The 57,671-nt window shown below is 52.4% G+C and carries 51 protein-coding genes and 1 tRNA gene (1 of these 52 running past the window's edge); 16 read left to right on the forward strand and 36 right to left on the reverse strand.

Annotated elements, in window-relative coordinates:
* A partial coding sequence (locus ABD892_RS05205; protein ID WP_345194336.1) for an IS1595 family transposase occupies nt 1-498 on the reverse strand: 498 nt, incomplete at its 3' end.
* Nucleotides 499-805: 307 nt separating this feature from the next.
* Nucleotides 806-1,180, reverse strand: coding sequence for a hypothetical protein (locus tag ABD892_RS05210; RefSeq protein ID WP_345194337.1), 375 nt, complete (start codon nt 1,178-1,180; stop codon nt 806-808).
* A 235-nt stretch (nt 1,181-1,415) separates the two neighbouring features.
* Between ABD892_RS05210 and ABD892_RS05215 the strand changes: the two genes are divergently transcribed.
* The gene (locus ABD892_RS05215) at nt 1,416-2,180 is read left to right on the forward strand and encodes an SDR family oxidoreductase (RefSeq protein ID WP_345194339.1); all 765 of its coding nucleotides are present in this window, start codon (nt 1,416-1,418) and stop codon (nt 2,178-2,180) included.
* Nucleotides 2,181-2,186: 6 nt separating this feature from the next.
* Here ABD892_RS05215 and ABD892_RS05220 read toward each other — a convergent pair whose 3' ends face one another.
* Complete coding sequence (locus ABD892_RS05220; protein WP_345194340.1) at nt 2,187-3,224, reverse strand: DUF481 domain-containing protein; 1,038 nt, start codon at nt 3,222-3,224, stop codon at nt 2,187-2,189.
* Nucleotides 3,225-3,418: 194 nt separating this feature from the next.
* Here ABD892_RS05220 and ABD892_RS05225 point away from each other — a divergent pair, with 194 nt between their 5' ends.
* A complete protein-coding gene (locus ABD892_RS05225; protein ID WP_345194341.1) occupies nt 3,419-3,733 on the forward strand; it encodes an MGMT family protein in 315 nt (104 codons plus the stop codon).
* A 27-nt stretch (nt 3,734-3,760) separates the two neighbouring features.
* Here the strand turns inward: ABD892_RS05225 and ABD892_RS05230 are convergent, their stop codons facing one another.
* The 4 genes from ABD892_RS05230 to ABD892_RS05245 all read right to left on the reverse strand — a co-directional run bounded on the left by ABD892_RS05230 (nt 3,761) and on the right by ABD892_RS05245 (nt 7,324).
* Nucleotides 3,761-5,329, reverse strand: coding sequence for an AmpG family muropeptide MFS transporter (locus ABD892_RS05230; RefSeq protein WP_345194343.1), 1,569 nt, complete (start codon nt 5,327-5,329; stop codon nt 3,761-3,763).
* A gap of 126 nt (nt 5,330-5,455) precedes the next feature.
* Nucleotides 5,456-5,938, reverse strand: coding sequence for a YajQ family cyclic di-GMP-binding protein (locus ABD892_RS05235; RefSeq protein WP_345194344.1), 483 nt, complete (start codon nt 5,936-5,938; stop codon nt 5,456-5,458).
* A gap of 101 nt (nt 5,939-6,039) precedes the next feature.
* Nucleotides 6,040-6,246 (reverse strand): dodecin, encoded by a 207-nt coding sequence (locus tag ABD892_RS05240; RefSeq protein ID WP_345194345.1) that lies wholly within the window; start codon nt 6,244-6,246, stop codon nt 6,040-6,042.
* Nucleotides 6,247-6,406: 160 nt separating this feature from the next.
* Nucleotides 6,407-7,324 (reverse strand): SdiA-regulated domain-containing protein, encoded by a 918-nt coding sequence (locus tag ABD892_RS05245; RefSeq protein ID WP_345194346.1) that lies wholly within the window; start codon nt 7,322-7,324, stop codon nt 6,407-6,409.
* Nucleotides 7,325-7,470: 146 nt separating this feature from the next.
* Here ABD892_RS05245 and ABD892_RS05250 point away from each other — a divergent pair, with 146 nt between their 5' ends.
* From ABD892_RS05250 to ABD892_RS05270, 5 genes are all read left to right on the forward strand, one after another.
* Nucleotides 7,471-8,424 (forward strand): ketopantoate reductase family protein, encoded by a 954-nt coding sequence (locus tag ABD892_RS05250; protein WP_345194347.1) that lies wholly within the window; start codon nt 7,471-7,473, stop codon nt 8,422-8,424.
* 94 nt (nt 8,425-8,518) lie between these two features.
* Nucleotides 8,519-10,561, forward strand: coding sequence for an ATP-binding protein (locus ABD892_RS05255; protein WP_345194349.1), 2,043 nt, complete (start codon nt 8,519-8,521; stop codon nt 10,559-10,561).
* A gap of 92 nt (nt 10,562-10,653) precedes the next feature.
* On the forward strand, nt 10,654-11,514 hold the full coding sequence (nadC, locus tag ABD892_RS05260; protein ID WP_345194350.1) for a carboxylating nicotinate-nucleotide diphosphorylase: 861 nt from the start codon (nt 10,654-10,656) through the stop codon (nt 11,512-11,514).
* Nucleotides 11,515-11,534: 20 nt separating this feature from the next.
* Nucleotides 11,535-12,551: a UDP-glucose 4-epimerase GalE gene (gene galE / locus ABD892_RS05265; RefSeq protein WP_345194351.1), complete on the forward strand. Its 1,017-nt coding sequence runs from the start codon at nt 11,535-11,537 to the stop codon at nt 12,549-12,551.
* Between the two features lie 59 nt (nt 12,552-12,610).
* Entirely contained in the window at nt 12,611-14,353 is a 1,743-nt protein-coding gene (locus ABD892_RS05270; protein WP_345194352.1) for a helix-hairpin-helix domain-containing protein, read from the forward strand.
* Here the strand turns inward: ABD892_RS05270 and ABD892_RS05275 are convergent.
* Nucleotides 14,338-15,615, reverse strand: coding sequence for an O-antigen ligase family protein (locus ABD892_RS05275; RefSeq protein WP_345194353.1), 1,278 nt, complete (start codon nt 15,613-15,615; stop codon nt 14,338-14,340). The two genes, ABD892_RS05270 and ABD892_RS05275, sit on opposite strands and share 16 nt — an antisense overlap.
* Nucleotides 15,616-16,342: 727 nt before the next feature.
* Nucleotides 16,343-16,825: a pilin gene (locus ABD892_RS05280; protein WP_345194354.1), complete on the reverse strand. Its 483-nt coding sequence runs from the start codon at nt 16,823-16,825 to the stop codon at nt 16,343-16,345.
* A gap of 257 nt (nt 16,826-17,082) precedes the next feature.
* Here ABD892_RS05280 and ABD892_RS05285 point away from each other — a divergent pair, with 257 nt between their 5' ends.
* On the forward strand, nt 17,083-17,514 hold the full coding sequence (locus ABD892_RS05285) for a hypothetical protein (protein ID WP_345194355.1): 432 nt from the start codon (nt 17,083-17,085) through the stop codon (nt 17,512-17,514).
* 42 nt (nt 17,515-17,556) lie between these two features.
* On the opposite strand, the gene ABD892_RS05290 is transcribed toward ABD892_RS05285, so the two are convergent.
* Nucleotides 17,557-18,258: an epoxyqueuosine reductase QueH gene (locus ABD892_RS05290; protein WP_345194356.1), complete on the reverse strand. Its 702-nt coding sequence runs from the start codon at nt 18,256-18,258 to the stop codon at nt 17,557-17,559.
* Nucleotides 18,259-18,543: 285 nt separating this feature from the next.
* On the opposite strand from ABD892_RS05290, the gene pilB reads away from it, so the two are divergent.
* Together pilB and ABD892_RS05300 are read left to right on the forward strand one after the other, a co-directional pair.
* Entirely contained in the window at nt 18,544-20,244 is a 1,701-nt protein-coding gene (gene pilB / locus ABD892_RS05295; RefSeq protein WP_345194357.1) for a type IV-A pilus assembly ATPase PilB, read from the forward strand.
* A 98-nt stretch (nt 20,245-20,342) separates the two neighbouring features.
* Complete coding sequence (locus tag ABD892_RS05300; RefSeq protein WP_345194358.1) at nt 20,343-21,485, forward strand: tRNA nucleotidyltransferase/poly(A) polymerase-related protein; 1,143 nt, start codon at nt 20,343-20,345, stop codon at nt 21,483-21,485.
* On the opposite strand, the gene folK is transcribed toward ABD892_RS05300, so the two are convergent.
* The 3 genes from folK to tsaD are packed head-to-tail and all read right to left on the reverse strand — an operon-like array spanning nt 21,456 to nt 23,437.
* Nucleotides 21,456-22,007 (reverse strand): 2-amino-4-hydroxy-6-hydroxymethyldihydropteridine diphosphokinase, encoded by a 552-nt coding sequence (folK, locus tag ABD892_RS05305; protein WP_345194359.1) that lies wholly within the window; start codon nt 22,005-22,007, stop codon nt 21,456-21,458. The genes ABD892_RS05300 and folK overlap by 30 nt on opposite strands.
* Nucleotides 22,004-22,393, reverse strand: coding sequence for a dihydroneopterin aldolase (gene folB, locus ABD892_RS05310; RefSeq protein ID WP_345194360.1), 390 nt, complete (start codon nt 22,391-22,393; stop codon nt 22,004-22,006). Before folB ends, folK begins: the two co-directional genes overlap by 4 nt.
* Before the next feature lie 3 nt (nt 22,394-22,396).
* The gene (gene tsaD, locus ABD892_RS05315; protein ID WP_345194361.1) at nt 22,397-23,437 is read right to left on the reverse strand and encodes a tRNA (adenosine(37)-N6)-threonylcarbamoyltransferase complex transferase subunit TsaD; all 1,041 of its coding nucleotides are present in this window, start codon (nt 23,435-23,437) and stop codon (nt 22,397-22,399) included.
* Nucleotides 23,438-23,778: 341 nt separating this feature from the next.
* On the opposite strand from tsaD, the gene rpsU reads away from it, so the two are divergent.
* The 4 genes from rpsU to rpoD all read left to right on the forward strand — a co-directional run bounded on the left by rpsU (nt 23,779) and on the right by rpoD (nt 28,700).
* Nucleotides 23,779-23,994 (forward strand): 30S ribosomal protein S21, encoded by a 216-nt coding sequence (gene rpsU / locus ABD892_RS05320; RefSeq protein ID WP_211827878.1) that lies wholly within the window; start codon nt 23,779-23,781, stop codon nt 23,992-23,994.
* A 124-nt stretch (nt 23,995-24,118) separates the two neighbouring features.
* Nucleotides 24,119-24,574 carry a GatB/YqeY domain-containing protein gene (locus ABD892_RS05325; RefSeq protein WP_345194362.1) on the forward strand — a complete coding sequence of 152 codons (456 nt, stop codon included), beginning with the start codon at nt 24,119-24,121 and terminating at the stop codon, nt 24,572-24,574.
* 173 nt (nt 24,575-24,747) lie between these two features.
* Nucleotides 24,748-26,589, forward strand: a complete 1,842-nt coding sequence (gene dnaG / locus ABD892_RS05330; RefSeq protein WP_345194363.1) for a DNA primase — start codon at nt 24,748-24,750, stop codon at nt 26,587-26,589.
* A 269-nt stretch (nt 26,590-26,858) separates the two neighbouring features.
* Nucleotides 26,859-28,700 (forward strand): RNA polymerase sigma factor RpoD, encoded by a 1,842-nt coding sequence (rpoD, locus tag ABD892_RS05335; RefSeq protein WP_345194364.1) that lies wholly within the window; start codon nt 26,859-26,861, stop codon nt 28,698-28,700.
* A 94-nt stretch (nt 28,701-28,794) separates the two neighbouring features.
* Here the strand turns inward: rpoD and pnp are convergent, their stop codons facing one another.
* The 14 genes from pnp to rlmE all read right to left on the reverse strand — a co-directional run bounded on the left by pnp (nt 28,795) and on the right by rlmE (nt 44,916).
* Nucleotides 28,795-30,900, reverse strand: a complete 2,106-nt coding sequence (gene pnp, locus ABD892_RS05340) for a polyribonucleotide nucleotidyltransferase (protein ID WP_345194365.1) — start codon at nt 30,898-30,900, stop codon at nt 28,795-28,797.
* A gap of 437 nt (nt 30,901-31,337) precedes the next feature.
* Entirely contained in the window at nt 31,338-31,607 is a 270-nt protein-coding gene (rpsO, locus tag ABD892_RS05345) for a 30S ribosomal protein S15 (protein ID WP_345194366.1), read from the reverse strand.
* Nucleotides 31,608-31,888: 281 nt separating this feature from the next.
* Nucleotides 31,889-32,824 (reverse strand): tRNA pseudouridine(55) synthase TruB, encoded by a 936-nt coding sequence (gene truB / locus ABD892_RS05350; protein WP_345194367.1) that lies wholly within the window; start codon nt 32,822-32,824, stop codon nt 31,889-31,891.
* Nucleotides 32,811-33,221 carry a 30S ribosome-binding factor RbfA gene (rbfA, locus tag ABD892_RS05355; RefSeq protein ID WP_345194368.1) on the reverse strand — a complete coding sequence of 137 codons (411 nt, stop codon included), beginning with the start codon at nt 33,219-33,221 and terminating at the stop codon, nt 32,811-32,813. The genes truB and rbfA overlap by 14 nt, the downstream gene beginning before the upstream one ends.
* 202 nt (nt 33,222-33,423) lie before the next feature.
* Nucleotides 33,424-35,925: a translation initiation factor IF-2 gene (gene infB / locus ABD892_RS05360; protein ID WP_345194369.1), complete on the reverse strand. Its 2,502-nt coding sequence runs from the start codon at nt 35,923-35,925 to the stop codon at nt 33,424-33,426.
* 26 nt (nt 35,926-35,951) lie between these two features.
* Complete coding sequence (gene nusA / locus ABD892_RS05365) at nt 35,952-37,445, reverse strand: transcription termination factor NusA (protein WP_345194370.1); 1,494 nt, start codon at nt 37,443-37,445, stop codon at nt 35,952-35,954.
* Nucleotides 37,446-37,518: 73 nt separating this feature from the next.
* Nucleotides 37,519-37,974: a ribosome maturation factor RimP gene (rimP, locus tag ABD892_RS05370; RefSeq protein WP_345194371.1), complete on the reverse strand. Its 456-nt coding sequence runs from the start codon at nt 37,972-37,974 to the stop codon at nt 37,519-37,521.
* Nucleotides 37,975-38,372: 398 nt separating this feature from the next.
* Nucleotides 38,373-38,458, reverse strand: a tRNA-Leu gene (locus tag ABD892_RS05375).
* A 35-nt stretch (nt 38,459-38,493) separates the two neighbouring features.
* Nucleotides 38,494-38,901: a preprotein translocase subunit SecG gene (gene secG / locus ABD892_RS05380; protein WP_345194372.1), complete on the reverse strand. Its 408-nt coding sequence runs from the start codon at nt 38,899-38,901 to the stop codon at nt 38,494-38,496.
* A gap of 6 nt (nt 38,902-38,907) precedes the next feature.
* Entirely contained in the window at nt 38,908-39,669 is a 762-nt protein-coding gene (gene tpiA, locus ABD892_RS05385; RefSeq protein WP_345194373.1) for a triose-phosphate isomerase, read from the reverse strand.
* A 103-nt stretch (nt 39,670-39,772) separates the two neighbouring features.
* Entirely contained in the window at nt 39,773-41,110 is a 1,338-nt protein-coding gene (glmM, locus tag ABD892_RS05390) for a phosphoglucosamine mutase (RefSeq protein WP_345194374.1), read from the reverse strand.
* A 31-nt stretch (nt 41,111-41,141) separates the two neighbouring features.
* On the reverse strand, nt 41,142-41,996 hold the full coding sequence (gene folP, locus ABD892_RS05395) for a dihydropteroate synthase (RefSeq protein ID WP_345194375.1): 855 nt from the start codon (nt 41,994-41,996) through the stop codon (nt 41,142-41,144).
* Between the two features lie 142 nt (nt 41,997-42,138).
* Entirely contained in the window at nt 42,139-44,094 is a 1,956-nt protein-coding gene (gene ftsH / locus ABD892_RS05400; protein WP_345194376.1) for an ATP-dependent zinc metalloprotease FtsH, read from the reverse strand.
* A gap of 201 nt (nt 44,095-44,295) precedes the next feature.
* Nucleotides 44,296-44,916 carry a 23S rRNA (uridine(2552)-2'-O)-methyltransferase RlmE gene (gene rlmE, locus ABD892_RS05405; RefSeq protein ID WP_345194377.1) on the reverse strand — a complete coding sequence of 207 codons (621 nt, stop codon included), beginning with the start codon at nt 44,914-44,916 and terminating at the stop codon, nt 44,296-44,298.
* 202 nt (nt 44,917-45,118) lie between these two features.
* On the opposite strand from rlmE, the gene ABD892_RS05410 reads away from it, so the two are divergent.
* The gene (locus ABD892_RS05410; protein WP_345194378.1) at nt 45,119-45,427 is read left to right on the forward strand and encodes a YhbY family RNA-binding protein; all 309 of its coding nucleotides are present in this window, start codon (nt 45,119-45,121) and stop codon (nt 45,425-45,427) included.
* Nucleotides 45,428-45,466: 39 nt separating this feature from the next.
* Here the strand turns inward: ABD892_RS05410 and ABD892_RS05415 are convergent, their stop codons facing one another.
* The 5 genes from ABD892_RS05415 to dapB form a co-directional block, all read right to left on the reverse strand.
* Nucleotides 45,467-45,877: a hypothetical protein gene (locus tag ABD892_RS05415; protein ID WP_345194379.1), complete on the reverse strand. Its 411-nt coding sequence runs from the start codon at nt 45,875-45,877 to the stop codon at nt 45,467-45,469.
* 61 nt (nt 45,878-45,938) lie between these two features.
* Nucleotides 45,939-46,415, reverse strand: a complete 477-nt coding sequence (gene greA / locus ABD892_RS05420) for a transcription elongation factor GreA (protein ID WP_345194380.1) — start codon at nt 46,413-46,415, stop codon at nt 45,939-45,941.
* Nucleotides 46,412-49,633 (reverse strand): carbamoyl-phosphate synthase large subunit, encoded by a 3,222-nt coding sequence (carB, locus tag ABD892_RS05425; protein WP_345194382.1) that lies wholly within the window; start codon nt 49,631-49,633, stop codon nt 46,412-46,414. Before carB ends, greA begins: the two co-directional genes overlap by 4 nt.
* Before the next feature lie 78 nt (nt 49,634-49,711).
* The gene (gene carA, locus ABD892_RS05430; RefSeq protein ID WP_345194383.1) at nt 49,712-50,842 is read right to left on the reverse strand and encodes a glutamine-hydrolyzing carbamoyl-phosphate synthase small subunit; all 1,131 of its coding nucleotides are present in this window, start codon (nt 50,840-50,842) and stop codon (nt 49,712-49,714) included.
* 261 nt (nt 50,843-51,103) lie between these two features.
* A complete protein-coding gene (gene dapB / locus ABD892_RS05435; RefSeq protein WP_345194384.1) occupies nt 51,104-51,907 on the reverse strand; it encodes a 4-hydroxy-tetrahydrodipicolinate reductase in 804 nt (267 codons plus the stop codon).
* A 130-nt stretch (nt 51,908-52,037) separates the two neighbouring features.
* Here dapB and pdxY point away from each other — a divergent pair, with 130 nt between their 5' ends.
* Complete coding sequence (gene pdxY, locus ABD892_RS05440; RefSeq protein ID WP_345194385.1) at nt 52,038-52,904, forward strand: pyridoxal kinase PdxY; 867 nt, start codon at nt 52,038-52,040, stop codon at nt 52,902-52,904.
* A gap of 10 nt (nt 52,905-52,914) precedes the next feature.
* Here the strand turns inward: pdxY and ABD892_RS05445 are convergent, their stop codons facing one another.
* From ABD892_RS05445 to grpE, 4 genes are all read right to left on the reverse strand, one after another.
* Entirely contained in the window at nt 52,915-53,805 is an 891-nt protein-coding gene (locus tag ABD892_RS05445) for a hypothetical protein (protein WP_345194386.1), read from the reverse strand.
* A gap of 171 nt (nt 53,806-53,976) precedes the next feature.
* Nucleotides 53,977-55,116, reverse strand: a complete 1,140-nt coding sequence (dnaJ, locus tag ABD892_RS05450; protein WP_345194388.1) for a molecular chaperone DnaJ — start codon at nt 55,114-55,116, stop codon at nt 53,977-53,979.
* A gap of 199 nt (nt 55,117-55,315) precedes the next feature.
* Complete coding sequence (gene dnaK / locus ABD892_RS05455; protein WP_345194389.1) at nt 55,316-57,250, reverse strand: molecular chaperone DnaK; 1,935 nt, start codon at nt 57,248-57,250, stop codon at nt 55,316-55,318.
* A 275-nt stretch (nt 57,251-57,525) separates the two neighbouring features.
* On the reverse strand, nt 57,526-57,671 hold the final stretch of the coding sequence (gene grpE, locus ABD892_RS05460) for a nucleotide exchange factor GrpE (protein ID WP_345194390.1). 475 nt of this gene lie beyond the right edge of the window; the window shows 146 of its 621 coding nt (coding positions 476-621); the start codon falls outside the window, past its right edge — the gene reads right to left on this strand; its stop codon occupies nt 57,526-57,528.

The following is a 57,671-nucleotide window of genomic DNA, read 5'->3' on the forward strand; positions in this document are numbered from 1 at the left end:
AAAGGGGTGTTTGTTTGCAGAACCTCTTCCCCGTTTGCCGCCATGTTTTTCACCACCCCAGTAGGCATCATCCAGTTGCACATGCCCCTGCAGAGGACGGCTGTCATCCCGTTCTTTCATGACTTGCATGAGCTTGTGCTTCAGGCGCCACGCGGCGTTATAAGAGACGCCAAGCTGCCTCGAAAGCTCCATGGCTGATATGCCATTCTTGGTTTGAGTCATTAAAAACATGCCCAGAAACCAGATGGTGAAGGGCAGCTTGCTGGCTTCCAGAATGGTACCGCTAGTCAGTGATGTTTGATGGTGGCAACGGTTACATTGGTAGAGTTCGCGGGTTTTCAGGGTGCAATACTCCCGGCAACAACACAGAGGGCATTCAAATCCGTTCGGCCAGCGCCATTTGAAAAACTGATCGCGGCATTGCCCTTCCTGACCGTATCGCTGAAAGAATTCCACAAGGCTCATGCCTTTCTGAAACTGGATTTTGTTCCTGGCCATGACACGTCTCCTAACCCAAGGAAAACCAGTGTCGTAAGTTTAGACGGGAGAATGGCTTATGTTAGGTGGTAATCAGGAAATTCCTATGCCATCAAGCACCATCAGAGGAGCTGGGATAGATAGTGCTTTTTGGGGTTCTTCCATGTTTTTTCTCCTGATTATCCTAGTGTTATTCTTATATTTAGATGTTAGCAGTTTTCATTTCTTCTGTGATGAATGAGTTTTTTGAGTATGTTATTAAATTTTAATAGGAGATATTTGTATGAAGATTGCAGGGGTTCTTCTCTTTTATTAATGCTTTTTTAAGTTATTCTGCTTCGGTGATAGTGATCGGTTTTGTCGTAGCTTTTATATATATTTCAGTGGGAGTGCTTTCTTTAATTCGTTCGTCGATTAATTTTATTTGATGATCAATTAATATAGATATCCGTTTAACGACAAGGTCAACATGATTTCCGAGGCTGTCTCTTATGGATGTAAGTATTTCTTCGGTCATGGGTTGGATGTTTTCTTCACCGATGCCTACTGCCAGATCTACAAGATCTTGGCGAAAGGGGGTTAGCCTTTCTTTTAATGTACACAGTTGGCTCAATGCTTCATGAATTTCTTCTTCTGGATTGTGGTATGCAGGTAGAGTATAGGCACTGAAGCGTAAGTACTCAAAAACTCCTGTGCAGACCACATGGCAGCCAGCATGAGGCGTATTCGATAATATTTGCCAGTCTCGGAATTNTTTAAAACACAAACAAGAAAACCAATAAAAAGAATGCATATTAATTTTATAACTTTTCAGCAATATTATTTAGCGTAGGCAGTATTGTTGGACGACCCAGTATATACTCTCTCCATAATCAAACCGACATAGATGATTAATCATTGAGTTATAACAGAGATCATCACAGACAAGAGAGGTAGCTATGGATTTAAGCCAGAAGGTCGTTCTGATCACAGGAGCCGCACGTGGGCTGGGACGAAATATAGCCGCCACATTAGCCTCCGCCGGATGCAGGCTGGCACTGGCGGATCTTGACAAAGATGGCCTTATCGAAACGCAACGGCTATGCACTGACGCCGGCAGCGACAACGCCAAACACTATATTGCTAACGTTGCCCGGGAAGCCGACGTCATTAACGTGATGGAAGCTATCCGAACCGACTTCGGCAGTCTGGACGTATTGGTGAACAACGCAGGCATTCTCAGGGATGGCCTGCTGGTGAAAGTCAAAGACGGCAACATTGTCGACAAACTTTCCCTTGCACAGTGGCAATCAGTTATCGACGTGAACCTGACCGGTGTTTTTCTCTGTGGCCGGGAAGCGGCAGCACAGATGATTGAACAGGGTACCGGCGGTGTGATTATCAACATCTCCAGCATCGCCCGGGCCGGTAACTTTGGCCAGACCAACTATGCCGCCGCCAAGGCGGGCGTGGTCGCCATGACCGTCAGCTGGGCAAGGGAACTGGCCCGTTACGGGATCCGCAGCGCCGCCATTGCCCCCGGCATGATTGAGACAGAGATGACCGCCGCCATGAAGCCTGAAGCCCAGGCCAAGATGACCTCCGTCATCCCTATGCAGAGGATGGGGCAACCGGAAGAGATCGCCAACACCGTCCGCTTCATTCTTGAGAATGATTACATCAACGGACGGGTCATCGAAGTCGATGGCGGCCTGCGGATCTAGCCCCGCTTACCAGCCATACCCCAGGCCAAAACTGAAACTGTGATCAGACCGGTAGGACTCCTCTGCCGGTTTGTTGTCATAGTCGAAGTCCAGCTGAAGGTTGAACCAGAGATTATCGGTAATCGATAAACGCAGGCCTGTGGTGGTATCCAGCAACCACTGCTTTTTGCCTCCCAGTCGACGGAACAGCACCCAGTCATGGTGGAAGCTGAGGTTATCCCAGAGTTTCTGGGAATAATTCACCCCCCAGCGCAACGCCATATGCTGTTCATTGCTGTCATTGGGGTAATTTTCCCAAAGGCTGTTCAAGGCGATGTCCATCTTGAGGGCGCCATCCGGACGATCCCAGAACTGGTAACCCATACCGCCACCGCCGGCGACGGTTTCCCGGGGGCTTTCACTGTTGTCGTACTGCCAGAGGCTGTTCCCCAGCAAATACCAGTGCTCATCCATAAACCGGTTATAGTCGTAACTGATTTTGAATTCCCGGTCGTTGGTCTGCCCGTCTTCCCGGCTGTAATAGGTTTTCCAGTTAATGATATTTCGGTTCACACGATCCTGGATATTCAGCTGGCCACTGGTTCGAAACTCATCTTCGTCACCCCGTTCGGTATCAAAGCCAACATTTAAATGGCCGCTGAACAACCACTGCTCCTCACCCGGATCATTGTTCAGGAGACGCGCCAGCTTCTGTTTATCGTCCAGTTCCGTTTCATTGCCCTGGTTATCGAGCATCCAGGTCTTGCCGCCTTTCTGGTCAAATTTCATCAACCTAAAAGTATTCTGTCCTTTCATCCGCACCCACAGCAACTGCTCCGTTTCTAGTGCCCGCACATAACGCAGGTCCACCTGAACCGTGCCACCCCAGGGCGTGGTGAAATGCAGCTTGCCGTCAGTCATTTCCTTGACCTCGCCGCGAATAATGTCGTTATTCGTCAGCCACAACGTATCCGCAGAAACCGGCAGTGCCGCTAACAACGCACAGCATGACAACCATCGTAATAATCGGAAGAACATAGAATCGCTATCTACAGACAGAACCATTAAGCCTATTGGGGACGCAACATTATCAGGGTATAAGCCTGCTGCATAAAAAAGAATTTACCGTCTCTCTACGGAGGCATGCCCTTCATACTGCCCGGACATCTCATCATCTGACGGTTCAACTTGGCAATGCGGCCACTGAAACCGATAATGCGGGTAAGACATTGTTTGGTTAACCGAGACTGTATTTCTTGATGATCCTGAACCGACACCAGCAGATCTGGCTGGTTGTCAGCAAAATCCCCCATGGCCATGTCGCTACCTATGGTCAGGTGGCCGAGCTAGCCGGACTACCGCGCCAGGCCCGTGCCGTCGGCAGCATTCTCAGCCAGCTGCCCCGGGGCTCAGACCTGCCCTGGCATCGCGTCATCAACAGCAGGGGAGAACTGTCTTTCCCGCTGGACAGCAACAAATACCAGGAACAGAAGTCACGCCTTGAACAGGAAGGCATTCAGTTCACCGGGGAAAAAATATCTCTGACCACCTACGGCTGGAATGGCGTGGATTAACACGCCACGTTCCGACGATCTATGCTCTTACTCAGACTGCCTGCGTTCCAGTCGGATAATCCAACTGACTAATGCCAGCACCGGCAACCCCATGACCGCCGTCACGATGAAAAAGGTCTGGTAGCCCAAGGCATCCACCATTGTACCGGAGTAACCGGCCAGGATCTTGGGTAACAAGGTCATCAGGGAACTGAACACGGCATACTGCATGGCAGTGAACGCCCGGTTCGTCAGCCCGGATAAATAGGCGACAAATGCCGCCGTTGCCACACCACCGCTGAGGTTATCGGCGGCAATCACCACCGCCAGCAACATCGACTGAGGCGCCATACCCGCGATCAGGGCAAATAGCAGGTTAGTGATAGCAGCCAGAAGTGCACCCACCCACAGCATTCTCAACACACCAAAACGGATGGCCAGAACACCACCGACAAAGCCACCGGCAATGGTCATCAATAAGCCAAAGGTCTTGGTAATATTCGCGATCTGATCCTTGGTGTAGCCCATATCGCTGTAAAACACGTTCGCGACGGCGCCCATCACAATGTCGGCAATGCGGTAACTGCCCACCAGCGCCAGAATAAACAACGCCGTTTTACCGTAGCGGGTGAAGAAATCCGTAAACGGCGCAATATAGGTTTCACGCACCATGTGCCGGGACACCAGCTGCATGCCGATCAGCAGCCTGGCAGCCAGCAAGGCAATAACAACACTGATAACAATACGCACGGCTTCCAACAGAAATCCGCTCAAGGGACCTGCGTCTATTGCACTTTTTGTTGCCGCAACAACGCTTGAAAATAGTACGAAGTTGCCAACAAAGACGCCCGCCGTTAAAACAAACAGCCCCAAAAAGCGCAGATAATCTTGTGTGTTATAGACACCGGAGAGGCTACCGTCCTGGTTCGTCTTCGGCTCAGGTATCAGCAACGTCGTCAGGATGCCCACACCCATCATGCCTGCCATGCAAACATAGGCCATCGACCAGGCCATGTAGCTATATCCACCATCGGCACCGGCAAAGGCACTGGCCAATTTCAGCGTACCGGCTCCCGCCACCAGCATTCCGATCCGGTAGCCTGCCATGTAACTGGAAGACATCATGGCCTGCAGATTATTGTCTGCCGCCTCAATCCGGTAGGCGTCAATCACAATATCTTGGGTTGCTGACGAGAAACCCAGCATAACCGCACCAATCGCCGTCAACGCCAGGTTGTGAAGCGGATCATTCCCAGCCATAAACAGCAGTGCGCCGACAATCGCGACCTGCGCCAGCAGCAACCAGCCTCGACGACGCCCCAGCCATCGGGTAAGAAAAGGCAAAGGCAGGCGATCCACCAACGGCGCCCAGACAAACTTGAACGAATACGCGAGTGCCGCCCAACTGAAGTACGTCACCGTCGACCGGGACACTTCCGCTTCCCGCAACCAGATAGAGAGAGAACTGAAAATCAGCAGCAACGGCAACCCGGCAGAAAAACCGAGAAAAAGCATGCTGATGACACGGGGATGAAAACAACTGCGAATGGCTTCACGCCATGAGCGGGTCTGTTCCGGTGTCCTGTCGGACATTGGGTTTGCGGCTTGTTCGGACACGGGAACCATCCAGCTGGATCAGGTTTATTGTCATTGAAACGAGGGAAGTCCGACGCCAGCCCCAGTAATCAGGCAATACAGGCGCCGTTTATTCATGTGCGATCATCACGGGATGATCAATGCATCTCAGTCACGGAAGTTATCATATTGCAGCGGCATTTCCAGCTTGGCTTCCCGTAGCATGCCGATGACTTCCTGCAGGTCGTCCCGCTTCTTGCCTGTGACACGTACTTTCTCACCCTGAATGGCCGCCTGAACTTTCATCTTGGCTTCCTTGATCATCTTGGTGATTTTTTTGCTGAGTTCCTTGTCCAGCCCCTGGCGGATGATCACTTCCTGCTTGACCTGCTTGCCGGAACCGTAATGATCCTTCACCTCAAGGCACTTGATATCAATATCCCGCTTGTGCATTTTCACCTGCAGGATTTCCAACATCTGCTTGAGCTGGAAATCCGCATCGGCAGTCATGGTAATGGTTGTGTCGTTCCGTTCAAACGATGCATTAATACCACGGAAATCAAAGCGTGTGGACAATTCACGGTTGGCCTGGTCCACCGCGTTGCTGAGTTCATGCATATCCACTTCAGACACAATATCGAATGACGGCATTCGCCTGTCTCCCTTTGTCGATTCAATGGCACGATTCTAGCCTAAAGGGCCGCCCTGCCCAATGGCCGGTTATACCGTACAAAGCGTACGATATAACACCGTCATTCCAGCCGAAAGCCCACTTTCAGTGTGACCTGGTAATGTGCCACCTTGCCATTTTCAATATGACCGCGGGTTTCGACCACCTCAAACCAGTCCATATGTTTCAGGGTTTGTGATGCCCTGGCGATCGCATTACGGATGGCATCGTCAGTACCGGTTTCGGAACTGCCGACAATTTCCACCTTTTTATACACATGTGCACTCATGACGTTTCAACCTCGCCGGTTTCAGGACGTATCGCCTGAGTATAGTAAGGTCGCCCATGATCACATCGGCGGATAAAAACTGCCGGTCACCATACACTGCGGCAGTATCAGCCCCAGCAAGATCACTGGCAATGCAATGGCAGCATGTCAGGTCAGTGGCTCACTGACCTGGCGCTTTGCGAGTGAATTTATAGAACAGGTTGGGCTCACTGATCAGGTAGAGATTCCCGGCATCATCCATGGTAATGCCTTCCGCCTGGGGCACATCCTCATTCAAACCATGCCAGCCATGGGACAGCTCAAGAAAACTGACGGGATGCCCCTGCTCATCCACTTCCTTCAATAGCTGAGATTCATCACTCAACACCAGCAAGTGGCGGGTCTTGGGATCAAAGTGCAAACCGGACAGATCATCACTGAAGGCTTTGGCTCCTTCGCTGAGTGCCTCCGATTTCTCAACACGCATGGTTGCCGGCTGTTTATCGCCCACTAAACCATGAATTTTATAGAGTCGCATGGGATCCCGTTCACGAACCACAAAGATGCCATTATCCTTCGGATCCCAGGCCAACCCTTCGAAACCTTTGTTATCCCCAGCTTCCATATCCAGTGTAAAACTCGGGCAGTCTTCACGGACAATCACCTGGGTTTCAGGCGTAACGGTTACCTTGATCAAACTCTGATGCCGTTCATCGGCAATCACAAAGTGATGACCACCCACCCAGACAATCGCCTCAACATCTTCGAAACCTTCCAGAGGAATCCGCCTGATAACATCGCCGTCAAGGGATAGTTCAATGATCTGATTGGGGCCATTGAGTACCATGAACAATGTTTTCGTCAATGGATCCCAGGTCACACCGGATGCATTATTATTGATACCGGCAAGTTCCTTTGCCTCGGTGGCAACCTGGTAATCCGGCAACCAGATGGCATCCTTCCGGACAGTCTCCGGGGTTGTCTTGGTCAGGTACCAGTCATAAAGGCGGTCGTCGACATCCAACTGCACAACAGCAAAAACACCCAGCAGTATGAGCGCCAGTAAAATCAGGTTCTTCTTTGTCAGGAAAGCGTTCAAGATACAACTCACATACAACAGAAATAGGCTTAACAACTATAGACAACAGACAACCGTCAGGCGTTATAGTTCACGCGGATATAAAATTTCTTTCATGCTGCCGTTACCATAGAACGACAGATGACGTTTTAACCATGGAGTACTGCATGGCTGATCACTGGACTATTCTCGGCGCAGGCGCCATTGGATGCCTCTGGGCAGCCAGTCTCAGGGAAAGCGGGAAGCCGTGCATGCTGATTCTACGGGAGCAACGCCTGCGGGAAATAGCCGGAAAATCCACACAGCTAAAGCCAGAGCTTGAGCTGGTTGATAACCATCGTCGTCAATTATTCGATATTGCCATCGCAGACAAACACCATATTGATTCTCCCATAAAACGTTTGATTGTGGCGACAAAGGCTCGCGATACGTTGCAGGCTGTCCGCGATATTGTCCCCCACCTTGCCAAAGACGCCGTTGTGTTACTGCTTCAAAATGGCATGGGCAGTCAGGACGCCGTCAACGCACTGCTGGAAGGCCATAATGTCTGGGCCGGCACAACCACTGACGGAGCCTGGAAAGCCGCAGAGAATCAGGAAAACCCGGCAAGATGGACAGTACACCATGCCGGACACGGACAAACCTGGATCGGTCCACTCAATGCATCTACAGCCCCTTTCTCTGAAACACCGCTGTCCGAGTTAACATCAATCAGCCGTTTGACGATTCACCCCTGCGACAACATACAGGAACGTCTCTGGTTGAAGCTTGCCATCAACAGCGCCATCAATGGTCTGACGGCCGTTTATCTGTGCCGAAACGGGGAATTACTCTCCTGCCCGAATCGCTGGCAACAGGTGAACGCCCTGTGCGAAGAGACAACCCGCCTGATGACGCGACTGAAAATCCACTGTGATATCAACCTGCAGGAACAAACCCGGGAAGTGCTCCAACGCACCGCCAATAACTATTCCTCCACATTTCAGGATGTCAGCCATGGACGCCTGACCGAGTTGCCATTCATTAACGGTTTTCTGCTTGACCAGGCCAGACAAATCGGGATGGAACTACCTTCCCATCACGCCCTGATGGAACAGTTGAAGCAACAAGGTATTCATTAAACATTGGACAGGTTTTAATCAGCGGGTTCCCATGCGGACAAAGAGCGGTGTAACCTAGCACTGATATCCGATTGGCAACCAGGCATCAGGCACCATGTCCGGACTGAATGACTACCTCTCGCGACTGCCTATCAGCCGCAAGCTGATACTGGTCATGGTCAGCGTCGTACTGGCGGTGGCCCTGATTGCCAGTACCACACTCATTCTTTCCGCCTACCTGGTCTCCCGCAACAATTTTGTGCCTGCCAGTGTTCAGGCGGTGACCCGAATCCTCTCGGAAGAACCGGTCCTTAACACCCTGTTGAAAAGCCCGGAAAAAGCCGCCGAAGTACTGGACGCCGCCAGTGAATATTCACTGATCAACAGTATCGCCCTGTATGATTCGAATGGCCGCCTGTACGCCACCCATGACCTGAAAGGCCAGCCCCACAACATTCCGAATACGGCGCCCGAACAGATCGAGAATGAAACACAGCATATCGCCCGCGTAGACCTCGCCGACGGCGGAACGGTGACCTTTTACATTGAAACTGATCCGTCACTACCCATGGATTTCTACGCCGGGATGACCATCGCCGTATTGATCATTCTCGTCTTTATTTTCCTGTTAACCAGTGCCGCTGCCCGCCTGGTGCGCCGTTACATAACCCAACCGGTCCTGCACCTCATCAGGATTGCCAATACCGTCTCCATTGAAGAGAACTACGGCGTCCGTGCACAGAAGTTCTACCACGATGAAGTCGGTATCCTGGCACAGGCGTTTAATACCATGCTCAGCCGAATAGAAGCGCGGGACCAACTGCTCACCAGCGCACGGGACAAGGCGGAACAGGCCAGTATGAAAGCCCAGGCGCTGGCCATCGAAACCCATATGACCAACAAGAAGCTGGAGCTTGAGGTCAAGGTTCGTAAGCGGGCGGAGCACAAGCTGACCAGTTTCCAGAATTACCTCAACAATATCATCGACTCCATGCCATCGGCCCTGATTGCCGTCGACGAACAGTTGCTGGTTGCCCAATGCAACAAGGCCGCAACCCAACTGGCAGATATGGAACATGATGCCGCCCTCGGCCTGCCGCTGGGCACATTCATGCCCTTTTTGGCCAACTGCCTGCCCAAGGTTCAACAGGCGCTGGATCTGCAAACCTCACAACTGGTGGAAAAGCTGCCGCTGATGCTGGCTGACGGGGAGAATTACCTGGATCTTGTCATTTACCCGCTAAGCGGTGATGACAATGATGGCGCCGTTATCCGCATCGATAACATCACCCGACGGCTACAACTGGAAGAGATGATGGTGCAGACAGAGAAAATGATGTCTGTCGGAGGGTTGGCCGCCGGTATGGCGCATGAAATCAACAATCCACTGGGCGCCATCATTCAAGGCGTACAGAATATCCGACGACGCATATCTTCAACGTTGCCCGCCAACCAGAAAGAGGCCGACGCACTGGGCTTGCCGCTGGAAATACTCAATGCTTACCTGGAAAACCGCGAAATCACCCGTTTTCTCGACAATATCAACAGTGCCGGCATGCGGGCATCAAAGATCGTCTCCAATATGCTCCAGTTCAGTCGTCGTGGCAGCAAAACACTGACACCGACCAACCTGTCAGAAATTATTGAACGTACCATTGAGATTGCCAGTTCAGATTTTGACCTGAAGAAAGGTTTCGATTTCATGAGCATCAGCCTGGAGCAGGATCTGGACGAGCGGTTAACAGCCGTGCCCTGTATCACCGATGAAATCCAGCAGGTCTTATTGAACCTGCTCAAGAATGCGGCCCAGGCCATCAACGCCCGTACCGAAGCCAACTGGCAGGGCAAGATTGTCATCCGAACCCGCAAGCAGGGTAACCACGCCCTGATCACGGTCAGCGATAATGGCGCAGGCATGGACGAAGACACCCGCAAACGCATTTTCGAGCCTTTCTTTACCACCAAGGACATCGGTGCCGGCACAGGTCTTGGGCTGTCCGTGTCTTATTTCATTATTACCAACAACCACAAGGGCGCTATGAGCGTCATATCCACCCCAGGCATTGGCACAGAATTCACCATTACCCTGAATCTGCAGCAGTCCCGGCTGTCTGAAAAACCGCATATGCCCACGATTATTGAGGCAGCCCTGCCTTAATCGCTCATTCTTAAACTCAGCAATGCTGCCAGCCAATAGTCTGCGCCCGACACTCTCGCTATAATCACGCCTCAGCCGGAGACAGGTATAGCATGAGTAGCAGCCCCGAATTCCAGACATCACAAGCGCTCCAGGAAGCCATCACCCTGAATGTCCGCAATGCACTGGCCGAAGATATTGGCACTGGCGATATCACCGCCGGCCTGATCCCTCCTTCAGCCATTGCCAGCGCCCGGGTTATCAGCCGGGAAGCCGCAGTTATCTGTGGGCGTGATTGGGTGAATGAGGTGTTTCAGCAGGTCGACCCTCGCATTGAGGTGGAATGGTTGGTTAGCGATGGCGAACAGGTCAATGCCGATAAAACTCTGTTCAATCTGCACGGCCCTGCCCGCTCACTGCTGACAGCGGAGCGCTGCGCACTCAATTTCCTGCAACTGCTTTCCGGTACGGCAACCACCTGTCGACACTATGCGGACCTGGTCGAGGGAACCGGCGTCCGATTACTGGATACCCGAAAAACCATCCCGGGACTGCGGCTGGCTCAGAAATATGCTGTGACCTGCGGCGGCTGCCATAACCATCGCATCGGGCTGTACGACGCCTTTCTGATCAAGGAAAACCATATCACCGCCTGTGGCGGTATTGCCCAGGCGATTGGCGCCGCCAGACAGCAGGCTCCCGGAAAACCGGTGGAAGTTGAGGTGGAAAGCCTCATGGAACTGGAGCAGGCCCTGGCCGGTAGCGCGGATATCATCATGCTGGATAACTTTACCCTGCCGGATCTGCGCCAGGCCGTAACGATTACCGTCGGTCAAGCAAAACTCGAAGCCTCTGGTGGTGTCACAGAAACCACCTTGCGCGCTATTGCAGAAACCGGCGTCGACTATATTTCAATCGGTGTCTTAACCAAGGATTGCCGGGCGGTTGATCTGTCCATGCGCATTACCGGTTAACAGCACCAGGGAACGTTTTTATGAGCACAATTCTTGTGACCGGCGGCGCCGGTTATATTGGCAGCCACACCTGCGTCGAATTGCTGGAAAAGGGCTATGACGTTCTGGTTCTCGACAACCTGTGTAACAGCAGTGCTGAATCCCTGCGACGGGTTGAACAGATTACCGGAAAGTCAGTGCGTTTTGTCGAAGGCGATATCCGAGATCGTCCGCTTCTGGACAAGTTGTTCCAGAACAACACCATCAGCTCTGTGATTCACTTTGCCGGCCTGAAGGCAGTGGGTGAATCCTGCGAAATGCCACTGGCTTATTATGACAACAATGTCAGCGGAACCATTACCCTGTGCCAGTCGATGGCAGATAACGGTGTAAGAAACCTGGTATTCAGCTCATCAGCAACAGTGTATGGCGATCCTGCCAGTTTGCCCATTACTGAAGACTTCCCACTGTCAGCCACCAATCCCTACGGACGCTCCAAGCTGATCATTGAGGAAATCCTCACAGACCTGCATAAAGCGGACGGTAACTGGAACATCGCGCTACTCCGTTACTTTAATCCCGTAGGCGCGCATCCGTCAGGACTGATCGGTGAAGACCCCAATGGCATTCCCAACAACCTGATGCCTTTTGTCGCCCAGGTCGCCATCGGCAAGCGGGAAAAACTGCACGTGTTCGGCAATGATTACCCTACACCTGACGGCACAGGTGTCCGTGATTATATCCATGTGAAGGATCTGGCCCGCGGTCATGTCTGCGCCATCCATCGTCTGCAGGAAAACTGTGGCGTTCAGGTCTGGAACCTCGGCGTTGGTCAGGGTCACAGCGTGCTGGAAATGGTGAACGCCTTTGAGCAGGCATCGGATCGACCGGTGCCTTATGACATCGTAGCCCGTCGCCCGGGTGACATCGCCGCCTGCTACGCGGATCCCACCAAGGCGCGCCAGGAACTGGGCTGGGCTGCCGAAAAATCACTGGACGATATGGTCAACGATGCCTGGCGCTGGCAGTCACAAAACCCTGATGGTTATCACAGCTAACGGGTTGATTCTGGCGTTATCCTGCCGATATCCCTGCCTGATACAGGTGGGGATACACCATGAGAAAACCTGTCTTATCCGCCTTCCTGCTTTTATTTTGCATCGAGAACACTTTCGGGGATATTTGTGGTTCTCTTTCATCCGGGCAGCTGTCTGCGGAACTGCAATCACTGGACGAAACAATCCGGCATCATGATCGGCTTTATTTTCAGGCACACCAGCCAGAAATATCCGATGCCGAATATGATGCACTGGTAGAACGTCGAAAGGCCTTGAACGAATGCCAGCCCTCTCTGGCGGAGGCATTGCCATCAAAAAGCCCCCCCTCTGGCAATATCCGCCATATCCACCCTATGACCAGTCTCCAAAAAGGCAAAGACAAACCAGAAATTCAGCGATTTATCGAAGCCATAAACCACCTTGGCAGCCCGGTGCAACTTCAGCCCAAAGTCGATGGTGTAGCGGCTGAACTGGTCTATCAGGATGGTCGATTAGTACAGGCATCCACCCGGGGCGATGGCGAATGGGGTGAGGATATCCTGCCAGTGATTCGAAAAATCCCCCATATTCCTACAAAGCTAGATACTACGGAGCAGGTCGTCCTGCATGGAGAGGTGTTCGCCCGTCTTGATTTAATCAAAGGTCAGCTCTCAAACTATGTCAGCGCCCGACACTTTACTGCCGCCATGCTGCAAAGGGATCAACCTGAACCAAACAATTTGGCGGTGCTCGACTTTTTCCCCTGGCGCTGGATTCAACATCATTGGGAAAGCGACAGCCAAAGCCATCAACAATTGGCAGACTGGGGTTTCTTCAAACTATCGGAATATTCCTGGGTGTTATCGGATATCAGCCAGGCTGATGCGTTGCGAGAACAATTGCATCAATCACAGGCAGGTATGCCTTTCCTTATGGATGGCATTGTCATAAAAACCGATCGCATGTCTGTTCGTACAGAGCTTGGTGAAAATGCTTCCGAGCCACACTGGGCCATGGCTTGGAAGTTTCCCGCTGATCACGCGGTGACGACTATCAAGAACATGACCTTCACCATCGGCAGAACCGGAAAAATCACCGCCATCCTGCAACTGGAACCAAGCTTGCTGGCCGGCATAACCATCAAACAGGTACCCGTTGGCAGCATTAAGCGATTACGTGCATTAAACATCGCGCCAGGGGATATGGTAAGCATTACACTCAAAGGCAATGCCATTCCCATACTAAATAAGATTGTTCATCGTTCTAATGAGCGTACTTCCGTTAACCTGCCTGACGAATCCCGCCACACCCCCTTCACCTGCCTTCGTTACAGTAAAATCTGCCACCAGCAGTTTCTGTCCCGCATCGAGTGGTTGCTGGGTAAGCAAGGGCTTAATATTTCTGTGCTGGGTATTCCCCTGCTGAATGAACTGACAACCAATGGCGCTATCCATGAAATCGCCGACGTTCTGACATTAACCCCTTCCAAGATCACAACATACAGCGCAGTCAATCCGTCAAAAGCCACACGCCTTCATCAATTAATGACTGAAGCGCCTAAGCCAGCTTTTGAACGTCAGTTAGTGGCTCTCAGCATTCCGGGTATTGGCAGGCAGAGAGCCCGTCAGCTGGTGACCTATTTCAACACCTGGGATCAGCTCACTGGTGCATCTGCAGTCGATATTGCCAACCAGACATCGCTCGGAAAGCAGCAGGCAGAAAAGATCAAATACTACCTGTCGATTGAGGAAATTCAGACAGTAATTCGCTGGCTCAAGCAATCGACCAGGGAATCCAGGCATCAACTTCAACTATCTCGTTGAAGTGACTGGCGTACCACCAGATGCTGCAACATTTGAAGGTAATCCTGTACCTGTTTTTCCGGCGCAAACTGAAACCAACCCTGCCCTATTCCCTTCAGTAACCTGAATGCAGCGTCTGCATCTTCCCGCTCGATACGTTTCGCCTTGACGACATGCGCCTGTAAATACCCGGGATTCAGGGTAACGGCCTTTTCCCAGGCTTGCTCAAAGGTTTCTGCATCCTCAGGTAAAGGGATGTCATTCGCCTCTGCATAATCAATCAGCTGCGCTGCAATCAAATGATTTCGCGCTTTAAACGGCGCATCCTCACGCAGCATTTTCACCATTATCCATATCTGCCTGAAAATCCGATGCTGTACCTGCCGATCATGACTTTGCGCCATCGCCACCTTGAGTCGATTCATCAAATCAATCGTCGCCACCTGATTGCTGGGCGACAGCATCAAAATCACAGCATTCGCCGAGAGATCCCCACGGAGTTTAGCAACCCACAGGGGGCGCTCCCTTGTGCTATCAAACAGATACTGTGCTGTAGCGGATAAAGTGAACTGCGCGGTAATAAACAACAATGCAAAACCACCACACCAATTATAAAACTTCGGAATTTCATGCCACTGTGGCGGTTTTAAATAGCCTTCTTGCCAGGCTATACGACATATCAGGGCAAACACCATCCCCATTGCCAGATTCAGCCAGAGAACATAAACAATAAAGTTGGCTGCTGCATGCAAAAATAGCATCAAATTACAGGATAAGAGGATACCTAACGCAAAACCGGAACAACCGCCTTTCGCGCCCCGTAACAACACTTTGAGCAATAACCAGAGATGGAGCCCCAGCCATAAACAAAATAGCGACAGCAATACAATGCCGCCCTCAACCAGAAGCTCAATATAATCATTATGAACATGATTCCCCCCCGTCATCAGTTCCGTGCGTACCGATGGGTAAAGATCATGAAACGTACCCAAACCATTTCCCAGCCAGGGCGCATCAGGAAGCAGGTGCAAAGATGCTTGCCAGATTGGCAGGCGACCATTCAGTGTGACTAAGTCACCGTAATAACGCGCAGGAGAATCAAGATTTAACAGTGTTGGAAGTATCGTTATTACTGCCCAGGCAATGAAACTGATGAGACAATACGTCTTCAGTAACCGCGCATGACCAGCCCCTGTCACTGCTTTGAGAATTAGCAGACCTGCAACACCTGTACCCCACGCAATCAGCCCCCCCCGCGAATCGGTAGCAAACAGGGTAAGCAATAGTAAGAGCTGCCCTAGCCAAAAACAGGCCGTCGAGGCTTTTCCTGGACCACAGTTATCATGACGGGTTGAAGAAACCCAGTAATACAACCCAACAAAACTGGCAACATACATCACAGCCGAGAGAACATTGGGATCGGAAAAAAGGCTGGTTACACGTGTCAGGGTCAGCCAATATTCCACCTGTCCTAACAGGGCAGCACAGAGAGCAGATAGACTGATTGAAAACAGGACGGTTTTATCGCATTCCCTGTGACTTAAGAGAAAAAAGCACCATACAGCAGCTGACAATCGCCATGCAGTGACCTCAGAAGCATCAGGATTACCGCTCCAGAAAGAAGAAAAAAACAGTAATAGCAGCGAGAAAAAACAAACACCATGCAACAGAGAAACAGGGCATTGTGCTACACGTAGTCCACGCAACAACATGGCAACAAAAACAAGAACGACAGGCAGCAACCAATCAACAGGGTAACCATGAAAGAACAAGGCACACCCCATTATTATCAAAAAAAGCAGTTTTTCAGTATGACTGGAAATAATTCGAAGCAGGTCCATAGCTAACAGAGTATTCACGAACACCCATGCCTTTGCCTATTCTTTATAAACAATTACAGCTATAGAAAATCCACATAAATTAAGAAAGGCCACTCACCGAAACCAAATACAACACTTCCACCAAACAGCAAGCCCGTGCCCTTTACAAGGGCACGGACTTAGGTCAGGTTTAAGGAGCACCACCTGAGGTAGTAGTAGACGAAGTTGTAGACGAGCCACCACCACGACAGTTAGCAGGCAAGTACTTTGAATTAATGGAGCTACCATTACCTCCGCATTGCCATGTAATTGCACCACTGGTTGCCGCAGCCTTGAGCACTAATGTTGGGCTACCGCTGTCAACCTTGGTGTTATAGGTGATGGTAATCGTGTCATTACTGACAACTACACCTGTAACCGCATTACCTGCCAAACTGGCATCCAAGCCTGCACTGGCGTTATTCAGCGGCCATGTGCCCTCAGTCGCATAGTATTCAGATATGGCTGCCTTAACACCGGAAGCAAGGTTCAAACCTTCTGAAACGTGAGCACGCTTGGTGTAATCCTGATAAGCAGGAATCGCTACTGCAGAAAGAATACCGATGATTGCCACAACAATCATCAATTCGATCAGGGTAAAACCCTGCTGTTTCACATCCTTATCTAGTCTCATTGTATTTCTCCCTGAAATTCCGTTTTCAGATTTAGCTCGCCTAATAAATTCGGCAAGAAACGAGCCAATTACAAGCTTAATCTCGTATTATTATTTCGCCATTCACATTTATTACTTTAATAAACAAAAAAACCAAGATAAACACAAAAACAATTAAAAAAATCCACAAATATAGCGAATAGTAATTAAAAATATTCAGCAACAACAATCCGCCTCAGCTTCTATGGTTAAAGAATACAGATTCAAGGACGAAAACTGTGAGAACACTGAATAAAGGGACCATTATTGCTATCCGTGTGACACTTTACGTCAGCCTCATAGCGTTTGGGCTGCTCTTTAGTATTGGCCTGATTAAGTCCAATTACGAAAATTTCGCCGTTGCCATCCTGCAACAGACCGAACCTCCCCATGAAGGTAGCTATTCCGTGATCAGCCCTTGGGCATGGCTTTATCGAACGGATAACAACAGCGCCTACCTTCAGGATATGGTGAACGCACACCTGGGAAGCTATCAGGAACATGAATTATTAAGCTGGACGATTGATCATGACAAACTTCTCAATGGTAATTTCCCCATGGAGTTCCTCTTCCGAGTCAAACACAGTAATGGAGAGTCCCTTGAGCGCTTTTCGATCGCCGGTTATTTCAACCCGAAAGTGTCCTTCCAGCATGTGCATATCAATGAATGAGGTTTTGATGCGTCATTTCACTTAAAACAAAAAACTGACCTTCTATTCATCTGACCGGGCAATCAGCTGTTCCCCCTCGCCATAAAACTGAGACAATCGTTTGATACGCGGCCGACCACAAGCCAAACGGTGGCGATTGGTATCCCGTAAGCTGTAGACACAGCCACAGTACTCCTGCTGATAAAAATGCTCCTGTTTGGACAGCTCAATCATACGCTGCGAGCCCCCCTGCTTACGCCAGTTCATCGTCCAGTACTCTACCCCCCTGTAACGACCAGCCGCCCGCTCGCCACTGGTATTGATTTGAGCCATATTTTTCCAGCGGGATATGCCCAGCGTACTGGATATCAGTGGGATACGATGCTCATGCGCATACAGTGCCGTCCGTTCAAACCGCATATCAAAGCACACGGTACAACGCTCCCCTCGCTCCGGCTCATCCTCCAAGCCCTTCACGCGCTCAAACCAAACATCGGTATCATAATCCACATCAACAAACGGTATACCTAATTTGTCACAAAAGCGTTTATTCTCATTTTTACGCATTTCGTATTCTTCGAGTGGGTGAATATTGGGATTATAAAAAAAGACCGTCTGGCAAATACCCGAAGCCTCTATGGCCATTATGACCTCTCCTGCACAGGGGGCACAGCAGGAATGTAGTAATATAGTCTCCGCCGAACCGGGTGCTGACAATACCGGGCGTTTATAGCGAGCTAACGAATAGATATTTGAAGCAGACATAGGTTGGCAGTTACCACTCAAAAAAATGTTAATCAAGCATGGCCTACCTTCAACATTCCTCTAAATCAATTCCTTCTTAAAGCCAACCCTTGATAGTTCTGCAGCCTATACATAACCAGTCATTGTGTATAGCCCGCCGTAAACCTCCCTTTGTTAGTGCCTTGTCACAGATTCATTGACAGGACAGATGACCAATCGCGACCTTACCTTTATAGTTAAGGGATATACGGACAGCGAACAAGAATACTGCCGTCAGACAATAAACATGCAAGAGTTCCCCAGCATATGGCAGATATACAACTGACAGGCCTTGCCCGTCGCCTTGTTACTGACAACCTTCTGAATGAAGAAACAGCGGCCAACGCTGTCGAAGCAGCACGCAAGGATAAGCTGCCGCTGATCACTTACCTGGTTCAGGAAAACCTGGTCAATGCCAATACGCTGGCACTGATCAATGCCGAAATGTTCGGCATGCCCCTGTTTAACATTGACGCCCTCGATTTCAACCAGGCGCCACGGGAACTTATCCCCGAAAAGCTGTTACGCCAGCATAATGCTTTACCTCTCTTCAAGCGCGGAACACGCCTGTTCATCGCGGTATCAGACCCGACCAATGAAAAAGCCGTTGAAGAATTTCGGTTCAATACCGGCCTGAATGTCGAAGCCATCCTGATCCCCCAGGATCAACTGGCACTGGGCATAGAAAAAATCCTGGACGGTCCAGACAGTGCGCTGGATGATCTGGACGATGACCTTGACGACCTTGATACAGAAGACGGCGCCCCCAAAGAGGAAGAAATTACCAGTGGCGATGGTGCTGATGAAGCGCCAGTCGTTCGCTTCGTCAATAAAATGCTACTGACCGCAATCAAGAAAGGCGCCTCGGATCTACACTTCGAGCCTTATGAGAAAGCCTACCGGGTGCGATTCCGGATTGACGGGGTTCTGCAGGAAATAGCCAGACCACCCATTGGACTATCCCCCAAGATCTCGTCCCGCCTGAAGATCATGTCATCCATGGATATCTCAGAACGGCGTAAACCCCAGGATGGTCGGATAAAACTCAAACTCTCGAAAACCAAGGCGATCGACTTCCGGGTGAACACCCTGCCGACCCTGTGGGGCGAGAAAATCGTACTGCGGATACTGGATCCTTCCAGCGCCCAGATGGGGATCGATATGCTGGGTTATGAACCCGAGCAGAAAGACATGTACATGACTGCCCTGCATAAACCCCAGGGGATGATTCTGGTCACAGGTCCTACAGGCTCCGGTAAGACCGTATCGCTTTATACCGGTCTTAATATTCTCAACACTGTGGAAAGAAACATCTCCACCGCTGAGGACCCGGTGGAAATCAACCTCGAAGGGATCAACCAGGTCAACGTCAACCCGAAACAGGGGATGGACTTCGCCCAGGCTCTGCGCGCCTTCCTCCGGCAGGATCCCGATATCATCATGGTCGGGGAGATCCGGGACCTTGAAACGGCCAATATCGCTATCAAGGCTGCACAAACTGGGCACATGGTACTGTCAACACTGCACACCAACAGTGCCGCTGAAACCCTGACCCGTCTGCAAAACATGGGCGTTCCGTCTTTCAATATTGCCACCTCTGTTAACCTGATCATCGCCCAGCGTCTGGCGCGGCGCCTGTGCTCCTGTAAGCAGAAGGCCGATATCCCCAAAGCCACATTGCTGAAAGAAGGTTTCACCGAAGAACAGCTGGATGGCGCCGTCATCTACAACCACAAACCCTCGGGGTGTGAGAAGTGCAACAAAGGCTATAAGGGACGGGTGGGGATTTATGAAGTCGTTTATATCACCCCTGGCATGCAGTCCATCATCATGGAAGAGGGTAATTCACTGCAGATTAACGAGCAGGCCCAGCAGGAAGGGTTTAACAGCCTCCGCCAGTCAGGTCTGGTCAAAGTCTTACAGGGTGTCACAACCCTCGAAGAGGTGAACCGGGTAACACAGGATTAAGTTGCCCTGAAAACGATTCTGGCCGGAAAATCTGTCCACACAGGCGCTCCGGCCCCTACAATACCCCCTCTTTTGTTTCCCGGTACTGTTTGTTATCCATGAAAATCTATCTTGTTGGCGGTGCTGTACGCGACAGACTGTTAGGACTACCCGTCAAGGATTGTGACTGGGTTGTGGTCGGCAGCTCTCCTTCAGCTATGAAAGCACAGGGATTCCGCCCCGTAGGCAAGGATTTTCCCGTCTTTATCCACCCCAAAACCGGTGAAGAGTACGCGCTGGCCAGGACAGAACGGAAATCCGGACACGGCTATGCCGGCTTCACCTTCCATACGTCACCGGATGTCACCCTGGAAGAAGACCTGCTCCGGCGGGATCTCACTATTAATGCCATGGCAGAAACGGATAATGGCGAACTGATCGACCCTTACCATGGTCATGAGGACCTGCAGAATCGCATCCTTCGCCATGTCTCACCCGCCTTCCGTGAGGATCCCCTGCGCATCCTCAGAACGGCACGTTTTGCCGCTCGCTATGCACCCTTCGGTTTTCAGATTGCAGATGAAACCACGGCACTGATGAAACTCATGGTGAGCTCTGGTGAAGTGAACTATCTGGTGGCGGAAAGGGTTTGGCAGGAAACCGTTCGTGCGCTGGCAGAACCTGCACCAGTCGTTTTCTTTGATGTTCTGAATGATTGTGGTGCCCTGTCAGCATTAATGCCAATGCTATTGCCAGGATTCAGTCATGACTCAGCGATTCCGCGAACCGCACTGGCACGGTCTGCCGAAAAACAGTCTGACACTGTATCCCGGTTTGTCTTCGCCGCTCTCCCATGGGCGGATCAGGCTCCTGCCACCAATGCTGCTGACCAACTGAAAACCTTCTGTGCAGACTTAAAGGTTCCGGTCGAGTATCGCGAGATGGCCATACTGGTCGCCAATCACCTTCCCACATGGCTGTCCATGACAAGCGCCTCTCCAGAATCCCTGCTAACGCTTCTGGAAAAAACCGATGTATTCAGACGGGAAGCGCGTTTTCAGCAATTCCTCTCTATCTGCGAATTACTGGCTCATACCGTTAACGCCAACCATCAGCAAAGAAACTGGTTGGAAACCGCAGTACTTGCCTGCAAAACCGTCGATATACAGCCCCTGGTCAAGCAGGGACATAAAGGACAGGCATTAGCCGCGGCTATTCGTCAGGAGCGCCTGTCAGCCATTGCTGCTGCGCTGGCGTCCTGATGCCACTATCGGAGACATCTGTACAGGAGATAGTCCAAAGCTTCGTCCATCCTGCAGGAACAAGCTGACTCGATCTTCCATCGGTGACGAAGAAAAGGTTTCTGCCCACGCTGCGTCCTTTTTCTCCATAAGGTCCAACGCTTCATCGGCTAACGCCAAAAAGAATGGTTCGTTAACAAACTCTGATGCATCAACCAGGCTATCTTTGCCATCCCATAGCGCAAGAATATCCATGTCCGCAACACAGGCTCTGCGATGTTCCATCGGGTTAGCATGATCACGTCCCAGCAACTTTTCCTGCTGCTTGGTCCATGCTTTTAGCTCCCGACCGTTCATCGAAGTCTGTATGCCAACTACAACATTCAGAAAGTCATCCGCATTCTCGACACCGACGGGATGGGTTCGGGTGACTGAACTGATCCAGAGCTGACCAAATCGTTCCGACAACGCCGACACCATGGCAGCAATATGCTGCTCAGGGTCAACGTTACTGCCTAATCCCAGTAATGCGTACTGTGTCACTCAGAATCCTTGTCAACCGGCCAGTTGATGCCCATCTGCTCTCTGGTCCGGAAACATTCAACGGAAGGAATCGCATCCCGCAGGGCGTGGGGTTTTCGAATCACCAGTTTCACGGATTGTACGGCAAACTCCGTAAAAATCAGTTTCAGTATGCCGCCACACAAGGCTTCCAGCAGGTGAAAACGACTCGCTTGGCAGTACTGCTTTACTCGCCGGCTGAGTGTGGCGTAGTCCAGTGCATCCGGCAGGTCATCGGAAACAAAGGCGTCTGAAAAATCGGTGCCCAGTTCCAGGTCTATCTGCAGAGGCTGGGGCTCTTCATGTTCCCAGTGATAAAAACCGATAATGGTTTCTACATACAGGTTTTCAATCCGGACCTTATCCACGGCTTATCGGCTCCCATCAGTCACAGGGGTGAGGGTTTCAAGCGGCCATCTTGGCATGGGGCGGATACCCGGGGCATCCCGCTCACCGGCCAGCAGTCGCTGACAACCGGCATAGGCAATCATGGCGCCATTGTCGGTACAGAAGGCCGGACGTGCATAGTATAACGCTGCGTTTTCCCCAGCGGCCATTTCGCCCAGCTTTTCACGAAGACGTTTGTTCGCGCTGACACCACCGGCAATGACCAGACGCTTCATCCCGCTTTCACGCAGGGCGCGACGACATTTGATTGTCAGGGTATCCACAACGGCATCTTCAAAAGCCCGGGCGATATCGGCACGGGTCTGCTCATCAATCTGACCATCAACGGTGTGCTGCTGTACGGTATTCAGGGTAAAGGTTTTCAGGCCACTGAAACTGAAATCCAGCCCCGGACGGTCTGTCATCGGACGAGGGAAGCGAAATCGACCGGAAACACCCTGCTCCGCCAGTGCCGCAACCCGGGGACCACCAGGATAATCCAGCCCCAGCATCATCGCTGTTTTATCAAATGCTTCACCGGCGGCATCATCAACAGACTCCCCCAGCAGTTTGTACTGACCAATGCCCTCAACGGATACCAGCTGGGTGTGGCCGCCGGAAACCAACAGCGCTACGAAGGGAAATTCCGGTGGAGCTTCTTCCAGCATCGGTGCCAGCAGATGGCCTTCCATATGGTGTACCCCTATAACGGGAACATCCCAGGTAAAGGCGATGGACTTGGCAATGGCTGAACCCACCATCAATGCTCCAATCAGGCCTGGCCCCCGGGTATAGGCAATCGCATCGATCTCTTCACGACTGACTTCCGCCTGCGCCATGACGTCACGAATCAACGGCAACACACGTCGGATATGGTCACGGGAAGCCAGTTCAGGCACTACACCACCATACTCCGTGTGCATATCCACCTGGCTGTAGAGGGCATCGCCCAGCAGGCCGGCTTCACTGTCGTAAATGGCAATACCGGTTTCGTCACAGGAGGATTCAATCCCGAGGACTTTCATGTGCATCGTATTCCTGGTCAAGTCAGGCTGGGAATAATAAAGGATGCCTGCATCAGGGCAAGCGTCATTACCCGCAGGCCTGCATGGATTGTCAGTGCCAATACGGAAACTATTCCCGAATCCGCCGGTCTACAGGGTAAGCGTATTCGGTACAACACGGCCCTGTAGTGCGTGATCAGGCGTTCCTCTTGACAAATACTATGCTTGACCGCTATAGCAATCACTCATTACAATTCGCCGCTTTCATTATGTACGGCTACTATTGGCTCTGTACCTATGTGGAAATAAACTGCCGGAAACGGCATCCCATTACTTGATATTTTAAGGAAGGTGAGGCCTGCATGCCTGCTGTCAAAGTTAAAGAGAATGAACCTTTTGACGTTGCCCTGCGTCGTTTCAAGCGGTCCTGTGAAAAAGCCGGTGTTCTGTCCGAAGTGCGTCGTCGTGAGCACTACGAGAAGCCGACCACAGTTCGCAAACGCAAGGCAGCTGCAGCAGTCAAGCGGCATCTGAAAAAAGTGCAGCGCGAAAATCGCCGTCGCGAGCGTCTGTACTAATCAGTTGATCGACTGATACGACCGGCTGTGGCATTTCGTCGTTTGACCCGGCGCCTTGAATAGGGGTAAGGCCGTCCCCATATAGCGGGCACAGTACTTTATTTATTCAAGGCCGGAGAGATCCATGACTGACAGCACTTTGAAGAGCCGTCTGACTGACGCAATGAAAGACGCCATGCGCGCCAAGGATAAAGACCGTCTCGGTGTTATCCGGATGGCGCTGGCGGAATTCAAACGTGTGGAAGTGGATGAGCGCATTGAGGTGGATGACAGTCGAGGTCTGGCTCTGCTGGACAAGATGGTCAAACAACGGCGGGATGCCGCCAGCCAGTTTACTGACGCCGGCCGTCAGGAACTGGCTGACAAGGAAAACGCAGAAATCGTCGTTCTGCAGGATTTCCTCCCCAAACAACTCAGCGATGATGAAATCAACGCAATCATTGAAGCCGCCGTTACCGAAACGGGTGCAGCTTCGATGCAGGATATGGGGCGCCTGATGGGCGTTATCAAACCCAAGGTTCAAGGCGCCGCCGACATGGGCGTCGTCAGCAAGCTGATCAAGGCACGACTGTCTAACTAACGACCAGCCTGACCAGCACCAACCTGCATCCGTTGGGAATGGCGAAAGTGTGAAAACTTTCGCCAATGAAGCCCTCAACAGATTTCCAACCACGACCAAACCAACCTGTGATACCCTGATTCGAGTAATCGAACAACGCTCACTTCAATCATTCATAGCGATAATGCTGGACCATGGCTGGCCTGATACCCCAACATTTCATTGATGACCTGCTGGCTCGAACCGATATCGTTGACGTTATCAACGACCGCGTCCCCCTGAAAAAGGCAGGACGCAACCATCAGGCCTGCTGTCCATTCCACAAGGAAAAAACGCCCTCCTTTACTGTCAGCCAGGAAAAACAGTTTTATTACTGCTTTGGCTGTGGCGCGAGCGGAAATGCCCTGGGTTTCATCATGGACCTGGAGCACCTGGATTTCCCCGTCGCCGTTGAACAGCTGGCCAGCCGCCTTGGTCTGGAGGTTCCCAGGGAAGATGGGGGCAAGCACCAACATACCAGCCCAAATCCTGCCTATGAATTACTCACCAAAGCGGCGGATTATTACCAGGAGCAACTGAAGTCACACAGCGCTTCTGAACAGGCCATCAGCTACCTTCGCAACCGCGGTCTCGACGGTAAAACGGCCCGGCAGTTCAACATCGGCTTTGCACCTCCCGGCTGGGACAATCTGCTCAAAACCCTGGGCACCACGCCAGAGCGGGAAAAGCTTCTTACCGATACCGGCATGCTGGTTGAGCATGAGGAAAAGAAAAGCCTGTATGACCGCTTTCGCCACCGCATCATGTTCCCGATTCGGGACCAGCGCGGACGCGTTATCGGCTTTGGCGGCCGCGTACTTGGCGATGAAAAACCTAAATATCTGAACTCCCCCGAATCGCCGGTATTCCATAAAGGCCAAGAACTCTACGGATTCTATGAAGCCCGGCAAGCCAACCGCGAACTGAAACAGATCATCGTCGTTGAAGGCTATATGGATGTTGTTGCCTTGGCGCAACAGGGCATTACCAACAGCGTGGCCACACTGGGCACCGCCACTACACGCGAACACCTCGAGAAACTGTTCAAACTGACCAGCCAGGTTGTTTTCTGTTTTGATGGTGACCAAGCCGGTAGAAAAGCTGCCTGGCGCGCACTGGAAAACACCTTGCCCGAAATGCACGACGGTAGACAGGTACGCTTCATGTTCCTGCCACAAGGCGAAGATCCGGATTCAATGGTACGACAGGAAGGTAAAGAGGCTTTCCTGAAACGGATTCACAATGAAGCACTGACACTGGACGACTACTTCTTCAAACAACTGGCCAACGAAGTCGACACAACAACACTGGATGGATGTGCGCGTCTGGCAAAAATGGCAGAACCGTATTTTCAACAACTGCCCGAAGGCAACTATAAGCACCTGCTCGACAAAAAAGCTGAAAAAACCATAGGCCTGAAATTATCCAGCGACACACCGGCACATTCGCAACAGTATGAACCTGCCTCCGAGTACGCACCCACATACCAGAACGACCCAAGAGACGCCTGGCAAGAGACACCTCAGACATTCAGCAGCAAAAAACTGTTTAACAAAGACAAACCCTGGCAGAAAAAACAGGAAGAGATCAGCACCCCGAAAATCAGCCTGCGCCTGCAGGATCGCGCCTTGCGCCATCTGTTGAACACGCCTTCGCTTGCAACTGAAATTAATGTTGAAACGCTGCGTAAAGACGACAGCGTTGATATGCAGCAATTTGTTAGCCTTGTGGAATCACTGCAAAACAATCCACAGCAAACCACTTATAAGCTTCTCGGTAGCTGGTATGGCACACAACTGGGGGCACGCATGACAGAGCTTCTGAAGAATGACATCCCCATAAGCAATCTCGCTCTACAAAAGGAAGAGTTTTGCCTGACCATTGCACGCCTGGAAGCGGATGTCATGAAGCGACTGGATACCCAGACCCTTAACCCGCTGGAGCAGTTGCGCCTGGCAGCTGAAAAAGCACGACAAAAAAAATCACAAAATACTTGAACTTCTGTTAAAGAATCCCCACTAACGACAGATATTGACTAATCTTTGTGCCGACGCTTTAGCATGACAGCCAAACGTGCAACAATAGCCTTCTGGCAACCTTATTCAGCCATCGGCCCGTGGAGTGGAGGCTCGACATGCAAAAATGGACGTTGATCACGAATACCTGCACAGGCCAATGCTTATGGCAGGCAACTTCACACATACGCTATAATTGACCGCTTACTGTCAAGCGCCGGCACCACACACATCGCTGTTATAGGGTTGATATGTCCGCAAATTCTCAACAACAATCCCGATTAAAAGAGCTCATCACCCGCGGCAAGGAGCAAGGCTACCTGACATACGCGGAAGTCAATGATCATCTGCCTGAGGATATTTCCGATCCGGATCAGGTCGAAGACATTATCCGCATGATCAATGACATGGGTATCCAGGTTTTCGAAACCGCTCCGGATGCTGATACCCTGATGATGAATGATAGCAGCGCTGACGCCGATGAAGCCGCTGCTGAAGAAGCCGCTGCCGCTCTGGCCGCCGTTGAGCAGGAAGCTGGCCGCACCACCGATCCCGTGCGCATGTACATGCGAGAAATGGGTACCGTCGAGCTGCTGACCCGGGAAGGCGAAATCAAGATCGCCAAGCGTATCGAAGAAGGCTTGCGGGAAGTCATGACCGCTTTGTCCAACTTCCCCGGTTCTGTTGAAACCGTACTGAATGAATATGATCGCATCGTCGAAGAAGAAGGCCGCCTCAGCGACCTCTTCAGTGGATATATTGATCCGGACGCTGAAGTTCAGCAAAGCACCCCTGAACCTGACCTGGACGATATCGACGCCAGTGACGACGACATCGAAGAAGAAGACGATGACGACGATAGCGATGATGAACAGGCATCCGGCCCCGACCCGGAAGAAGCCCGTGAACGCTTTACCGAACTCCGTAGCCAGCTGGAAAACGCCTTAAAGACGATTGAAGCCCATGGTCGTGATAGCAAGGAGGCCAAAGCCGCCCTTGCCGAAATGGCGACGGTTTTCATCCCAATCAAACTAGTTCCTCGCGTCTTTGACCTGCTGGTATTCCGTGTTCGCAATGCACTTGACCAGATCAAATTCAACGAGCGAACCGTCATGCAGCTTTGCATCCGCAAAGCCAAGATGCCGCGTAAGACCTTTATTGAAAAATTCCCGGGCAATGAAACCAACCTGAACTGGTTGGACGGCATTATTGCCGAAGGGCACGCGTATGCACCTGCACTGGAACAGTACCGTGTAGAAATCCTGCGCGCCCAGCGGAAACTCAAAGCTACCGGCGATGAGTTTGGCCTGTCGCTTTCTCAGATCAAGGACATCAACCGACAGATGTCTATTGGTGAGGCAAGAGCCCGCCGCGCCAAGAAAGAGATGGTTGAGGCTAACCTGCGGCTGGTTATCTCCATTGCCAAGAAGTACACCAACCGCGGCCTTCAATTCCTTGACCTGATCCAGGAAGGCAATATTGGCCTGATGAAAGCCGTCGACAAGTTCGAATACCGCCGTGGTTATAAGTTCTCCACTTACGCCACCTGGTGGATCCGCCAGGCTATCACCCGCTCCATCGCAGACCAGGCAAGAACCATCCGGATTCCGGTGCACATGATCGAAACGATCAACAAACTCAACCGGATTTCGCGCCAGATGCTGCAGGAAATGGGTCGCGAACCCACACCGGAAGAACTAGCCGAACGCATGGAAATGCCAGAGGACAAGATCCGCAAGGTCATGAAGATCGCCAAAGAACCGATCTCCATGGAAACGCCGATTGGTGACGATGAAGACTCCCACCTGGGCGACTTCATCGAAGACAGCAACATGGACTCGCCGATCGATTCCGCAACAGGCGAAGGCCTCAAGAATGCGACTCGCGATGTTTTGTCAGGACTGACCGCACGGGAAGCAAAGGTACTGCGCATGCGATTCGGCATCGACATGAATACCGACCATACGCTGGAGGAAGTTGGTAAACAGTTTGACGTTACCCGTGAACGGATCCGTCAGATTGAAGCCAAGGCCTTACGCAAACTGCGCCATCCGACACGCTCAGATCACCTGCGCAGCTTCCTCGACGAGTAACAACCATGGTATTTAATAAAAGCAGCGTTAACGTTGCTGCTTTTATCAGGAAATAAAAAAGGAGCCTTTCGGCTCCTTTTTTATTTCAGCATACTCAGGATTGCTGCTCCTTGGCGCGAGCCACTTCCTTCATGCTCAACTTGATACGACCACGTGCATCAACATCCATGACGATAACGTCGATTTGCTGACCGACCTTGAGGTAGTCATTCACATCGTTGACACGCTCTTCTGCAATCTGGGAGATGTGTACCAAACCATCCTGACCTGGGAGGATCGTGACAAATGCACCAAACTCCACGATACGGGTCACAGACCCCTGATAGATCTTACCGATTTCAGCTTCAGCGGTGACGCCGTAAACACGGTCATAAGCCGCCTGACAGGCTTCACGGGTATCCGCATAGATCTTGACCACACCAGCGTCATCGATATCAACAGATGCACCAGTGTCCTCACAGATGGAACGGATCGTAGAACCTCCCTTACCGATAACATCGCGAATCTTGTCAGTATCGATCTTGAGCGTCATAGTTGACGGTGCATTTTCAGACAGCTCAGGACGAGACTCACTGATTACCTGATTCATCTGGCTGAGAATGTGCAAACGAGCCTGCAGGGCCTGCTCCAGGGCGATATCCATGATCTCCTCGGTAATACCGTCGATCTTGATATCCATCTGCAGCGCAGTGACACCTTTAGCGGTACCCGCCACTTTGAAGTCCATATCACCCAAATGATCTTCATCACCCAGAATATCGGTCAGCACCGCAAAGCGCTCACCTTCCTTGATGAGCCCCATAGCAATACCCGCTACCGGCGCCTTCAGCGGCACCCCCGCATCCATTAACGCCAAGCTGGAACCACAAACTGAAGCCATGGAACTGGAACCATTGGATTCTGTGATTTCAGACACAACACGGATCGTGTAAGGGAATTCTTGATCATTTGGCAGCACAGCCTGAATACCACGACGCGCCAGACGACCATGACCGACCTCACGACGACCAACGCCACCCATACGACCACACTCACCCACAGAGAACGGAGGGAAGTTATAGTGCAGCATGAAAGGTTCGCGACGCTCACCTTCCAGGTAATCAACCAGCTGTGCGTCACGGGAGGTACCCATGGTTGTAGTCACGAGCGCCTGCGTCTCCCCACGGGTAAACAGTGCTGAACCGTGAGTTTTGGGCAAAACACCAACTTCAATGTGCAGCGGACGAACTGTCTTGGTATCTCGGCCATCAATACGCGGCTGACCATCCAGAACATTCTCCCGCACCAAGTTCTTTTCCAGGCTGGCGAATACCTTGCTGACGCTCTTCGCATCGGCCTGAGCCTCTTCACCACCGGCCAGCTCAGCAAGCGCCTCAGCACGCAGGGCAGCCAGCGCATCATTTCGCTTCTGCTTCTCGGCAACCTGGTAAGCTTCAGCAATACGCCCCAAATAAGCACCTTTGACACGCTCAATCAGCGTTGTGTCTTCAGCGGCAGGCTGCCAATCCCAGACAGGCTTACCAACCTCTGCGGCCAGTTCCTTGATCGCCTGAATCACCACTTGGTACTCCTGCTGCGCAAACAGTACCGCACCCAGCATTTCATCTTCAGTCAGCTCCTGAGCTTCTGACTCAACCATCAGGACAGCATCAGCAGTACCTGCAACTACCATGTCCAACTCGGACTCTTTTAGTTGCTCAAAGCTGGGATTCAGGATATAGCCTTCTTCTTCAGTAAAGCCAACGCGGGCAGCACCGATCGGGCCACCAAACGGAATACCGGAAATCGCCAGCGCAGCTGACGTGCCGATCATTGCCGCCATATCAGGATCATTCTTTTTATCCGTAGACAGAACGGTACAGATGACCTGCACTTCGTTCATGAACCCTTTGGGGAACAATGGACGGATAGGACGATCAATCAGGCGGGAGGTCAGGGTTTCTTTCTCACTGGGACGCCCTTCACGCTTCAAAAAGCCGCCGGGGATACGACCCGCAGCATAGGTTTTTTCCTGATAGTGAACACTCAGCGGGAAAAAGTCCTGCCCTTCCTTGGCTTCCTTGGCACCAACAACCGTTGTCAGTACAGACAGGTCGCCCATGGTCACCAAAACTGCACCAGATGCCTGGCGCGCAATGCGTCCTGTCTCCAGGATGACGTCGGTATCACCGAACTTAAACAGTTTTTTAACCGGATTCACGGTCATTTCCTTTTATCAATACAAGATACCGATTAACTCATCGAACTGTCGGTATACAGGATGCAATCCGGAAAGCTGCGTCACAGCACTCAGGATTGCACCCGATTCGTTCGATCAGTCTTGAGTCAATCTACCTCAACAAGAGAATAGCCAAAGGCCTACCTCTTTAGCTGACAAAGACCACGGTTACAGCGCATAATTGCAAGCACTGCCCGTCATCATATACGTCAAGCATACGAATTCTGCTTGCTATCGGAAACTACTGCAACCAACAAACAGAACAGGCACCGACACCTCAACAGGCTTTAGTACGCACACCTATCGGCGCCCCATACAAAAACACCGCTAAAAGCTCACCATTTGGCTGCTGATAGCGGTGCCAGCTACCTGTCAGACAGGTAGCAGAGAAAGCAACTCAGTCGTCGCGTAAGCAACAATTAGCGACGCAGACCCAGACGCTCGATCAGGGAACGGTAACGCTCAACATCCTTACCCTTCAGATAGCTCAGCAGGTTACGACGCTGGTTAACCATGCGAATCAGACCACGACGAGAGTGGTGATCGTGAATGTGGCTCTTGAAGTGAGACTGCAGACCTTCGATGTTGGCAGTCAGCAGGGCAACCTGCACTTCGGGAGAACCGGTATCACCTTCAGCGTGGCCGAATTCCTTAACGATTTCAGCTTTCTTTTCAGCAGACAGGGCCATGATAAAACTCCTGGTTAATATGCTATTTAACAAACTGGGGTTGACCGCGCATATTTACAGCCACCCTTCAGGAATCACCACAACGTGTTATTCCATGTAATTTCTCATGCAAGCCTATCGATGGCATAAGCCACCAAACTTCCCGCACCGAGAAAACGAAAGGCCGTATTCTATCTTTATACGGCCTTTTTATCACCCTGCAATTGTATCAGATGGTTACGCAATTGCTGTATGACTTTGTAAAGACCACAACGCCAGATTAATGCCGGCACAGTCAGTCACTAATCTTTCTGCTTGATCAAACGACGCGGTGCAACGAGCCCCTCATCAGTAATTTCACCGATACCTAGAAAAATATCCGGCGCATCTGACATCGAACGATAGATGCGAACAAATCCGGACGTGGGCGCCCGAGGCACCTGGATAGACTGCCCCTGCAAAAGGTAAAAGCTGCTGGCCTCTCCCAGTGCCACAGCCGGCATCTGACTAACTGCGCTGTCCTGAGACATAAGAAGATCATCCAGCCCCTTGTGGCCACCACCATCGCGCACCTGCTCCAGCGCTTCCAGCGTGAAGGAACCCTCTTCACAGTAAGGCCCCGCCTTCAAACGTCGCAAATCAATGATATGTGCACCACATCCCAGCATTTCACCAATATCCTCAACCAGCGTGCGGATATAGGTGCCTTTACTGCAATCCACCTCAAGCTCAATTTCATCACCACGAAAAGCGGTCATTGCCAACCGATAAATATTGATGGGACGGGCTTTACGCTCAACCTCAATACCTTCACGCGCGAGCTTGTACAAGGGCTGACCATTGTGCTTGATAGCAGAATACATGGAAGGAATCTGCTCACCAGGCCCTCGAAACTTCTCCAGCACCGCTTCAACATCACGCTCGGTGACTGCAACCGGACGCTCCTGGATCACCTCACCTTCAGAATCCCCCGTTGCCGTACGGATACCCAGCTTAGCAACAGTCCGATAACTTTTATCTGAATCCAGAAGATATTGAGAAAGCTTGGTCGCCTCTCCTAGGCAAACAGGTAAAACCCCCGTTGCCAAAGGATCGAGGCTTCCGGTATGACCAGCCTTCGCAGCACCATACAGGCGCTTCACACGCTGCAAAACATCGTTAGAAGAGGCACCGGTTGGCTTATCGATAATGACAATACCATTGACATCGCGCCCTCTGAACTTCCTACGCCTTGCCATCCGTAGCCTCCTCATCACTTACATCTACCTGCCGCTCGCCATCACGGGCGACCGCACTGTCAATCAATGAGGAAATGTAACTGCCACGTTCGATGGTTTCATCATAATGAAAACGCAGGGTGGGCACGAAACGAATCTGCATACGCTTGGCCAGCGTGCTACGCAGAAAGCCGGCCGCCTGCCTCAGCACATCCACAGCCTCATTCGTAGCCTTTTGACCATCCAGCCCAAGAAACGTGACATAGATGTCAGCAAACGCAAGATCCTTGCTAACGGTCACCGAACTAACTGTCACCATCCCCAGGCGAGGATCTTTCATTTCCAGTTGCAGAATACCTGCAAGCTCTCGCTGCATCTGGTCCGCAATACGCTGGGTACGACTGAATTCTCTTGGCATAAGTCTACTATATACAAACAATCTGCAGGCAATCCGGACACTCCCTGACAATCAGCCTGCCAAATGACAGATCACTGTTATCCAAAACAACAGCAGCCTGCCTGCAAAGAAACAACATCCTGTCCTGCCCTGAAAAGCACAGAGCTAAAACACAAAAAGCTGCCGAACCCGAAAGTCCGGCAGCTCACCTTAACAAAGGATATTACAGGCTCCGTTCAACCTGGACAGACTTGTAAACCTCAATCTTGTCGCCGACCTTGACGTCATTGTAGTTCTTAACACCAATACCGCATTCCATGCCGTGTCGAACTTCCGCAACGTCATCCTTGAAGCGGCGCAATGACTCGAGCTCACCTTCGTAGATCACCACGTTTTCACGCAGTACGCGGATGCGTTCATTACGGTAGACGATACCTTCAATGACCATACAGCCGGCCACCGCACCAATCTTAGGCGCCTTAAAGACATCACGCACCTCGGCAACACCCACGATTTCTTCGCGGAAGGTAGCTTTGAGCATGCCAGTCAGCGCTTGCTTGACGTCATCAATGATGTCATAGATGACGCTGTAGTAGCGCAGATCCAGACCTTCAGCTTCCACAACACGACGTGCGGCAGAGTCAGCACGAACGTTGAAACCAACCAGAATCGCGTTGGACGCCAGCGCCAGGTTCGCGTCAGTTTCGGTCAGAGCACCTACGCCGCCGTAGATAACCTTAACGTCGACTTCTTCGTTGCCCTGCTCTTGCAGTGCGGCGGTGATCGCCTCCAGAGAACCACGGACATCGGTCTTGAGAACCACCTTAAGGGTTTTCTTCTCGTCAGAGCCCATATCCTTGAACATGTTCTCGAGCTTGGCCGCCTGCTGACGCGCCAGCTTCACTTCACGGAACTTGCCCTGACGGAACATGGCGATTTCACGCGCTTTGCGCTCATCCTGAACAACCAGCAGCTCATCACCCGCATCCGGCGTACCATCCAGGCCCAGAATCTCAACCGGGATGGAAGGACCAGCCTGCTCAATAGCCTTGCCATTTTCGTCCAGCAGCGCACGCACACGGCCATACTGCTGACCTACCAGCACGTTATCGCCACGGTTCAGCTGACCAGACTGCACCAGTACGGAGGCAACCGGACCGCGCCCTTTGTCCAGACGGGATTCAATGACCACACCACGAGCCGGACCTTCCGCCACAGCAGTCAGTTCCAGCATCTCAGATTGCAGCAGGACACTGTCCAGCAAATCTTCAATACCCATACCTGTATGGGCAGACACCGGTACAAACTGGACATCACCGCCCCAGTCTTCCGGAATAACATCCCGCTGAGCCAGTTCATTCTTCACGCGATCCGGATCGGCTTCGTGCTTATCCATCTTGTTGACGGCAACCACGATCGGTACACCCGCATCACGGGCGTGCTGAATCGCTTCTTCCGTCTGAGGCATAACACCATCGTCAGCCGCAACCACCAGGATAACGATATCCGTTGCCTGGGCACCACGGGCACGCATGGCGGTAAACGCTGCGTGGCCAGGAGTATCCAGGAAGGTGATCATGCCCTTGTCAGTCTGCACATGGTATGCACCGATATGCTGGGTAATACCACCGGCCTCACCAGACTGCACCCGGGATTTACGGATGTAATCAAGCAGCGAGGTCTTACCATGGTCAACATGGCCCATAACAGTTACAACCGGCGCACGAGAAATGCTTTCGCCCTGCGGTGCTGACAGCTCCTGCTCGAGGGTATCCTCAATCTGATCCGCCTTGACCAGCTTGACCTTATGCCCCATCTCTTCAACAACGATGGCGGCAGTATCCTGATCAATCACCTGGTTGATGGTCACCATGGTGCCAAGCTTGAACATGTACTTGACGACATCAGCGCCTTTGACGGCCATTTTCTGGGCCAAGTCACCGACGGTAATGGTTTCCGGGATCGAAACCTCACGCACGACTGGCGCAGTCGGCTTGGTAAAGCCGTGCTCCATGCCCGCAGACGGCTTAAACGGCTTGCGAGAAAGCGTCGGGCGACGGTCATCACGGCGATCCTTACGCCCCCCCTTACCCTTGGCACCGCGACCACGACGATCATCATCACGTTCATCATCACGCTCTTTCTTGCCACGCTTGCCTGGCGCGCCACGGCGATTGCCAGACTCCGCTTCCTGCAGCTTGGCCTGCTGATCAGCCTGACGACGCTCTTCTTCAGCCTTCAGTTTAGCTGCTTCATCCGCCTGACGACGACGCTCTTCTTCCTGACGCTCCGCATCTTCGCGACTACGCTGATTACGCGCCGTTGAACGAGCCTCTTTTTCAGCACGCAGACGCACACTATCTTCTTCGCGACGCGAGTCCTGCTGCCGACGCTGCTCATTCTCCTGCTCAGCAGCCTGCTCACTTTTCACGAAGGTGCGCTTCTTACGCACTTCAACGTTAACGATCTTGTTCTTGCCGGAACCGCCTGCCACCTTCATCTGGCTGACAGTCTTCCGCTTCAGGGTAATCTTGCTCGGCTCAGACACACGGGGGGCTTCACCATGCGCCTGCTTCAGGTAAGCAAGCAGGGCAGCTTTCTCATGATCCGATACGGTCTCACCAGGCTCTTTATGGGAAAGTCCTGCATCTTTCATTTGCTGCAGAAGTCGATCTACCGGAGCTCCGACCACTTCGGCAAGTTGTGCTACTGTTACATCTGCCATCTAACTTCTCCTCTAAAGTGGCCTGCTCAGTTCTCTTCTCCAAACCAGCAGATATTCCGCGCCTTCATGATCAACTCTCCGGCACGTTCCGCATCCAGTCCTTCGATCTCAAGAAGATCATCGGTTGCCTGCTCCGCCAGCTCTTCCAGCGAAGTCACACCACGGGATGCCAATTCAATGGCCAGAGGCTGTTCCATGCCATCAAGATTCAAGAGATCTTCGGCAGGCTGGGCACCCTTGAGTTTTTCTTCATCAGCAATCGCCTGAGCCAACAACTTGTCTTTAGCACGCTGACGTAGCTGGTTCACGATTTCTTCATCAAAACCGTCAATAGCCAGCATTTCCTCAAGAGGCACGTAGGCCACTTCTTCCAGGTTTGAAAAACCTTCTTCAACCAGAACCGCGGCCAGGTCCTGATCCACATCAAGCCATTCAACAAAACGATCAACCAGACGACCCGCTTCCTGGCTCTGTTTTTCCTGAGCAGCTTCCTCGGTCATTACATTCAATGTCCAGCCAGTGAGCTCACTGGCCAAGCGCACATTCTGACCACCACGACCGATCGCCTGGGCCAGATTATCTTCCGCTACCGCGATATCCATGGTGTGGTTATCTTCATCAACAACAATGGAAGCAACCTCAGCGGGCTGCATTGCATTGATGACCAGCTGCACCGGATTGTCATCCCAAAGGACAATATCAACACGTTCGTTCTGCAGCTCATTGGAGACTGCCTGAACCCGGGCACCACGCATACCGACGCAGGCACCCACCGGATCAATGCGCCCATCATTGGTTTTGACAGCAATCTTGGCACGAGATCCAGGATCACGGGCAGCAGCTCGAATTTCGATGACCTCTTCGGCAATCTCAGGCACTTCAATCCGAAACAGCTCTATCAGCATCTCGGGAGCAGTCCGGCTCAGCATCAGCTGAGGACCACGCCCCTCTTCTGAAATATGGCTCAGAAGGGCGCGAACATGAGCACCCATACGGAAACTTTCACGGGGAATGACCTGATCGCGGCGAAGGATACCCTCGGCGTTATTACCCAGATCAATGATATAGGTGTCACGGTTAGTTTTTTTAACCGTACCCGCAACCAGCTCACCGACTTTGTCACGGTAGGAATCAACGATCTGCCGGCGTTCAGCTTCACGTACTTTCTGAACAATCACCTGCTTGGCAGCCTGGGCGGCAATACGCCCAAAGGCAATGGACTCAACCGGCTCTTCCCAGACATCACCAATTTCCAGCGCTTCGTCCTTTTCCTTGCCTTCGTCAAGGGTCAGGTGAGCACCGGGAACCTCAAAATCCTCATCCGCCACAACAGTCCAGCGGCGGAACGTATCATAGTCGCCATTCAATCGATCAATGGCTACCCGGATATCGACTTCGGTTTCATAGCGCTTCTTGGTGGCTGCTGCCAACGCCACTTCAATGGCTTCAAAAATAACATCGGGCGGCACGCCCTTCTCATTGGAAACCGAGTCAACGACCAACAGGATCTCTTTGCTCATGCTCTGCCTCTCGTATCGATAAATCTGGTCATTCCTGTCGGGCCTGCGCCGTCATCGTCAGCCAGACACTTTATTAGAACTGAGGAACCACATGGGCTTTTTCAATGACATCCATGGGAAACAGGAATTCATGCCCTTCACAGACAATCACCACTTCGTCACCCTCGACGCCCTTGATCACCCCTTTGTACTTGCGTCGTCCTTCAAACGGAACCCGCAACCGCACATTGACCACCTGACCAACATGGCTCTCGTACTGAGCCAAGGTAAACAGGGGCCGATCAAGCCCAGGAGAAGACACTTCCAGCGTATACTCACCACTGATAGGGTCTTCAACATCCATCACAGCACTCAGCTGTCGACTGACTTTCTCGCAATCATCAACAGTAACGCCCTGCTCGGTATCGATATAGACCCGTAACAGGCTATGGCGCCCCTGCGCCAGGAGCTCGAGCCCCCAGAAGGTGCAGTCCTGCCCTTCGACGACTGGCTCGATCAGCTCGTGTAATACTTCCAGCTTGCTAGCCACTTACACCGCCCTCAGCAACTGACTGTGAACCCTGCCCGCCTCTTTACGCCCCCTGCGTCAGCAGACAGCCACAACCTTCGTGTTGCCAGAAACAGGCGACAATTTAAAGCAATAAAAAATGGGCTATATAGCCCATCCTGCGACCTTGCCCTCAGCAGGGACAACATGCGGATGTCCTGCTGCTGCGGCAACAGCTTATGCCTAGCAAAAAAGCCCCTATAACGAGGGGCTTTTCCACAATCTTGAAACTGATCCGGCATCTTATTGCCACAAGGGCAACCTACTTTGTTACGACACCTTACAATCAGCTCCTCTAAATGACTGATTAATTATATTGCCATATCACGGAATCGGTCAATTCAGCTGGCCGACACTCTGTCGACCACCCACAAATTCGCTGGTGCCGAAGGCGGGACTTGAACCCGCACGCTCATAGAGCACCACCCCCTCAAGATGGCGTGTCTACCAATTCCACCACTTCGGCTACATCTAAACTACAACCTTGGCAGACGCATCATGTCATTCAGTAGACTTCGACACATCTCCCTCAGAAGACGCGGCAGAGTCTATCATAGGGGCATTGGAAGAATCTACAGAAATTTCATCCACCATCGGCGCATCCGTATTCACCGCAGGCACTTCCTGATAGGTCTCAGTCACTTCTGCAGGTACGCCCAGATCCAGCATGGAATCCGCCTTCTGCTTGGCCAGCATCGCCAGGCCAAAGCTGGTCAGAAAGAAGACTGTCGCCAACGCGGCCGTCACACGACCGAGAAAGCTTGCCGAACCCTGGCTACCAAAAACAGTCTGAGAAGCACCACCACCAAAGGATGCACCGGTATCCGCCCCCTTACCCTGCTGCAGCAGCACGAGCGCCACCAGGGCAATAGCAATAATGACATGAATAATTAGAATCACTGTTTCCATCTAGATTTAACCTGCAGCTCTACAGATAGCAAGAAACTCTTCAGCCTTGAGCGATGCGCCACCCACCAGGGCGCCATCCACATCCAACTGACCTAAAATATCGACCGCATTCGACGCCTTGACGCTGCCACCATACAGAATACGGGTCCGCGCAGCCATGTCAGGGCAACGTTTTTCAAGCAATCCGCGAATTTCAGCATGCACATCCTGAGCCTGCTGCGGTGTCGCCGTTTTGCCCGTGCCTATCGCCCACACCGGCTCATAAGCAATCACGAAATCATTGAGTAAAGCCGCATCCACACCATCAAGCACCGCACCAAGCTGACGACTCACAACCGACATCGTCTCACCCCGCTCACGCTCTTCCAGTGTTTCACCGACACACAAAACCGGCACCAGATTCTGACCTGCAATCAGCGCAAACTTAGCTGCAACCACCGCATCCGACTCAGCATACAGCGCACGCCGCTCAGAGTGCCCCACCAACACATAGGCACACCCAAAATCCGCCGCCATAGCAACAGCCGTTTCTCCGGTATAAGCACCCGCTTCCCCCTCTTGCGTGCAGACATTCTGCACACCCCAGGCGACAGATGAACCATCCAGCGCGTCTTTTACCTGGGAAAGATAAATTGAGGGAGGAAAAACGGCTATCTCTGTTTTGTCACACCCTTCCGTCAGGCCAGCGGTCAGGCCATCCAAAAGCCCTGCAATCATGGTACGGGAACCATTCATCTTCCAGTTACCGGCAACCAACGGCTTGCGCATACTACACCTCGGTCAGAATGAAGGCTCGGAATGTTAGCGTACCGGGGTGCTTTAGACAACCAGCGTGATTGTCAAGCACCCTCGATTCAAACCAACGGAAACATCATCCCAGCTGGGCTTTCACAACATCAGCAAGCTCACGACAACTGTCCGCAACCTCCTGGTAGTCTTCACCTTCCACCATCACCCGAATCAACGGCTCAGTACCTGATGGACGCAAAAGCACACGCCCACGCCCCGCAAGTCGGGCTTCAACAGCGCACACCGCTTTAGTGACAGCGGGATTACCAGACACATCCATCTTCTCAGGCAGCCGAACATTGATCATCACCTGGGGATATTTGGCCATATCTGACTTGAGAGCGTGCAGCGATCGCCCGGTTTCTACCACTGCCCGCAACACCTGCAGCGCAGACACAATGCCATCCCCCGTAGTGGAAACATAACGGCAAATAATATGGCCGGAAGACTCGCCACCCAACTGCCAGCCTTTTTTCAACAGCAACTCATTAACATAACGATCCCCCACGGCGGCACGCTCAAACGGAATACTCAGATCCGCCAGGGCTTTTTCCATACCGAGATTACTCATGACCGTCCCGACAACCCCACCAGCCAGCTCGCCACGAGCACGACGAAAAGCAGCTGTGATGTAGATGAGCTCATCCCCATCAACCACTTCACCCTTGTGATCCACCATCATCAGTCGATCACCGTCACCATCAAATGCGATACCGAGGTTGGCTTCGCGAGCAACAACTTCCGCACGCAGAGCGTCCAGATGGGTGGAACCGACATCCTTATTGATATTCAGTCCGTCTGGCTGCACACCGATGACATCGACCGTCGCGCCGAGCTCCCGGAACACCGCAGGACCAACATGGTAAGTCGCACCATGGGCACCATCGACAATAATTTTCAGGCCAGACAGATCCAGCCCCGTACCCACCGTTGCCTTACAGTATTCAATATACCGACCAGCCGCATCCTCAATCCGCCGAGCCTTACCCAGACAGTCAGGCTCAACCACCTCCAGAGGCTCATCCAGCATTCGCTCAATCGCAAGCTCAACACCATCCGGTAACTTGTCACCACGGGATGAGAAAAACTTGATGCCATTATCATGGTAGGGGTTATGGGATGCACTGATGACAATACCGGCACAGGCATTGAATGTACGCGTAAGATAAGCAATCGCCGGTGTCGGCATGGGACCAAGCAACCAGACATCCACACCGGCCGCAGACAAACCGGCCTCCAGTGCCGACTCAAACATATACCCGGAAATGCGGGTATCCTTCCCGATAATAACGCGGTTTGCCCCCTGCCCGGCAAAGACCCGCCCAGCAGCCCAACCCAGCTTAAGGACAAATTCCGGCGTAATCGGAAATTCTCCGACACGACCGCGAATACCATCAGTACCAAAATACTTACGCGTCATTCTCGCAATCCTTTCTCTACCACCGCATGCCTTATGCGGCTTCATTCAACGCTTTCAGCGCCATAACCATATTTAATACATCCGCGCTTTCCGCAACATCATGGACGCGCAGAATGTGGGCGCCGGCATTCAGCACCAATGCCGCCACCGCCAGACTGGCAGGCAAACGCTCACTGGCCGGACGATCAAGGATGGCGCCAATAAATGATTTACGGGACAAGCCCGCCAGAACCGGCATTCCCATTTCAAGAAACTCGGAAAACCGCTGAATCATGGCCAGATCGTGGGGCGGCGCTTTGCCAAACATGCCACCACCAAAACCGGGATCCAAAATAATCTGTTCTTTTTTAACGCCGGCATCAACGGCAGCCGCCACCCTGCCAGCCAGGTAGGCTTTTACATCAGTGACGACATCATTATACTGCGGCACAAAACCGGGTTCAGGCTGTTCACACAACGAATGCATAAGAATGACGGGTAAATCCAACTCAGCCGCAGCCTGTAACGCACCATTACGCGTCAGCGCTCGTACATCATTAATAATACCCGCGCCAGCCGCTGCACCTGCCCGCATGACATCCGCTTCACTGGTATCCAGAGAAATCACCACATCCAGTTCGCGGCGTAGCGCTTCAATAACCGGTACTACCCGATCAATTTCTTCCTGAACCGTAACAGTCTGCGCACCGGGACGGGTAGATTCACCACCCACATCAACAATGTCTGCGCCCGTCCCGACCATCTCAACCGCATGCCGAACGGCTTTATCGAGCGTATTGTAACGTCCGCCATCAGAAAAAGAATCTGGCGTGACATTCAATATCCCCATAATCCGTGGGCGAGACAAATCGAGCAACCGATTTGAGCAGTTGAACACTGTTTGCATGATTCAGTTCCGGGAATGATTAAAGTACGCGGAGTATAAGTGTCCATCCGCGTTTTTGACAAAAGCAATACCCGCACTGTCACAACACGGCGAAGCAACAAAAAAGCCCGGACAATGCCGGGCTTTCCCACTTTACTGGCAATTAGCCTGCAGATCCGGGAACAGAACCCGCACCACCGTCCTCTGAAGGCTTGGAGGACGAATCATCTGCATCATTCACATCAGGTGCTTCTGATACAGCTGCTGCACCACCATTGCCATTGGATTCATTCCAGTCACGGGGTGGACGAGGTTTCTTACCCGCCATGATATCGTCGATCTGATCAACACCGATGGTTTCATATTCCATCAATGCATCCTTCATCAACTCAAGCTTGTCGCGATTTTCCTCAAGGATGCGCTTCGCCTCACCATAACAATCATCAATGAGGGCACGAACCTCCTCATCAATCACTTTGGCCGTTTCACCACTAACATTCACATGATGAGCACCCTGACTCTTACCCAGGAAGACTTCACCCTCTTCTTCAGCATAAAGCAGCGGCCCAAGCTTTTCAGACAAGCCCCACTTGGTGACCATACTCCGCGCCATCTGAGTTGCCTGCTGAATATCGTTTGATGCTCCTGTTGAGACACCGTCTGCACCGTACAGCAACTCTTCTGCAATACGTCCACCGTACAGTGAAGAAAGCCGGCCCAACAAATAGCGACGGCTATAGCTGACCTTATCCTCTTCAGGCAGGTACATGGTAACACCCAACGCACGGCCACGGGGGATAATGGTCACCTTATAAACAGGATCATGCTCAGGCATCATGCGACCGACAATGGCATGACCAGCCTCATGATAAGCGGTCATCTCCTTGTCTTTCTCGCTCATCACCATGGACTTACGCTCAGCGCCCATCATGATTTTGTCCTTGGCAAGATCGAACTCTTCCATGCGTACAACACGGCGATTGGAACGAGCAGCAAACAGGGCTGCTTCGTTAACCAGGTTGGCCAGATCCGCACCGGAAAAGCCAGGCGTACCACGCGCAATAACAGCCGGATTCACATCATCAGAAATCGGCACCTTACGCATGTGGACTTTCAGAATCTGCTCACGACCACGAATATCGGGCAGAGGCACCACGACCTGACGGTCGAAACGACCGGGACGCAACAACGCAGGATCCAGTACATCAGGACGGTTAGTCGCAGCAATGACGATAATGCCATCGTTGGCTTCAAAACCATCCATTTCAACCAGCAACTGGTTCAGCGTCTGCTCACGTTCATCATGACCACCACCAAGACCAGCACCTCGATGACGACCCACGGCATCAATTTCGTCAATAAAAATGATACAAGGCGCCTGCTTCTTAGCCTGCTCAAACATGTCACGGACACGGGAGGCACCCACCCCCACAAACATTTCCACAAAGTCTGAACCGGAAATGGTAAAGAATGGCACTTTGGCTTCACCGGCAATAGCTTTGGCAAGCAGTGTCTTACCCGTACCCGGCGAACCGACCATCAGGACACCACGGGGAATCCGGCCACCCAGGCGCTGAAACTTACCTGGATCTTTCAGGAAATCGACCAGTTCCTGAACGTCTTCCTTGGCTTCATCCACACCAGCCACATCGGCAAACGTGGTTTTGATCTGGTCTTCAGACAACAGACGCGCCTTGCTCTTACCAAAGCTCATGGGGCCACCACGGCCACCACCGCCCCCCTGCATCTGACGCATGAAAAACATGAAAACAGCGATAATCACCAGGATCGGGAAACTTGCTACCAGAAGCTGGGTCCAGATGCTTTGTTTTTCAATCGGCTTGGCTTCAACCTGAACATTGTTACGCAGCATCTCGTCCATCAACTTGTCGTCACGGACGGTAGGCGGCAGGTTGACTTCAAAACGCTTGTTATCACTGAGAACACCCGTCAGCGTATAGCCATCAATGGTCACCTGACTGACCTGACGGTTATCTACCTGGGTAATAAAGTCGGAATAGCTAATCTTTTGCGTGGACGTCTGCATCCCGTCAAAGTTCTTGAAGACGGTCAGCAGCACAAGGGCGATGATCACCCATAAAATCAGATTTTTTGCCATGTCGTTCAAAGTGTCTACCCTCACTGAGCGTATACGGTACGGCTGGACACTCTCAGAGCGCTCAGGACGTAGCGCGATTCTCATTGTACGCGGTTATACTACCGGGACGCTACAACTAAACCTTACTACAGAATGCCTGCCTTAGACAGCATCCGGGCTATTGCCTGCTGCTATATCCCAGATAGTCCTGCTCTATCGATTTCAGCCCCGGAAATCCCTGCCTAACAGGTAGGTTTCACGGGAACGTGCCCTTGAAGCCAGCGGCTTGCGGGTCATCACCTTGCCAAAGGATCCACGCATGGCACGGAGGTATTCATCAAATCCCTCGCCGTGGAAAATCTTGGTCAAAAATGCCCCACCCGGTTTCAATGTCTGAATTGCGAGATCCAGCGCCAGTTCCGCAAGATACATGGCTTTTGGCTGGTCAACGGCCTTCATACCACTCATATTGGGGGCCATATCAGAAATTACAAGGTCTATACCGGAAGATCCTGTCTCTGCCAGAATCGCCTGCAATACCGCATCTTCGGTGAAATCGCCTTGAACAAATGCCACGCCGGCAATCGGGTTCATCGGCAGAATATCCGATGCCACGACCCGGCCATGGTCCCCCACCCGTTCAACAGCAACCTGGGTCCAGCCACCGGGCGCAGCACCAAGGTCAACGACATTCATGCCGGGGCGAAACAGACGATCCTTATCATCAATTTCCAGCAGCTTATAACTGGCCCGGGAGCGATAGCCGTCTTTCAGGGACTGCTGGACAAACTGGTCGTCAAAGTGCTCCTTGAGCCAACGACCACTACTTTTGGATCTTGCCATAGATAACGAACTAAGAAGGGAGTATTTAACAGGAGCGCTATTCTAGAGCCAACGACGGCGAATGTTAACCAAAAAGGAAGTCCTGACTAACACGGGTTATCCCGTAGCGCCTTACCGCAAGTTGCATTACCGGGCACGACCAGTACAATGCGGCGTCCCGCGGGGCACCCCGCACCCAGACAGTCAAGTGAGATAAACGCGCATGCTATCCTCCGAACGCAAACGCAGCTTCCGGGCCATCGGCCACAACCTGAAGCCGGTTGTTATCGTAGCCGACAACGGCATTACCGAAGGCGTGGTTGAAGAAACCCGACGCGCCCTGGACGACCACGAACTGATCAAAGTGAAGTTCGCCATTGGTGACCGCGACGCCAGACGTGCTGTCATTGCTGAACTCTGCGGCATCAGCAAAGCCGAACTGGTTCAGACCATTGGCAAAATCGCCCTGATTTACAAAGCGGCCAAAGAGCCTTCTCCCCGGTTGTCCAACATTCTTCGTCAGCACGGCTGAGCAACCATCAAGGCAATTTCCTGCCACGGATGACAGGAATCAGCCTTTTTCCTCACGCAAGTGCTGGACGGAATAAATCACCACAAACACGGCCAGCAATGCGATAACAGCCAGAAAGACATCAATCATGACAGGCAGATAAACAAGACCAACAAAACCCACCACCTGTGCGGCCATGGCTGCAACCAGCAGTTTTTCATAGGCATGTCGTAACGCCCTGAATCCACGCTCCGCCAGACAAAACGCCAGCACAATCCCGGTACACACCAGCGCCAGACCAATCATTACCTGGCTCAACATGATCACGATATCCGGATACTTGCCACCGGTCCGCACCAACACCGGATTCACCAGATAAGCCACTATCCAGATACCACCACACCAAAGCGTCTGCAGCAACATCAGCGTAATGCCCGACAAACGGATAAACGGCACCTGCTTCTGAACCATAAAACCACCTTTTTCCGGATAAAAAAAAGCTGCCTGAACGGCAGCTTTTGCAACGAAGTGATCAGATATGTTTCACTTCATCAATTTCATATTCCACACTGCCTTTCGGCGTCTGGACAACGGCAACGTCGCCTTCTTCCTTACCAATCAGCGCACGGGCAATGGGAGATGACACAGAAATCTTGCCGTCCTTAATATCCGCTTCATCTTCACCCACGATCTTGTACACAGCCTCTTCATCCGTGCCGGTATTGATCAGTGAAACCGTCACACCAAAAATCACCTTGCCGGTATTTTCGATGGTGGTGATATCAATCACCTGCGCATTGGACAGCTTACCTTCCAGCTCCTGAACGCGGCCTTCATTAAAGCTCTGCTGCTCGCGGGCAGCGTGGTATTCAGCATTCTCTTTCAAATCACCCAGCTCACGGGCTTCAGCGATCGCCTCCGCGATACGGGCCCGATCCACTGTTTTACGGCGGTGCAATTCCTCGCGGAGAGCCTGTTCACTCTCCACGGTCATGGGAAAACGCTTCATCCAGCAATACCCTTATGTAAATCCTGTAGACGTCTGACACTTTTTTCCGGCCCAAAACAAATGGCCTGGGCTATCGCCTCGGCACCCGCCATCGTGGTGGTATAGAGGACCTTGTGTGTGAGTGCGGATCGCCGAATTGTATAAGAATCGGCTATCGCCTGGCGACCCTCTGTAGTATTAACCACTAGGGAGATTTCGCCATTCACGATCATGTCTACAAGATGAGGACGCCCTTCCTTGACCTTGTTCACCACGGTCACAGGAATACCTTCCTCCTTAAGGACTGCTGCCGTTCCACGGGTGGCCAGCAGATCAAACCCGGCCGCCAGCAGCAAGCGTGCAACAGCCGGCGCCAAGGGCTTATCCCGTTCGCGGACACTGAGAATCGCCCGCCCACCACTGGGCAGAGCCATCTTCACCGCTAACTGCGCCTTCGCATACGCTTCCGGGAATGACTCACCAACGCCCATGACCTCACCGGTGGATTTCATTTCCGGCCCAAGAATAGGATCTACGCTCGGGAACTTATTAAACGGGAAAACCGCTTCCTTCACATACCAGGTATCAGGAATAATTTCTTGCTCAAAGCTGAGCTCTTTCAACGTTTTGCCTGCCATGACACGCGCCGCCACCTTGGCCAGTGACAACCCGATGCACTTGGAGACAAACGGCACGGTCCGGGACGCCCGCGGATTGACTTCGATGACATAAATCTCATCATCCTGAATGGCCAGCTGGACATTCATCAGACCCACAACCCCCAGCTCTAGCGCCATACTGCGCACCTGCTCACGGATCTGATCCTGAACGGATTCACTCAAACTGTACGGGGGCAAAGAGCAGGCGGAATCACCGGAATGTATGCCGGCCTGTTCGATATGCTGCATGATCGCACCGATAACGACCTGCTCACCATCACAGACCGCATCCACGTCCACTTCGACCGCATGGGTCAGGAAATAGTCTAGAAGCACTGGGCTTTCGTTAGAAACCTGAACAGCTTCATTCATGTATCGCGCCAGATCTTCTTCCGCATTGACGATCTCCATGGCACGGCCACCCAGCACATAAGAGGGGCGAACCACCAACGGGTAACCGATTTCCGAAGCCTTGACCATCGCCTCGTCAACACTACGAACCGTCGCATTAGACGGCTGCTTGAGCCCCAGCTTCTCGATCATCTGCTGGAAACGCTCCCGATCTTCCGCCCGGTCAATCGCTTCCGGAGATGTACCGATAATCGGCACACCGGCCGCTTCCAAGGCACGAGCCAGTTTCAGAGGCGTCTGGCCACCATACTGGACAATCACACCGGCCGGCTTTTCCACATCAACAATGGCCAGCACATCTTCCAGTGTTACCGGCTCGAAATAGAGACGATCTGAGGTGTCATAGTCTGTGGAAACGGTTTCGGGATTGCAGTTAACCATGATGGTTTCATAGCCATCATCCCGCATGGCCAGCGCTGCATGAACGCAGCAGTAATCAAACTCAATTCCCTGTCCAATCCGGTTTGGCCCACCGCCAATAACCATGATTTTCTGGCGCTCGGAAGGCGCAGCCTCACACTCTTCGTCATAAGACGAATACATATAGGCTGTCGACGAAGCAAACTCTGCGGCACAGGTATCCACCCGCTTGAAAACCGGATGGATATTCTGTGACTGTCGATATTCACGGAATTCACGCTCACTGACATTGAGCAACGTTGCCAGACGGGCATCACTGAAGCCTTTGCGCTTGAGGCGATAAACCCGATCAGCATCCAGGGCACTGAGCGAGATTCCGGCCAGAGCCCGCTCTTCCCGAACCAGATCTTCAATCTGCACCAGGAACCAGCGATCAATCGCGGTCAGGTCAAAGACATCATCCAGAGAGAATCCAGCCCTGAATGCATCCGCCACGCACCAGATGCGCTCGGCGCGCGGCGTCACCAGCCCTTCACGGATACGCTCAGGCGCATCAGCATCATTAATATCCAGCTGTGGATCAAACCCATCGGAACCCACTTCCAGTCCCCGCAGCGCCTTCTGCATGGATTCCTGAAAGTTCCGACCAATCGCCATCACCTCACCGACAGATTTCATCTGCGTCGTCAGCCGGTCATCCGCCTGCGGGAACTTCTCGAAGGCGAACCGCGGGATTTTGGTGACAACGTAATCAATTGCCGGCTCAAAAGAGGCTGGCGTCACTCCGCCGGTAATATCATTCTGCAATTCATCCAGCGTATAACCGATCGCCAGTTTCGCCGCGACCTTGGCAATCGGAAAACCGGTCGCCTTGGAGGCCAGCGCGGAGGAACGGGAAACCCGCGGATTCATTTCGATCACCACCATCCGGCCATCTTCCGGATTGATGCCGAACTGAACATTGGAACCGCCGGTTTCCACACCAATCTCACGTAATACCGCTAGGGAGGCATTACGCATGATCTGGTATTCCTTATCCGTCAGCGTCTGCGCCGGTGCAACAGTAATCGAGTCACCCGTATGCACACCCATGGGATCGAAGTTCTCAATGGCACAAACAATGATGCAGTTGTCATTACGATCCCGCACCACTTCCATCTCGTACTCTTTCCAGCCGATCAGTGATTCGTCGATCAACAGTTCAGAGGTCGGAGAAAGGTCAAGGCCACGCTCACAGATTTCTTCGAATTCTTCCCGGTTATAAGCAATACCGCCACCAGCACCGCCCATCGTGAACGAGGGACGAATAATGCAGGGGAAACCCAGCTTACTGACGACCTGCAAAGCTTCATCCATCGAATGAGCAATACCGGAACGGGGTGTTTCCAGGCCGATATTTTTCATGGCCTTGTCGAAAAGATCCCGGTCTTCCGCCTTATCGATGGTCGCGGCATCGGCGCCAATCATTTCGACGCCATACTTTTCCAGTACACCCTTGTGATGAAGATCCAGGGCGCAGTTCAGCGCCGTCTGCCCGCCCATGGTGGGGATCAGAACATCGGGCCGTTCTTTTTCAATGATTTTTTCGACCGTTTCCCAGCGGATAGGCTCAATATAGGTTGCATCCGCCATCGCCGGATCGGTCATGATGGTGGCTGGGTTGGAATTAACGAGAATGACCCGATAACCCTCTTCCTTCAACGCCTTGCAGGCCTGGGCACCGGAATAGTCGAACTCACAGGCCTGGCCAATCACAATCGGGCCGGCGCCTAGGATCAGTATGCTCTGGATGTCTGTACGCTTGGGCATGGTATTCTTCTGAATTCTTGCTGGTTGCCAAAGGCCGGGGTCACCGGCCTCCACCTGATAACGCGTGGTAAAACGGGTTTATCGTCGTTCCGCCATCATGGTGACAAAGCGGTCGAACAGTGGCGCTACATCATGGGGACCAGGACTCGCCTCCGGGTGTCCCTGGAAGCTGAAGGCGGGCCGGTCCGTACGTTCAACCCCCTGCAAAGAACCATCGAACAAGGACTTGTGTGTGGGTTTAAGATGACCCGGCAGGCTCTCTTCTGACACGGCAAACCCATGGTTCTGGCTGGTGATCATCACTACTCCGGTAGACAAATCCTGAACCGGATGGTTCGCACCATGATGCCCGAATTTCATTTTTTCTGTTTCTGCACCACTGGCCAGTGCCAGTAACTGATGCCCCAGACAGATGCCGAATACAGGAATATCCGTTTTCAGAATGTCCTGAATGGCCTCAATCGCATAATCGCAGGGCTCAGGATCCCCGGGGCCATTGGAGAGGAAGACGCCATCCGGGTTCATGGCCAGGACATCGGCGGCCGGTGTCTTGGCTGGCACCACGGTCAGCCGACAGCCACGGGCTGCCAACATACGCAGGATGTTACGCTTCACCCCGAAGTCATAAGCCACTACATGGTAATCCGCATGGGACTGGTCAGGATGGCTGTCCGTATCCAGCTGCCAGACGGACTGAATCCATGGATAGCTTGCATCGGTGGTTACTTCCTTCGCCAGATCCATCCCCTTAAGACCGGGGAACTGGCCAGCCAGCTCAAGCGCCCGTTCGGCTGTCGCCGCCTTACCGGCAATGATACAACCGTTCTGGGCGCCCTTTTCCCGCAGGATACGGGTCAGCCGACGGGTATCAATATCTGCGATGGCAACAATGTTGCGTTCTTTCAGGTATTCATCAAGCGGCTGCTGGTTACGCCAGTTGCTGGCGAGCAGTGGTAAATCCCGGATGACCAAACCGGCTGCCCAGACCTGAGACGCTTCTTCGTCTTCAGGGGTCGTGCCGGTATTGCCAATATGGGGATAGGTGAGTGTAACAATTTGTCGAGCGTAAGAAGGGTCGGTAAGAATTTCCTGATATCCGGTCATGGCGGTATTGAATACCACCTCACCACTGGTTTCACCATCTGCGCCAATGGCAACCCCCTGGAAAATACTTCCGTCCTCCAGGGCGAGAATGGCTGGTCTGCTCAAGGCGTCCTCCCCGTACTGACTGCTTATTTGCTGCACTGTTATTCTGGTCGTAAAAAAGCGAGATGCAACCAAGTTCCATCTCGCTTTTTCATGAATACTGCCCAAATTGCGTTTTATTCTTCCCCGGGTCGGGCATCCTGATCCAACCCGGCGCAAATTTTCAGCATCCTACCAGAAGCTTGGCCCGATAGCTATAAATACCTATTCGTTTTCAGTAAAACACTAACCAGCCCGTAAGTATCACTGACCTGCAGCTGACGACTAACGCAGCCCCAATACATCCTGCATATCAAACAGACCGTGTTTTTTATCTGCTAACCAGCCGGCGGCCCTTACGGCACCACGGGCAAAGGTCATCCGACTGCTGGCCTTGTGGGTAATTTCAACGCGCTCACCTTCGGCGGCAAACATCACTGTGTGCTCACCCACAATATCGCCCGCCCGAACCGTGGCGAAACCAATAGTATTGCGATCGCGGGCACCAGTCTGTCCTTCACGACCGTAGACGGCACAGGTTTTCAAATCGCGTCCCAGGGTTTCTGCAACCACTTCCCCCATTCGCAAGGCGGTGCCGGAAGGTGCATCCACCTTATGGCGATGATGAGCTTCAATGACTTCAATATCGACATCATCTCCCAGCACCCTCGCCGCCATTTCCAGCAGCTTGAATACCAGGTTCACACCAACACCCATGTTAGGCGCAAATACCACAGGAATGGTTTCAGCCGCGTCCTTAAGCGTTTGCTTCTGCGCATCGGTTAACCCGGTCGTACCGATGACGATCCCTTTGCCATTTTCACGACAAAGGGCAACATTTTCCAACGTGTAATCCGGCGCAGAGAAATCAATGACCACATCAAAATCAGCCACATGAGCAGACAGGTCTGACGCCAGAGTTACACCGACTTTTCCAATACCGGCCAGTTCACCGGCATCCGCTCCGATCAGCGAACTGTCCGGACGATCAATAGCAACGGTCAGTTTGACACCCTCAGTCTGATGCAGCGCGGCAACCAGTGTTTTTCCCATACGACCGGCGGCACCAACTACAGCAACGTTTGTCATGTCTCTGCCTCTTATTGATCTATGCAGTTGAAAGGCAAGGAGTCTAACCGCTACAGTGCAAACAGCAACCCCGCGCACCGTATTACCCGAGCCTGCGCGATGTTTTACACCCGTAACAAGCAGTTCATCCATGAATATTCTGTCGATTCAGTCCCACGTCGCCTACGGCCATGCCGGCAACAGCTCTGCGATTTTCCCGCTCCAGCGTATGGGGCTCGAGGTCTGGCCGGTGCATACCGTGATGTTTTCCAATCACACCGGTCATGGCGCCTGGCGTGGCCCTGTGATTGCCGCAGATACCGTTCGCGATGTTATTACCGGCATTGAAGAACGAGGCGTGCTACCTAACTGCAACGCTGTGCTGTCTGGCTATATGGGATCGGCAGATATCGGCGATGTCATTCTGGAAGCAGTGGACAAAGTCAAAACTGCCAACCCAGAAGCCATCTACTGCTGCGACCCGGTTATTGGTGATTATGGCCGGGGCGTTTTTGTCCGTGAGGGCATTCCCGAGTTCTTCCGGGATAATGTCATTACCCACGCCGATATTCTGACCCCCAACCAGTTCGAACTGGAATTACTGACAGGCCAGGCCGTCACAGATCTCGACAGTGCCCTTTCCGCCGCACACGCCCTGCGCGAAACCGGTGCAGAAATTATCCTGGTCACCAGCCTTGAGCGGGAAAACACCGACCCAACCAAGATTGAAATGATGGCGGTAAGCCGTGAAGGCGCCTGGCTGGTCGAAACACCGAAACTGGTATTCCCTATTCCTCTCAATGGTTCTGGCGACGCCACCACGGCACTCTTCCTGGCGCACTATCTCAAGCACCGCAATGTCCGTTCCGCCCTGGAGCATATCGCCGGCGCTATCTACGCCCTGTTTGAAACCACGTGGCGCGCCGAAAGCCGGGAGTTGATGCTAATTGCTGCCCAGGACTTCCTGGTTTCACCACCCAAGACATTTACCGCTGTCAGCGTGTCAGATATCCGCTAAATCAAACGATTCAGCGGACGAGGTCTGGTTGATCTCGAACAGAAATATTGCATGGATAGGTGCCGGTATCCTCACCGGCACAGGCCTGATCGACGGGCGGCAACGAAAAACCATCATCGGAAGCAAAACGTCCGTCCGGATGATCTTCCAGCCAGACATGAATCATTTCCGGCGTCCGGTTGGTCAACACGCCTGTCGGGCACACCCCATCACTGCCAGGCAAGGCAAGACTGAACTCCTTTTCTGGCAGACGATCCGGAAAACAAAAATTGAAGTTAAATATATGATAATGCCATTGCGTCAGGGCACCGCCAGGCTGGGGACCGGAAAGATCAATATCACAGGATTCACAGGTGGCCAGGAACATGGCACCAATTAAACGCTTGCCGCTGTAAATCAGCACTTCTGGGCGTTCAGGATCCATAATCTGTTCATCATACAAATACTCTTTCTTTGCATAATGCCCGGGTAGATACCAGGAAAACCCGTCACGTATTGCCTGATCAAAGTTGTGCCAACCGCGCTGACCCACAGCATCTCGCACCTGATTCACAAGATGGTCTGCTGCTTTCTTCTGTATTGTATTGTATTGTATTGATTGCCCCTCAAAGCGGTTCACTTCATAAATCCCTTCATCTCCATCGACAAGAAAATGTGGCTGATTCAGGTTAACCGGGATATTGACCCACTGGCCGGCATCTGGATTGGCTGAGCACATAAACACCGTGTCCGTGGAAACACTGGAGAGATGCTGATCCTGCGCCGGTGGGCCTGCATTCAGGCTTAACCAATGGCTGACACCCGCCGCCAGCAAAAAGCCAGAGACAAATAACACTAACGCTTGCAGCAAGAACCGCTTGGCAGGCGACAAATCGTTGAAAAAGGCAGGCATGCTCGGCATATGGCAGACACTTTGTCTGTTGGATCCTGTAGTACTTCTTCGCGCAATCCCGCCAATACTTGAGTATTCCCCATTACATACCTGAGCCTATTAACGCTCTGGAGCTAGGCCCTATCACAGAACAAAAAAGGCCGACATGTCTGTCGGCCTTTGCGTGAGATCACGGATAGATCAAGAGGTCATATTATCGAAGAACTTTTTAACGCCTTCGAAGAATGACTTTTTCTGGGGTGAGTGATTATTGCTTTCATCCTCAAAAGACTTCTGCAGCTGCTGAAGCAAGTCTTTCTGGTGAGAGGTCAAGTTAACCGGTGTTTCCACCATCACCTTACAGATCAGATCTCCGACGCCACCGCCACGTACTGGCGGAACCCCTTTGCCGCGCATACGGAACATCTTGCCAGTCTGGGTTTCTGCAGGAATCTTCAGTTTGACCTTGCCGTCCAGCGTCGGGACTTCCAACTCACCGCCCAGTGCCGCATCAATGATGGAGATAGGCACTTCGCAATAGAGGTGTTTGCCATCACGCTGAAATATCGGGTGCTCACGCACTTCCATCTGAACATACAGGTCGCCGGCCGGGCCACCGTTGACACCCGCCTCCCCCTCACCGGACAAACGAATTCTGTCACCGGTATCCACACCTGCCGGGACTTTCACAGACAGCGTCTTGTATTCCCGGATACGCCCTTCACCATGACAGTCAGGGCAGGGATCCTTGATCACCTGACCAGAACCATGACACTCAGGACAGGTTTGCTGAACCGTGAAAAAGCCCTGCTGCATTCGTACCTGACCATGGCCTCCACAGGTGGTACAGGTTACCGGGGAACTACCTTTCTTCGCACCGGAACCGTGGCAGGTGTTACATTCCACCAAGGTGGGAATACGAATTTTCTTGGTGGTACCACGAACGGCTTCTTCCAGGTCCAGATCCAGTGAATAACGAAGATCGGCACCACGCTGCATGCTCGAACGTCCACGTCCACCACCGCTTGCACCACCAAAGATATCCCCGAATACATCACCGAAGATATCACTGAAATTACCAAAACCACCGGCACCGGCGCCTGCTCCCATGTTAGGATCAACACCTGCATGGCCATACTGGTCATAAGCCGCACGCTTTTGAGGGTCAGACAGGATCTCGAAAGCCTCGTTCACTTCCTTGAACTTTTCTTCCGATTCCTTATCGCCGGGATTACGATCCGGATGGAACTTCATCGCCATGCGGCGATAAGCCTTCTTTATCTCTTTCTCGCCGACGTCCCGGGAAACCCCGAGCACCTCATAGTAATCTCTTTTGGACATAACCACTCAACCTGGTGCCTGCTGCGCGTCGCAGTGCTTGTACTTCAATCTGTATCCAGCCCGACCTGCGCGTCATGGCTGCTGTTCAATAAACAACAACGCGGGACCAAAGCCCGCGTTGCCGTATGGTATCTCGCCACAAAACCAGCCCGTTACCGGACTGGTTTTGCTGATGGCGCTCTGCATGCAGCAGGCGGACTTACTTCTTCTCGTCCTTGACTTCTTCAAACTCAGCATCGACAACGTCGTCGTCTTTCTTGCTGTCGCCCTGAGCCTGCTCAGCGCCTTCGCCCTGGGCAGCCTGCTCGGCGTACATCTTCTGTGCCAGAGACGCAGACGCCTGGCTCAGTGCGTTGGTCTTCTCTTCGATCAGCGCCTTGTCGTCGCCCTTGATCGCTTCTTCCAGTTCCTTGGCAGCGTTTTCAATGGCAGTCTTCTCTTCTTCAGTCGCCTTGTCACCGGCTTCCTGCAGCGTCTTGCGAGTTGCGTGAACCAAACCGTCGGCTGTATTACGAACCTGCGCCAGCTCTTCGAACTTACGGTCTTCTTCAGCATTCGCTTCAGCGTCCTTGACCATCTGATCGATCTCTTCATCACTCAGACCAGAAGAGGCCTTGATGACGATGGACTGCTCCTTACCAGTGGCCTTGTCCTTGGCAGATACATTCAGAATACCGTTGGCGTCCAGATCGAAGGACACTTCAATCTGTGGCATGCCACGAGGCGAAGGAGGAATATCAGACAGGTTGAACTGCCCCAGAGACTTGTTGTCGCCGGAACGCTTACGCTCGCCCTGCAGAACGTGAATAGTTACCGCGCTCTGGTTGTCTTCCGCTGTAGAGAACACCTGGGACTTCTTGGTCGGAATAGTGGTGTTCTTTTCGATCAGCGGCGTCATCACGCCGCCCATGGTTTCGATACCCAGGGTCAGCGGGGTCACGTCCAGCAGCAGGACGTCGGTACGGTCGCCGGACAGTACACCACCCTGCAGTGCGGCGCCCATGGCCACGGCTTCGTCGGGGTTAACATCCTTACGGGCTTCCTTACCGAAGAACTCAGCCACTTTCTGCTGAACCATCGGCATACGGGTCTGACCACCGACCAGGATGACTTCGTCAATGCTGGACAGATCCAGTTCCGCATCTTTAACCGCCTGACGGCAAGGCTCCAGAGAACGTGCAACCAGGTCTTCTACCAGGGATTCCAGCTTGGCACGGGTCACTTTGACGTTCAGGTGCTTGGGACCGGTAGCGTCAGCAGTAACATAAGGCAGGTTGACGTCAGTCTGCTGGGCAGAAGACAGTTCAATCTTCGCCTTCTCAGCGGCTTCCTTCAGACGCTGCATCGCCAGCGGATCGCCCTTCAGGTCAATGCCCTGTTCTTTCTTGAACTCTTCCGCCAGATAGTTGATCAGGCGCATGTCGAAATCTTCACCGCCCAGGAAGGTGTCACCGTTGGTGGACAGTACTTCAAACTGGTGCTCACCATCGACGTCAGCGATTTCGATGATGGAAATATCGAAGGTACCACCACCCAGGTCGTATACAGCGATGGTCTGGTCACCGGCTTTCTTGTCGATACCGTAAGCCAGTGCCGCAGCAGTCGGCTCGTTGATGATCCGCTTAACTTCCAGACCGGCAATACGGCCAGCATCTTTGGTCGCCTGACGCTGTGCGTCGTTGAAGTAAGCCGGAACAGTGATGACAGCCTCGGTGACCTTATCACCCAGGTAGTCTTCCGCGGTCTTCTTCATCTTCTTCAGGATCTCGGCAGAGATCTGAGGCGGTGCCATTTTCTGCCCCTTGGCTTCGATCCAGGCGTCACCGTTGTCCGCCTTGATGATCTTGTAAGGCACCATTTCGATGTCTTTCTGCACTTCAGCGTCTTCAAACCGACGACCGATCAGACGCTTGATGGCATACAGAGTATTGTCAGGGTTGGTGACCGCCTGACGCTTGGCCGGCATACCCACCAGGGTTTCGCCATCGTTGGTATAGGCGATGATAGAAGGCGTAGTACGTGCGCCTTCAGCGTTTTCGATTACCTTAACCTGGCCACCGTCCATGATTGCCACACAGGAGTTGGTGGTACCCAGGTCAATGCCGATTATTCTGCCTTTGCTGTTATTGCTCATCTGTAGCCCTCTTTCATCACTTCGTCTGGCGAAGGTCTGAATCATCTATTTACAAATACTGTGAAATCCGTGGCAACCTGCCATGCCAGCCCGGTCTCAGTGTGTCTCACCGATCAATTTACCGTCGCATCCCGGGACGCTTCAGACTGACCTTACACCCGGTGACTGGCCTCTTGCTTTGCTATATGGGAACCGTCTGTCATCATTTCAAGGCTTAAATTCAAATCTCTTTGATCAACCGATAGAACAGGCGGATTCCCAGACATTTCAGTCGCTTAAACCGCCGCAGGCGCCTTGGCGACCACCACCATGGCAGGGCGAATCAGACGGCCGTTCAGGGTGTAACCCTTCTGGAACACATTCAGGACAGAACCCGGCTCCTGATCAGGGCTCTCAACCTGACTCACGGCCTGATGCAGGT

It is taken from the genome of Kistimonas scapharcae (assembly GCF_039540975.1).
In the GTDB taxonomy this organism is placed as follows: Bacteria; Pseudomonadota; Gammaproteobacteria; order Pseudomonadales; family Endozoicomonadaceae; genus Kistimonas; species Kistimonas scapharcae.

Coding starts and splice junctions, on each gene's coding strand:
- ABD892_RS05215 (WP_345194339.1), top strand. CDS start 1,416: ATGGATTTAAGCCAGAAGGTCGTTCTGATCACAGGAGCCGCACGTGGG.
- ABD892_RS05220 (WP_345194340.1), bottom strand. CDS start 3,224: ATGGTTCTGTCTGTAGATAGCGATTCTATGTTCTTCCGATTATTACGA.
- ABD892_RS05225 (WP_345194341.1), top strand. CDS start 3,419: ATGATCCTGAACCGACACCAGCAGATCTGGCTGGTTGTCAGCAAAATC.
- ABD892_RS05235 (WP_345194344.1), bottom strand. CDS start 5,938: ATGCCGTCATTCGATATTGTGTCTGAAGTGGATATGCATGAACTCAGC.
- ABD892_RS05240 (WP_345194345.1), bottom strand. CDS start 6,246: ATGAGTGCACATGTGTATAAAAAGGTGGAAATTGTCGGCAGTTCCGAA.
- ABD892_RS05250 (WP_345194347.1), top strand. CDS start 7,471: ATGGCTGATCACTGGACTATTCTCGGCGCAGGCGCCATTGGATGCCTC.
- ABD892_RS05255 (WP_345194349.1), top strand. CDS start 8,519: ATGTCCGGACTGAATGACTACCTCTCGCGACTGCCTATCAGCCGCAAG.
- nadC (WP_345194350.1), top strand. CDS start 10,654: ATGAGTAGCAGCCCCGAATTCCAGACATCACAAGCGCTCCAGGAAGCC.
- galE (WP_345194351.1), top strand. CDS start 11,535: ATGAGCACAATTCTTGTGACCGGCGGCGCCGGTTATATTGGCAGCCAC.
- ABD892_RS05270 (WP_345194352.1), top strand. CDS start 12,611: ATGAGAAAACCTGTCTTATCCGCCTTCCTGCTTTTATTTTGCATCGAG.
- ABD892_RS05280 (WP_345194354.1), bottom strand. CDS start 16,825: ATGAGACTAGATAAGGATGTGAAACAGCAGGGTTTTACCCTGATCGAA.
- ABD892_RS05290 (WP_345194356.1), bottom strand. CDS start 18,258: ATGTCTGCTTCAAATATCTATTCGTTAGCTCGCTATAAACGCCCGGTA.
- pilB (WP_345194357.1), top strand. CDS start 18,544: ATGGCAGATATACAACTGACAGGCCTTGCCCGTCGCCTTGTTACTGAC.
- ABD892_RS05300 (WP_345194358.1), top strand. CDS start 20,343: ATGAAAATCTATCTTGTTGGCGGTGCTGTACGCGACAGACTGTTAGGA.
- tsaD (WP_345194361.1), bottom strand. CDS start 23,437: ATGAAAGTCCTCGGGATTGAATCCTCCTGTGACGAAACCGGTATTGCC.
- rpsU (WP_211827878.1), top strand. CDS start 23,779: ATGCCTGCTGTCAAAGTTAAAGAGAATGAACCTTTTGACGTTGCCCTG.
- ABD892_RS05325 (WP_345194362.1), top strand. CDS start 24,119: ATGACTGACAGCACTTTGAAGAGCCGTCTGACTGACGCAATGAAAGAC.
- dnaG (WP_345194363.1), top strand. CDS start 24,748: ATGGCTGGCCTGATACCCCAACATTTCATTGATGACCTGCTGGCTCGA.
- rpoD (WP_345194364.1), top strand. CDS start 26,859: ATGTCCGCAAATTCTCAACAACAATCCCGATTAAAAGAGCTCATCACC.
- rpsO (WP_345194366.1), bottom strand. CDS start 31,607: ATGGCCCTGTCTGCTGAAAAGAAAGCTGAAATCGTTAAGGAATTCGGC.
- truB (WP_345194367.1), bottom strand. CDS start 32,824: ATGGCAAGGCGTAGGAAGTTCAGAGGGCGCGATGTCAATGGTATTGTC.
- rbfA (WP_345194368.1), bottom strand. CDS start 33,221: ATGCCAAGAGAATTCAGTCGTACCCAGCGTATTGCGGACCAGATGCAG.
- infB (WP_345194369.1), bottom strand. CDS start 35,925: ATGGCAGATGTAACAGTAGCACAACTTGCCGAAGTGGTCGGAGCTCCG.
- nusA (WP_345194370.1), bottom strand. CDS start 37,445: ATGAGCAAAGAGATCCTGTTGGTCGTTGACTCGGTTTCCAATGAGAAG.
- secG (WP_345194372.1), bottom strand. CDS start 38,901: ATGGAAACAGTGATTCTAATTATTCATGTCATTATTGCTATTGCCCTG.
- tpiA (WP_345194373.1), bottom strand. CDS start 39,669: ATGCGCAAGCCGTTGGTTGCCGGTAACTGGAAGATGAATGGTTCCCGT.
- glmM (WP_345194374.1), bottom strand. CDS start 41,110: ATGACGCGTAAGTATTTTGGTACTGATGGTATTCGCGGTCGTGTCGGA.
- folP (WP_345194375.1), bottom strand. CDS start 41,996: ATGCAAACAGTGTTCAACTGCTCAAATCGGTTGCTCGATTTGTCTCGC.
- ftsH (WP_345194376.1), bottom strand. CDS start 44,094: ATGGCAAAAAATCTGATTTTATGGGTGATCATCGCCCTTGTGCTGCTG.
- rlmE (WP_345194377.1), bottom strand. CDS start 44,916: ATGGCAAGATCCAAAAGTAGTGGTCGTTGGCTCAAGGAGCACTTTGAC.
- ABD892_RS05410 (WP_345194378.1), top strand. CDS start 45,119: ATGCTATCCTCCGAACGCAAACGCAGCTTCCGGGCCATCGGCCACAAC.
- ABD892_RS05415 (WP_345194379.1), bottom strand. CDS start 45,877: ATGGTTCAGAAGCAGGTGCCGTTTATCCGTTTGTCGGGCATTACGCTG.
- greA (WP_345194380.1), bottom strand. CDS start 46,415: ATGAAGCGTTTTCCCATGACCGTGGAGAGTGAACAGGCTCTCCGCGAG.
- carB (WP_345194382.1), bottom strand. CDS start 49,633: ATGCCCAAGCGTACAGACATCCAGAGCATACTGATCCTAGGCGCCGGC.
- dapB (WP_345194384.1), bottom strand. CDS start 51,907: ATGACAAACGTTGCTGTAGTTGGTGCCGCCGGTCGTATGGGAAAAACA.
- pdxY (WP_345194385.1), top strand. CDS start 52,038: ATGAATATTCTGTCGATTCAGTCCCACGTCGCCTACGGCCATGCCGGC.
- ABD892_RS05445 (WP_345194386.1), bottom strand. CDS start 53,805: ATGCCGAGCATGCCTGCCTTTTTCAACGATTTGTCGCCTGCCAAGCGG.
- dnaJ (WP_345194388.1), bottom strand. CDS start 55,116: ATGTCCAAAAGAGATTACTATGAGGTGCTCGGGGTTTCCCGGGACGTC.
- dnaK (WP_345194389.1), bottom strand. CDS start 57,250: ATGAGCAATAACAGCAAAGGCAGAATAATCGGCATTGACCTGGGTACC.